The organism is Terriglobia bacterium, assembly GCA_020072815.1.
Classification (GTDB): domain Bacteria; phylum Acidobacteriota; class Terriglobia; order Terriglobales; family Acidobacteriaceae; genus Angelobacter.
The window spans coordinates 1-57671 of record JAIQGE010000014.1 but is presented as its reverse complement, the minus strand read 5'-3'; the positions used below and the strand labels follow the sequence as shown (position 1 = coordinate 57671).

At 60.4% G+C, this 57671-nt stretch carries 50 protein-coding genes and 1 tRNA gene (1 of these 51 running past the window's edge); 27 read left to right on the top strand and 24 right to left on the bottom strand.

The genetic code is table 11. The annotated features are described in order from the left end of the window. Both LAO20_17565 and LAO20_17560 read left to right on the top strand, forming a co-directional pair. Positions 1-2407: the 3' portion of a carboxypeptidase regulatory-like domain-containing protein gene (locus LAO20_17565; GenBank protein MBZ5533241.1), read on the top strand. It extends 449 nt beyond the left edge of the window; the window shows 2407 of its 2856 coding nt (coding positions 450-2856); the start codon falls outside the window, past its left edge; the stop codon is at positions 2405-2407. Between the two features lie 284 nt (positions 2408-2691). Then, positions 2692-3093, top strand: a complete 402-nt coding sequence (locus LAO20_17560) for a DUF3224 domain-containing protein (GenBank protein ID MBZ5533240.1) — start codon at positions 2692-2694, stop codon at positions 3091-3093. 56 nt (positions 3094-3149) lie between these two features. Here the strand turns inward: LAO20_17560 and LAO20_17555 are convergent, their stop codons facing one another. Beyond that, complete coding sequence (locus tag LAO20_17555; protein ID MBZ5533239.1) at positions 3150-5741, bottom strand: diguanylate cyclase; 2592 nt, start codon at positions 5739-5741, stop codon at positions 3150-3152. A 266-nt stretch (positions 5742-6007) separates the two neighbouring features. Between LAO20_17555 and LAO20_17550 the strand changes: the two genes are divergently transcribed. Further along, positions 6008-7348, top strand: coding sequence for an amino acid permease (locus tag LAO20_17550; GenBank protein MBZ5533238.1), 1341 nt, complete (start codon positions 6008-6010; stop codon positions 7346-7348). A gap of 373 nt (positions 7349-7721) precedes the next feature. Here the strand turns inward: LAO20_17550 and LAO20_17545 are convergent, their stop codons facing one another. Continuing rightward, entirely contained in the window at positions 7722-9038 is a 1317-nt protein-coding gene (locus LAO20_17545; protein ID MBZ5533237.1) for an APC family permease, read from the bottom strand. A gap of 198 nt (positions 9039-9236) precedes the next feature. Here LAO20_17545 and LAO20_17540 point away from each other — a divergent pair, with 198 nt between their 5' ends. Next, on the top strand, positions 9237-10439 hold the full coding sequence (locus LAO20_17540; protein MBZ5533236.1) for an aminotransferase class V-fold PLP-dependent enzyme: 1203 nt from the start codon (positions 9237-9239) through the stop codon (positions 10437-10439). A gap of 5 nt (positions 10440-10444) precedes the next feature. On the opposite strand, the gene LAO20_17535 is transcribed toward LAO20_17540, so the two are convergent. The 9 genes from LAO20_17535 to LAO20_17495 form a co-directional block, all read right to left on the bottom strand. Next, positions 10445-10520, bottom strand: a tRNA-Ile gene (locus tag LAO20_17535). Positions 10521-10563: 43 nt separating this feature from the next. After that, positions 10564-11130, bottom strand: coding sequence for a hypothetical protein (locus tag LAO20_17530; GenBank protein MBZ5533235.1), 567 nt, complete (start codon positions 11128-11130; stop codon positions 10564-10566). A 40-nt stretch (positions 11131-11170) separates the two neighbouring features. Then, the gene (locus tag LAO20_17525; protein ID MBZ5533234.1) at positions 11171-11671 is read right to left on the bottom strand and encodes a hypothetical protein; all 501 of its coding nucleotides are present in this window, start codon (positions 11669-11671) and stop codon (positions 11171-11173) included. An 88-nt stretch (positions 11672-11759) separates the two neighbouring features. Next, the gene (locus LAO20_17520) at positions 11760-13139 is read right to left on the bottom strand and encodes a sigma-54 dependent transcriptional regulator (GenBank protein ID MBZ5533233.1); all 1380 of its coding nucleotides are present in this window, start codon (positions 13137-13139) and stop codon (positions 11760-11762) included. Between the two features lie 32 nt (positions 13140-13171). Next, positions 13172-14956 carry a HAMP domain-containing histidine kinase gene (locus LAO20_17515; GenBank protein MBZ5533232.1) on the bottom strand — a complete coding sequence of 595 codons (1785 nt, stop codon included), beginning with the start codon at positions 14954-14956 and terminating at the stop codon, positions 13172-13174. Between the two features lie 3 nt (positions 14957-14959). Then, positions 14960-16405 carry an ABC transporter substrate-binding protein gene (locus tag LAO20_17510; protein ID MBZ5533231.1) on the bottom strand — a complete coding sequence of 482 codons (1446 nt, stop codon included), beginning with the start codon at positions 16403-16405 and terminating at the stop codon, positions 14960-14962. Then, entirely contained in the window at positions 16368-17594 is a 1227-nt protein-coding gene (locus LAO20_17505) for a hypothetical protein (GenBank protein MBZ5533230.1), read from the bottom strand. Before LAO20_17505 ends, LAO20_17510 begins: the two co-directional genes overlap by 38 nt. Before the next feature lie 55 nt (positions 17595-17649). After that, a complete protein-coding gene (locus tag LAO20_17500; GenBank protein MBZ5533229.1) occupies positions 17650-19248 on the bottom strand; it encodes a hypothetical protein in 1599 nt (532 codons plus the stop codon). A 376-nt stretch (positions 19249-19624) separates the two neighbouring features. After that, the gene (locus tag LAO20_17495; protein MBZ5533228.1) at positions 19625-20437 is read right to left on the bottom strand and encodes a L,D-transpeptidase; all 813 of its coding nucleotides are present in this window, start codon (positions 20435-20437) and stop codon (positions 19625-19627) included. A 231-nt stretch (positions 20438-20668) separates the two neighbouring features. Between LAO20_17495 and LAO20_17490 the strand changes: the two genes are divergently transcribed. The 5 genes from LAO20_17490 (at position 20669) to LAO20_17470 (ending at position 25824) form a co-directional block, all read left to right on the top strand. Continuing rightward, positions 20669-21367 carry a TetR/AcrR family transcriptional regulator gene (locus tag LAO20_17490; protein ID MBZ5533227.1) on the top strand — a complete coding sequence of 233 codons (699 nt, stop codon included), beginning with the start codon at positions 20669-20671 and terminating at the stop codon, positions 21365-21367. Beyond that, entirely contained in the window at positions 21364-22452 is a 1089-nt protein-coding gene (locus tag LAO20_17485) for an HlyD family efflux transporter periplasmic adaptor subunit (GenBank protein ID MBZ5533226.1), read from the top strand. The genes LAO20_17490 and LAO20_17485 overlap by 4 nt, the downstream gene beginning before the upstream one ends. After that, positions 22449-23414 carry an ABC transporter ATP-binding protein gene (locus tag LAO20_17480; protein ID MBZ5533225.1) on the top strand — a complete coding sequence of 322 codons (966 nt, stop codon included), beginning with the start codon at positions 22449-22451 and terminating at the stop codon, positions 23412-23414. The genes LAO20_17485 and LAO20_17480 overlap by 4 nt, the downstream gene beginning before the upstream one ends. Further along, complete coding sequence (locus LAO20_17475) at positions 23407-24564, top strand: ABC transporter permease (GenBank protein ID MBZ5533224.1); 1158 nt, start codon at positions 23407-23409, stop codon at positions 24562-24564. The genes LAO20_17480 and LAO20_17475 overlap by 8 nt, the downstream gene beginning before the upstream one ends. Positions 24565-25443: 879 nt before the next feature. After that, complete coding sequence (locus LAO20_17470; GenBank protein MBZ5533223.1) at positions 25444-25824, top strand: ankyrin repeat domain-containing protein; 381 nt, start codon at positions 25444-25446, stop codon at positions 25822-25824. 88 nt (positions 25825-25912) lie between these two features. On the opposite strand, the gene LAO20_17465 is transcribed toward LAO20_17470, so the two are convergent. The 4 genes from LAO20_17465 to LAO20_17450 all read right to left on the bottom strand — a co-directional run bounded on the left by LAO20_17465 (position 25913) and on the right by LAO20_17450 (position 28824). Continuing rightward, the gene (locus LAO20_17465) at positions 25913-26269 is read right to left on the bottom strand and encodes a PilZ domain-containing protein (protein ID MBZ5533222.1); all 357 of its coding nucleotides are present in this window, start codon (positions 26267-26269) and stop codon (positions 25913-25915) included. Beyond that, positions 26266-28026: a Zn-dependent hydrolase gene (locus LAO20_17460; GenBank protein ID MBZ5533221.1), complete on the bottom strand. Its 1761-nt coding sequence runs from the start codon at positions 28024-28026 to the stop codon at positions 26266-26268. Before LAO20_17460 ends, LAO20_17465 begins: the two co-directional genes overlap by 4 nt. 85 nt (positions 28027-28111) lie before the next feature. Next, a complete protein-coding gene (locus LAO20_17455; protein ID MBZ5533220.1) occupies positions 28112-28552 on the bottom strand; it encodes a putative toxin-antitoxin system toxin component, PIN family in 441 nt (146 codons plus the stop codon). Beyond that, positions 28549-28824 (bottom strand): hypothetical protein, encoded by a 276-nt coding sequence (locus tag LAO20_17450; protein ID MBZ5533219.1) that lies wholly within the window; start codon positions 28822-28824, stop codon positions 28549-28551. The genes LAO20_17455 and LAO20_17450 overlap by 4 nt, the downstream gene beginning before the upstream one ends. Before the next feature lie 111 nt (positions 28825-28935). Here LAO20_17450 and LAO20_17445 point away from each other — a divergent pair, with 111 nt between their 5' ends. Beyond that, positions 28936-29646 (top strand): HAD hydrolase-like protein, encoded by a 711-nt coding sequence (locus tag LAO20_17445; protein ID MBZ5533218.1) that lies wholly within the window; start codon positions 28936-28938, stop codon positions 29644-29646. A gap of 64 nt (positions 29647-29710) precedes the next feature. On the opposite strand, the gene LAO20_17440 is transcribed toward LAO20_17445, so the two are convergent. Further along, positions 29711-30451, bottom strand: a complete 741-nt coding sequence (locus LAO20_17440; protein ID MBZ5533217.1) for an HAD family hydrolase — start codon at positions 30449-30451, stop codon at positions 29711-29713. A gap of 188 nt (positions 30452-30639) precedes the next feature. On the opposite strand from LAO20_17440, the gene LAO20_17435 reads away from it, so the two are divergent. The 7 genes from LAO20_17435 (at position 30640) to LAO20_17405 (ending at position 36475) form a co-directional block, all read left to right on the top strand. After that, positions 30640-31116 (top strand): (2Fe-2S)-binding protein, encoded by a 477-nt coding sequence (locus LAO20_17435; protein ID MBZ5533216.1) that lies wholly within the window; start codon positions 30640-30642, stop codon positions 31114-31116. A 28-nt stretch (positions 31117-31144) separates the two neighbouring features. After that, entirely contained in the window at positions 31145-33283 is a 2139-nt protein-coding gene (locus tag LAO20_17430) for a molybdopterin-dependent oxidoreductase (protein MBZ5533215.1), read from the top strand. Between the two features lie 62 nt (positions 33284-33345). Further along, on the top strand, positions 33346-34134 hold the full coding sequence (locus LAO20_17425) for an alpha/beta fold hydrolase (protein ID MBZ5533214.1): 789 nt from the start codon (positions 33346-33348) through the stop codon (positions 34132-34134). Between the two features lie 306 nt (positions 34135-34440). Then, on the top strand, positions 34441-34932 hold the full coding sequence (locus LAO20_17420) for a hypothetical protein (protein ID MBZ5533213.1): 492 nt from the start codon (positions 34441-34443) through the stop codon (positions 34930-34932). Between the two features lie 32 nt (positions 34933-34964). Further along, entirely contained in the window at positions 34965-35183 is a 219-nt protein-coding gene (locus tag LAO20_17415) for an MbtH family protein (GenBank protein MBZ5533212.1), read from the top strand. A 39-nt stretch (positions 35184-35222) separates the two neighbouring features. Continuing rightward, positions 35223-35753, top strand: a complete 531-nt coding sequence (locus LAO20_17410) for a hypothetical protein (protein ID MBZ5533211.1) — start codon at positions 35223-35225, stop codon at positions 35751-35753. Between the two features lie 5 nt (positions 35754-35758). After that, a complete protein-coding gene (locus LAO20_17405) occupies positions 35759-36475 on the top strand; it encodes a phosphatase PAP2 family protein (protein ID MBZ5533210.1) in 717 nt (238 codons plus the stop codon). A gap of 129 nt (positions 36476-36604) precedes the next feature. Here the strand turns inward: LAO20_17405 and LAO20_17400 are convergent, their stop codons facing one another. Next, positions 36605-37246: a hypothetical protein gene (locus tag LAO20_17400; GenBank protein ID MBZ5533209.1), complete on the bottom strand. Its 642-nt coding sequence runs from the start codon at positions 37244-37246 to the stop codon at positions 36605-36607. 21 nt (positions 37247-37267) lie between these two features. Next, positions 37268-38671 carry a selenium-binding family protein gene (locus LAO20_17395; protein ID MBZ5533208.1) on the bottom strand — a complete coding sequence of 468 codons (1404 nt, stop codon included), beginning with the start codon at positions 38669-38671 and terminating at the stop codon, positions 37268-37270. 122 nt (positions 38672-38793) lie between these two features. Here LAO20_17395 and LAO20_17390 point away from each other — a divergent pair, with 122 nt between their 5' ends. Then, positions 38794-40053 carry an alpha/beta fold hydrolase gene (locus tag LAO20_17390; GenBank protein ID MBZ5533207.1) on the top strand — a complete coding sequence of 420 codons (1260 nt, stop codon included), beginning with the start codon at positions 38794-38796 and terminating at the stop codon, positions 40051-40053. A 22-nt stretch (positions 40054-40075) separates the two neighbouring features. Here LAO20_17390 and LAO20_17385 read toward each other — a convergent pair whose 3' ends face one another. Continuing rightward, a complete protein-coding gene (locus LAO20_17385) occupies positions 40076-41686 on the bottom strand; it encodes a patatin-like phospholipase family protein (GenBank protein ID MBZ5533206.1) in 1611 nt (536 codons plus the stop codon). Positions 41687-41911: 225 nt separating this feature from the next. Between LAO20_17385 and LAO20_17380 the strand changes: the two genes are divergently transcribed. Both LAO20_17380 and LAO20_17375 read left to right on the top strand, forming a co-directional pair. Beyond that, entirely contained in the window at positions 41912-42331 is a 420-nt protein-coding gene (locus LAO20_17380; GenBank protein MBZ5533205.1) for a MerR family transcriptional regulator, read from the top strand. Positions 42332-42490: 159 nt separating this feature from the next. Beyond that, positions 42491-43717: a S41 family peptidase gene (locus LAO20_17375; GenBank protein MBZ5533204.1), complete on the top strand. Its 1227-nt coding sequence runs from the start codon at positions 42491-42493 to the stop codon at positions 43715-43717. Between the two features lie 692 nt (positions 43718-44409). On the opposite strand, the gene LAO20_17370 is transcribed toward LAO20_17375, so the two are convergent. After that, complete coding sequence (locus tag LAO20_17370) at positions 44410-44916, bottom strand: transposase (GenBank protein ID MBZ5533203.1); 507 nt, start codon at positions 44914-44916, stop codon at positions 44410-44412. Between the two features lie 594 nt (positions 44917-45510). Here LAO20_17370 and LAO20_17365 point away from each other — a divergent pair. The 5 genes from LAO20_17365 to LAO20_17345 all read left to right on the top strand — a co-directional run bounded on the left by LAO20_17365 (position 45511) and on the right by LAO20_17345 (position 51186). Then, on the top strand, positions 45511-46311 hold the full coding sequence (locus LAO20_17365; protein MBZ5533202.1) for an IS110 family transposase: 801 nt from the start codon (positions 45511-45513) through the stop codon (positions 46309-46311). An 815-nt stretch (positions 46312-47126) separates the two neighbouring features. After that, positions 47127-47408, top strand: a complete 282-nt coding sequence (locus tag LAO20_17360) for a hypothetical protein (protein MBZ5533201.1) — start codon at positions 47127-47129, stop codon at positions 47406-47408. A 77-nt stretch (positions 47409-47485) separates the two neighbouring features. Beyond that, a complete protein-coding gene (locus LAO20_17355; GenBank protein ID MBZ5533200.1) occupies positions 47486-47929 on the top strand; it encodes a hypothetical protein in 444 nt (147 codons plus the stop codon). A gap of 256 nt (positions 47930-48185) precedes the next feature. Next, complete coding sequence (locus LAO20_17350) at positions 48186-50444, top strand: PBP1A family penicillin-binding protein (GenBank protein MBZ5533199.1); 2259 nt, start codon at positions 48186-48188, stop codon at positions 50442-50444. A gap of 1 nt (position 50445) precedes the next feature. Continuing rightward, a complete protein-coding gene (locus LAO20_17345) occupies positions 50446-51186 on the top strand; it encodes a PASTA domain-containing protein (protein MBZ5533198.1) in 741 nt (246 codons plus the stop codon). Between the two features lie 214 nt (positions 51187-51400). Here the strand turns inward: LAO20_17345 and rsmB are convergent, their stop codons facing one another. Genes rsmB through aroC form a run of 4 tightly spaced genes read right to left on the bottom strand, consistent with a single transcriptional unit; the run spans position 51401 to position 55387 of the window. Beyond that, entirely contained in the window at positions 51401-52741 is a 1341-nt protein-coding gene (gene rsmB / locus LAO20_17340; protein MBZ5533197.1) for a 16S rRNA (cytosine(967)-C(5))-methyltransferase RsmB, read from the bottom strand. A 2-nt stretch (positions 52742-52743) separates the two neighbouring features. Next, positions 52744-53676 (bottom strand): methionyl-tRNA formyltransferase, encoded by a 933-nt coding sequence (gene fmt, locus LAO20_17335; protein ID MBZ5533196.1) that lies wholly within the window; start codon positions 53674-53676, stop codon positions 52744-52746. A gap of 3 nt (positions 53677-53679) precedes the next feature. Beyond that, the gene (gene def, locus LAO20_17330) at positions 53680-54192 is read right to left on the bottom strand and encodes a peptide deformylase (GenBank protein MBZ5533195.1); all 513 of its coding nucleotides are present in this window, start codon (positions 54190-54192) and stop codon (positions 53680-53682) included. Between the two features lie 10 nt (positions 54193-54202). Then, a complete protein-coding gene (aroC, locus tag LAO20_17325; GenBank protein MBZ5533194.1) occupies positions 54203-55387 on the bottom strand; it encodes a chorismate synthase in 1185 nt (394 codons plus the stop codon). A 204-nt stretch (positions 55388-55591) separates the two neighbouring features. Here aroC and LAO20_17320 point away from each other — a divergent pair, with 204 nt between their 5' ends. Both LAO20_17320 and LAO20_17315 read left to right on the top strand, forming a co-directional pair. Continuing rightward, positions 55592-56518, top strand: a complete 927-nt coding sequence (locus tag LAO20_17320) for a hypothetical protein (GenBank protein ID MBZ5533193.1) — start codon at positions 55592-55594, stop codon at positions 56516-56518. Between the two features lie 4 nt (positions 56519-56522). After that, entirely contained in the window at positions 56523-56798 is a 276-nt protein-coding gene (locus LAO20_17315; GenBank protein MBZ5533192.1) for a hypothetical protein, read from the top strand. Positions 56799-57671: the final 873 nt, after the last annotated feature.

Genomic DNA, 57671 nt, shown 5'->3' with positions numbered 1-57671 from the left:
CGACGATCCGGACGAGCTGCAGTCTGAGTTGCAAGCCCTCGCCGGGCCTTCCGCGGGACCGAACGGCGGCCAGATTTATATTGACGGATTCACCGGCGGCCAGCTTCCGCCCAAGTCGTCCATTCGCGAAATCCGCATCAACCAAAATCCATTCTCCGCGCAGTATGACCGCATGGGTTTCGGCCGCATTGAGATCCTCACCAAGCCGGGCACGGACAAAGTCCACGGGCAGTTTTCCTACAATGACAACCATTCCGTTCTGGACGCGCTGAACCCGTTTGCCGCCATCGAGCCGGACTTCAGCTCGCGCATCTACAACGGCAACCTGGGCGGACCGCTGAGCAAGAAAGCTTCTTACTTCGTCAACTTCGAACGGCGCGACATCAACGACGCCGCCGTGGTGGTGCCCAGCGCGTTTGCCGCGGCGGGCGAACCGGTGATTGGCGTCTCCAACCCGCGCATACGGACCAACATCAGTTCGCGCTTCGACTTCCAGCTCGCCGCCAGCAACACGCTCATGGTTCGCTACCAGTACACGCACGACCAGCAGGACAACAACGGAGTGGGCCAGCTCGCGCTTCCTTCGCAAGCTTTCAACCAGACCAGCAATGAGCATGAAATCCAGCTCAGCGACACGCAAATCATAAGTCCGCACGTCATCAACGAAACGCGCTTTGAATGGGAACACAGCAACACCGATCAGAACGCTTTGACCTCCGGACCCGCCATCAACGTGCTGGGCGTGTTCCTGGGCGGAGGAAACGCGATCGGCAACAGCGCCGTTAAGAGCGACCACATCGAGCTGCAGAATTACACGTCCATCAACCGCGGCAACCACTTCATGCGCCTGGGCGGGCGGCTGCGCACGACGTCCGTGGACAATAGTTCCAGCGCCAACTTCAACGGCACGTACACATTCGTCTCACCGGCGGCGTTTCTGGCCGGCACGCCCAGCCAGTTGACCATCGTCACCGGGAATCCGCTGATCTCCAATACGTTCGTGGACGCCGGGATCTACGCCGAAGACGACTGGAAAATCCGTCCTAACATGACCGCCAGCTATGGCCTGCGTTTTGAAACCCAGAACGGCATTGGCGATCACGGCGATTGGTCGCCCCGCGTGGGGTTTGCCTGGGGCGTGGGCGCCAAGAAGAACACGCAGCCCAAAACCATCATCCGCACCGGCTTTGGAATTTTTTATGACCGCTTTGGCCAGAACCTGATCCTGCAGGCGGAACGGCTCAACGGCGTGAACCAGCAGCAGTTTGTGGTGCAGAACCCGTCGTTTCCGGTGCTGCCGTCGCTGAGCAGCTTGAGCGCGTCCGGCTCCACCACTTACAAGATCGCGCCGGACCTGCGCGCGCCGTACACCATGCAGGGGGCGGCGTCGGTGGAACGGCAGATCACCAAGAGCTCCACCTTGTCGGTGACCTATCTGCATTCGCAAGGCGTGCACCAGTTTCTCTCCGTAAACACCAACGCGCTGGTTCCCGCCGCCACGCCGGCTTACGAGTACATTTCTGAAGGCATCTACAAGCAGAACCAGATGATTGCCAGCTTCAACGTGCGCGCCGGCGCCAAGCTGACCATCTTCAGCTTCTACAGCCTCAGTTTCGCCAAGAGCGACGCGTTCGGCGCGGGCAGCTTCCCCACCAACCCCGCCAACATCGGCGCCGACTACGGGCGCGCGGCGTTTGACGTGCGCAACCGGTTGTTCGTCGGCGGAACGGTGGCCATGCCGCACGGCTTCCGCGTGAGCCCTTTCATGATCGTCAACTCCGGCGCGCCCTTCAACATCATCACCGGCCAGGACCTGAACGGCGACTCCATCTTCAATGACCGGCCGGCGTTTGCCACCAGCGCTACCAGCGCAGCGAACTTGCGGACAACACAATTTGGCAACTTCGATGTGGCGCCGGCGCCGGGTGAGGCCCGCATCCCCATGAACTTTGGCAACGGCCCCGGACAATTCACGCTGAACCTGCGTTTGAGCAAGACCTTTGGCCTGGGACCCAAACTGGAAACCGCAGCCAACAAGCAGGCGCCGCAAGGACAGCAGCAAGCCGGACAGCAAGGCGCGCAGCACACGCCGGACGCCCACGGCGGCGGACGCCCCGGTGGCGGAGCTCCCGGCGGTGGCGGCCATGGTCCCGGCGGTGGCGGACCGATGGCTGGCGGACCTCGTGGCGGACCGATGGGCATGGGCGGCGAACGCTCCACCACCAATCGCTACAGCCTGACGTTCAGCGCCAACGCGCGCAACATCTTCAACCACGTGAACCCCGCTCCGCCCATCGGCAACCTGAGTTCGCCCAAGTTCGGCGAGTCAACGTCTTTGGCTGGCGGACCGTTCAACACGCAGTCAGCCAACCGCAGAGTTGATCTGCAAGTGATGTTCGCGTTCTAGGAAAGTTCACCGCGGAGGCGCGGAGACGCGGAGGAAGAGACAGGGCAAGACACCATCAACCCATTCGAGGTTGGACGGCTGAGAAATCGCGGGATTTCAATCCCGCGAAGTTCCGACGTTGTTGACGCGCCCATTCTTTCTGCCTGATCATGGCAGGCATGAACAACCGAGTTCGTACTGCAATGATCGTGGTCGCCGCAACATTTGTGTCCATTAGCTATGGCTTCCCGCGGTACATCCGCGCCCAAGCTCCGGCGAAAAGCCCCATCCAGAAAGAAGCCCTCATGACCCACCATGCCAAGGGAGAGTTTGAAGTAAAGGTGGTCCCCGTAGCCGACGACCGGGCGGGAGACCAGTCACTGGGCCGGTTGACCATTGACAAGCAAATCCACGGCGATCTGGAAGCCACCAGCGTGGGCCAGATGCTGACGGCGACCACCGCGGTGAAAGGCTCCGCCGGCTACGTGGCGATGGAGAAAGTCACGGGAACACTCCAAGGCCGCAGCGGCAGCTTCATCCTGCAGCATAGTGGCACCATGGCGGGCGGCGCCCAACAATTGAACATTACCGTGGTCCCGGACTCCGGCACGGGGCAGTTGGTGGGACTCACGGGCAGAATGAACATCATCATCGCCGACGGGAAGCATTCCTACGATTTCGAATACACGCTGCCGGAAACGAAGTAGGGCGACTTTTGGATTTCCGCGGTTTTCCTATGAGTGCACAGCGCAGGCTGCACGCCTCACGCCACCGCGTTCGGTTCCAGCTTGGCCGCGAGCGCCTGGGCTTTGTTGCCGCCTTCGGCGCGGGCCTGGTCCAGGGCGTTTTCCACGCGGTTGATCACCTCGGTGACAATGTCCACGGCGTCAAAGCGGTCTTGCAGCACGGCCTCCGCGATGCCGACGCTGATGGCCGGCGCGCGCTCGGTGCCTGGCACGCGGATGGGCGAGAGCACCTTGCGCATTTTGTCCACCACCAGGAAAGCGTTTTTCTCCGCCGTGTCGGAGAGCACCAGGGCGATGCTGGTAAGGTCATAGCGCACGGCCACGTCGTTTTGGCGGACGTGGGTAGCCAGGGTCTGGCCCACCTGCTGCATCATGTTCTCCACCTGGGCCTCGCCGATTTCCTTCAACATGGCCGACGCTTTGCCAAAATGCAGCAGCATCAGGGTCAGCGGCGTGTGCTGTTGCAGCGACCGCCGCACCTCAGAGAGCAAAACGTCGAGATACGACGATCTCTTCAGCAGGCCGGATTTCTCGTCGGTCACGGCCAGGGTCTTCATCAAGGTGCGCAGGCGGGCGTTGCTCACCGCCAGCACCACTTGTTCCGCCATGGTCTTGAGCACTACCAGATCATTCTGCCGCCACTGTCGGGGCGAAGTCTGTTCCAGGATCAGAATGCCCGATTGTTCGCCGGAATCCAGCAGCGGCACGGCCAACAGGGACTGAATGTTCAACGCCTCAATATGTTCTTTGACGGGAGAGAGTTCCGGCGCCGAGGCGGCGTTGGGAATGGAAGCCGCGCCGGCGCCGGCCAGGGTCTGCGTCAAGGCGATGAGCTTGACGATGGCCATCACGTCAGACTGCTTGGTGCCCGGCGCGCAATATTCCAGCGCCGCGGAAGGCGGCTTGCCCGGCGTGCACAGTCCGGCGACGCACCGGCTGGCGTTGAAATGCCGCCCAATTTCATTCACCGCGGTAAACAGCACGCTCTTCACCGTCGCCTGGCGATAGAAGCTGCGGGTGATTTCCGTGACGCGGGTAAAGTTGTCCACCGCGTTCTCGTCCTGCGGACCTGCGGCCGCTCCCACCGCTTTGCCCGCGGGCGGCTCCGGGGGCCAAACGTTGGCGCCCGACGCAGTCGGAGCCGAGGTCTCATACACCGGCGTGAAGCCGGCGGTGAGATACAAAAGGCGGAGCTTCTCGTTCTTTGACTCTTCGCGAGGAAAAAGCTTATGGATGCGCTCAATCCGCTCCATGGCTTTGGAACGCATTCCGTACTGCAGATAGATCTCCGCCTGCAGGATGAAGTCTTCCAGCACGGCAGGCTCGGCTTCGCCGCCGGTGGTCTTGGCTGCCGTCGTCTTCGCCGCGACCGGTTCAGGGCGCGCCGGCGCTTCCACTTTGGTGCCAACTTTGCTGAAGCGGTTGGCGATGCGGTTGTACTGCGTCTGATCAATCTTGCCGCGCAGCATCTCCAGACGCTTGCCGTGGCCGGCCTCATAGGAATCAAGTTCCGCCGCGCGGTCCAGCGTCTCGCCCGCCTGCACGAAGCGGCCGGCGTTAAAGTACAGCTGAAACAGCTTCAGCAGCGTGGTGCTGTACTCGTGCTCCATGTTGGCGGTGTTGAACAGCGCGGCCAGGTATTCGGCAAAACCCAGCGTGGGCAGGCGCCGGTCAGACATGTCAAACATGGCAGCCAGAAATTCGCGGCGGCGGCCATTGCGCGTCTCATGGTCTTCCACCCGCTTGGCCAGGTCCAGCGCGCCCTGGGTATCGCCAATGTCCAAATACACGCCCACCAGCGCTGCAATTTCTTCCAGTTGCCGGGGATCTTTGATGAACAGCTCCCAGGCCAGCGGCTCAGCCTCGGCAGGACGCCGCGCCGCCATCAGCGCGTGCGCGTACAGTTCGCGAACCTCAGGCGTGCTCTGGAACCGGGTCACCACGGGAGTCAGGACGTCAATGCACTCGGGCAGCGAGTTGCGCGAGAACAGGCCGCGGCTGTAGAGAAAGACCGCTTGCAGGTTCATGGGATCAAGGTTGTAGGCGCGCTCAAACCAGACGAAGCCGGTGCCGGGAGACTCTTCATCTTTCAACAAACCCAGTTGCACAAAGTGGAGCGACGCCGTGCGGCCTTCGCCCATGATGGCGGCTTTCTCGCCCGCGCGCTGCAGGTTTTCCATGGTGGGCGAGAGCTCAACGATCTTTTTCGCCGCGGCCAGCACCTGCGCGTTCTTGCGTTGCTTTTCGAAACCGGCCAGCGCGGTTTCATAGGCTTCCAGTGCTTCACGGCGGTCCTTCTTTTCCATGAGCTGGGCGTAGTGGAAGGTCTGCACCGGCGTGGGCACGGAGATCTTGGCCAGCTTCTTGTAGGTGACGACGCCGCGGGCGCTGTCGCCGGCTTCAATCTCCTGCTGGAACATCTGGCTGAGCAGGTTGCCGGCTTCGCCGCCGCGGCCCAGGGCCAGGCAAAGATCGGCGGCGGTTTGGCGCACTTGATCGTTCCTGGGTTCGTCTTCCAGGATCGCCAGGTACTCCTCCAGGGCGGCTTCCGGTTTGCCCTTTTGGAGGTACTTTTCCGCTTTTTCCAGCCGCTTGGAGATGTCCGCCATGAATTCCAATGCCCCAGAAAACGCTCTTGCAAATCGGAACAAGACCCTTCTGGGGACGAGAGTATGGTCAATTCTATGCGTAATTGGCGCTGCGCTCAATGCTTGCCGGGGTAACTTCCGTGACGCGACGACCGCGTAACGCTCCGAGCGTGCGTGATTGCTACCCTTAAACCTGTCCGCTTTGACGGGAGGAGGGCCGAGCACGCGAAGCTGGTTCCCCGAAGAATGACTGGCGCTGTGGCGGCGCTGCATATATAAATTTGCGGATGCCAGAACCAGAACAAGGTCTGAAACGCGAGCTGGGCGCGCGCCAGATGGCCATGGTCGCCGTGGGCGGCTCCATCGGCACCGGTCTGCTGCTGGGGTCGGGGGCTGCCATCCAGGTGGCCGGGCCGGCGGTGATTGTCACTTATGCGCTCAGCGCGCTCATCACATTCACCGTGGCCATGGCCCTGGGAGAGATGTCAGCCGCGCACCCCGCGGCCGGGTCGTTTGGCGTTTACGCCGAACTCTATCTCAATCCCTGGGCTGGGTTCGTGGCCCGCTACGGTTACTGGTTTTCCGTGGTCATGGCCATTGGCTCTGAGCTGGTGGCCGCCGGAACCTACATGCAGATATGGTTTCCCGGCGTGCCGGTCGTGGTGTGGATGGTGGTCTTTGGCGGCTTTCTTGTGGCCATCAACCTCTTTTCCGTCGGACACTACGGCACGTTCGAATATTGGTTCGCGCTGATCAAGGTCGTCACCATTTTTGTTTTTATCCTGATGGGCGCAGCGCTGCTGTTTGCCGGAAAAGTCCATCCCCAGTACGTGGCCAGCGGTGGGTTCGCACCCAATGGGTGGACGGCGCCGCTGTTCGTCATTTCGTTCGGGCTTTACAGTTTTCTCGGCATTGAGATGGTGGCCGTCTCCTCCGGCGAGGCCCGCTCCAGCGCCGACGTGGCGCGCGCCACGCGCATCGCTTTTGCCATGCTGGCGTTTATCTACGTGGGCGCCATGGCCGTGCTGGTGGGCGTGATGCCCTGGAAAAACGCCGGCGTTTCCGAGAGCCCGTTCGTCACCGTGTTCAAAGTCTCAGGAATTCCCGCGGCCGGGTTCATCATGAACTTTGTGGTGCTCTCCGCCGCGCTCTCCGGCGCCAACGCCAGCCTGTACGTGACGTCGCGCATGTTGTTCTCGCTCGCCCGCTCCGGCTACGCGCCACGACCTATGGGCGTGCTGAACCATCATGGCGTGCCCATGGGCGCGCTGCTGGTTTCGATGCTGGGCATTGTCGGGGCTATTCTGCTGCAGCTTCGCACCAAGCACGCGTATCTTTATATGATCAACGCCGCGCTGGTCGGCGGGATGATCGCCTGGCTGATCTCGCTTCTTGCCCACGTGCGTTTCCGAAAAACAATCACGCGCGATCAACTGGCGGAAATCGGATTGCGCTCCCCGCTGGGGGCCGCGGGTTCGCTCCTGGGATTCATCGCGATTGTCGCCACCGTCGCTTGCACATGGTGGGTGCAGCAAGCAAAGGTCGCGGCGCAAAGCGCGGTGTTTTATTTGTTGATCTTGGGTGGAGCGTATTTCCTGATGCCGAGAAACAAGATCCAACAACCTTAAAACGCTGAGGAACTTAGCCACGTAGCACATTGGGATCGGCGCTGGAGGCGTCATGGAACTGAACAGGCGGGCCCTTAAGCGAGCGCGAATCGTCAGTTGGCTTTTGTTCGCGGGCTTTGTGCCAATCTGTTTGCTTTTTGCGGTGTTTTCCAGTGCAGTGCTCAAGAATGAGACTCTTCCTTTTTATCTTGCGGGAGCGTGGACTTTGGTTTGGTGTGTATCTGTGTGGAGACTCGTTTCCCTGGCATGCCCTTATTGCGAAGTGCGGAACCCTTATTTCTGGGGGATTGTTGGCCGCTGCCGTGGGTGCCGCCGCCCGCCTCCTGACTAGTGATGGTTTTTTCTCCGTGCCTCCGTGTCTCCGTGGTGAGAGCTATTTCCGGGCTCTTCCCGCCACAAAGTAATAGACCACGCCCAGCGCCATCAGCACCATGCCGAAGCCCAGTTGGCTTACGCTGCCTATCCGCCACAGGTCCAAATGTTCTCCGCGGTTCTTGATCAACGCGATGACCAGCAGCGCCGTGGGGCCTACGGCAATGGCAATCGCGCCGAACATTCCGCCGGGCACGCGGAACGGCCGCAAGAGTTGTGGTTCGCGAATGCGCAGAATGATCAGCGCCAGAAACTCCAGCACCAGGCTTGCTCCGTAAAGAAGAATGTCGAGCATGATGAGCTTGTCAAAACTCAGCCCGAGGGACGCCGCCCACGCGACACCCAGAACCAGGATCGCCACCCAGGGCGCGCCGTCTTTCAGTTTGCGCGCAAATATCTTGGGAAGATGGCCGTCTTCCGCCATGGCCACGGGCAACCGCGAATACGACATCACCAGTGAGTTGAACGTTCCGAACTCGCTGATCATGGCCGCGCCCACCAGGGCAAAGCCCAGCCACGGCCCAACCACCATGGTGGCAATGCTGGCCCAGCTTCCGGTGGACCATATGTCCGCCTGGACGTGCAAGTGCCAAACCGCAACCACAGGAATGACGTAAGAAAAAATGATCGCGCCCAGCGCCAGCATCATCACCCGCGGATACGTTTTCTGCGGATCTTCAACCTCATTGGCCACGGTGGACGCGTTGTCCCATCCCATGTAGTTCCACATGGCCACCAGAATGCCGGTAAGAAAACTTCCCTCTGCCGGTTGCGCGTTGCCCAGCGGAACGTGGCGGAAAAAGGCAAATGCCGTGATCAGCACAAACGGGGCCAGCATCAGCAGGCCCAGTAACACGGAGCCTTCGCCTACGGCCTTGGCGCCGAAGAGGTTCCAAGCCAAGCAAACAACAATCATGGCGGCGGCGATCGCCACGCCTCTGTTACCTGCTGTCAGCGCAGGCCACAGGCGTCCCAGGTAAAGCACGAACACCGTTGGATAGATGGCCATGTCAAAGATGCTGGCCACCAGCGAGAGCCATGCTTCCTGGAACCCCCAGAACGGACCCATGGCGCGGCGCACCCACACGTAAAAGCCGCCTTCCGCTGGAATCGCGGCCGCCAGTTCGCCCACCATCAGCCCGGTTGGCAGGCTCCAGATCAGCGGCGTGAGAAAGAGAATGACCACGGCCAGCTTGTAGCCGGCATCCTGCACCAGTTCCTCCATGCCGTACGGGCCGCCGGACACCATGAAATACGTCGCCGCCGCCAGCGACAGCACCGTCAGCTTGCGGCTGGAACCAGTCTGTGTTTTTCGCATCGCAGTTTGCGCAATATAGCATCCATGGCGTGCGTGCAAAAGAAAAACCGCGCGGCGGACGAAAGTTTTTTGCGAGCCGGCGCGTCACTCGACTCGGCTGCCCATCGGCCCAAGCCCTGTTCGCCGATACTTGGCCTTCTTCGATACTCGAACCCTCCAGGTGCAAACATGAGCTTTTTCAGGCACAATTGTTTTCCTATGACCGACAACGGGCAGAGAAACAATCCGCCAAACGACGACCTGCTGCGCTTCCGAGCGGAGTTCCCCATCCTGGAGCGCACCACTTACATGATCAGCAACTCGCTCGGCGCCATGCCCCGCGGCGTGTATGACTCAGTACATTCGTACTGTGACGACTGGGCCACCCGCGGCGTCCGCGCCTGGGAAGAAAAATGGTGGATGATGGCCCAGGAAGTGGGCGACGCCATCGGCGCCATCATGAACGCGCCCGCCGGCTCGGTGAGCTTGCAGCTCAACGTGGCTTCCTGCCAAGCGGTCATCGCCAGTTGCTTTGACTTCAGCGGCAAGCGCAACAAGGTCGTTTACAGTGACATGAACTTCCCTTCGATTATGTATTTCTGGGAAGCCCAGCGCGCGCGCGGCGCCCGCGTCCACATGGTCCGCACTGACGACGGCGTCCACGTCCCCACCGGCCGACTGGTTGACGCCATTGACGAAGAGACTCTTCTGGTCCCCATCTCGCACGTGGTCTTCCGCAGCTCTTATATCAAGGACGTAAAAGCCATCGTGGAGAAGGCGCACAAAGTGGGCGCGCTGGTTGTGCTGGACTGCTTCCAGTCGCTCGGCAACGTGCCCGTCGACGTCCAAGACTTCAACGTGGACTTCTGCGTTGGCGGCGTTTTGAAGTGGCTCTGCGGCGGCGCGGGCACTTCCTACCTTTATGTAAAGCCGGACCTGGCCAAAAAGCTTCAACCCACCTTCACCGGATGGTTCGCCCACGAACACCCGTTCGACTTTGAGATTGGCCCCAGCAAGTACGGCGAGCAGCCTTTCCGCTTTATGCAGGGGACGTCCAACGTTCCGGGATTTTATACGGCAATGCCCGGACTCAAGATCATCCGCGAGGCCGGCGTGGAGCGCATCCGCGCAAAATCCAAACGCATGACCGCGCGCCTGATCGAGCTGGCTGACCAGCGCGGCTGGAAGGTGAACGCTCCGCGCGACCCCGAGCTGCGCGGCGGCACCGTGGCCATTGATATGCCCAACGCGCAGGAGGTTTGCCAGGAACTGTTGCGTCGCGACGTACTGGTGGACTTCCGTCCCCGCGCCGGCGTGCGCTTCTCGCCGCACTTCTACAACACTTTGGAGGAAATTGACCGCGCCATCCAGACCGTGGACGAAATCCTCAGCAAGATGGGCGTGGCGGCCGGAGCGCGGTAGGACTTTGGTGGGCCCGGTAGGACTCGAACCTACAACCAACAGATTATGAGTCTGCTGCTCTAACCATTGAGCTACAGGCCCCCACCGCCCTTAGTTTAAACGTTCTCCGCGAACCACGCATCCCTCAACGTGCACGCAGACGCTGGACGCGCTTCCGCTGTAATGAGATTCTTGCGGCTTCCACCACAATGCGTGCGCTTGAAGCGAATATGAACTCATGGCGCAAGTAGGTCTTGTCCACGGCTGACAGTTCGTCGCCCAGCACGTGGTCCAAGTGGTTGTTTTTCAAATAGTGCTTTCGGTCAAAGAAGTATTTTCCACCCGAGAGTTCGATGAAATACGCCCCGAGAGTTGCGTCGAAATCGAAAGAGAACTTCTTGATTTGCGAGTAGCTAAAAGCAAATCGGAGCTTGCCGTTCTGGTTAAGGAACTCCGCCTTGATACTCAGCAGGTTCGGTGCGCCAAGCAAACGGGGCAACCGAGTAAGCCCATCGCCGGCGCTGAGCGCTATCAACCGTGCGTCGTGAATCCCGGTTTCCGCAAAACCAAGCCAGAAGTAGTTCCATGCCTTCTTCGATAATCGAGGCTGCAACCGCAAAAGTTGACGGCGATATGCAGCGTTCTGGCGTTCTGCGAGTTTGGGATCGATCGCATCCCAATCTCGCTCCTCCAGATATTTGAGGTATTTCATGGCGAACAGCTTTTTCCGCACGCTGCCTGCTGCTCGAGGGTCAACTCGGATGCACCAGGCGCGCGTTGAACCCAATCGGATCCTTAAATGCCGCGCGAACCTCCGCCGCGCGGGCCGGCAGGCCGATCGTGATGCCCACCGTTGAGCCACAGCTTGCGGCGAACGCTTCGTCAGGCACCGAGCCGTAAAGAATGTCCCAGATGGCTTCGGCCAGAGGCACTTTTGCGTCGCCACTGGTCACGGCCACGCGGCCCACGGGCGCAGGAGCGGCGGCGACCGGCGTTCGCCCGATAATTTCATGGACGCGCCGGCAATCCGGACCCCAAATGCAAATGTACACCGCGCCTGCACTGAGAAGCTTGCGCGCCAATTGTCCCACGCGAACCTCGTCCGATTCGCGCGCGTCCCAGACCAGCAAGCACGCGAATCGCGGACTGGACAAAGCCAGCTGTTCGGGAAAATCCTCGGGCTTCTCCAGTTCAAGCACGAAAAGATCGCGCTCGTTAAATTGTTCGGGATACGTCCTCTGTACTTCAGCCATGTGGTCTCTCGTTCTCGCTAGTCAGCCACGAGCCAAGGCTTAGCATCAAGAGCTAAAGGCCAATGGCTAAAAGCCAAGAGCTGCTTTTCTACTTCCGCATCTCCCGCAGATCAATCCCCAGCTGCTGGCACTTCTTATAAAGGTGGCTGCGTTCCAGACCCAGCGCCTTGGCGGCGTTGGTGATGTGATGGTTCTGCCGCTTGATCTCCTCCAGGATGATCTGCCGCTCCACCTGCTCCACCCGTTCGGCCAGCGTCCCTGACCCGGACGCCAAGGCCATGCCGCCCGCGCTTCCTGAAGCCGACGCCTGTCCCGGAAGCGCGGTCTGCACCGTGGCGGCGGTGATGGTGTCAGATTCGGCGAACAGCAGCAGGCGCTCCACCACGTTGCGCAGTTCGCGGATGTTCCCCGGCCACGCGTAAGCCTGAAGCGCCTGCAGCGCGTCGGGAGAGAACGTCACGTCTTTCCATCCATTTTGTTTTGTAATTTGCGCGGCAAAGTGCGCGGCCAGCGCCGGAATGTCCTCCGGACGCTCCCGCAGCGGCGGCAGCACCACGGGAAACACGAAGATGCGATGAAACAGGTCCTGGCGGAACCCGCCCTGGCGCGTCTGCTCTTCCAGGTTGCGATGCGTGGCCACCACCACGCGCACGTTGACCTTGACCGGCTTGTCGCCGCCGATGCGTTCCACTTCTCCCTGCTCCAGCACGCGCAGCAGCTTGGCCTGCATGGCCAGCGGCATGTCGCCGATCTCGTCCAGAAACAGCGTGCCTTCGTGCGCCTGCTCAAACTTTCCGATGTGCCGCCCCGCCGCTCCGGTGAACGAACCTTTCTCATGGCCAAACAGTTCCGACTCGATCAGCTCCGCCGGGACGGCCGCGCAGTTGAGCGTGATGAACGGGCCTTCCCGCCGGCTGCTCTTCTCGTGGACGGTCCGCGCGATCAGCTCTTTGCCCGTGCCGGTCTCGCCCAGAATGCACACCCGCGTTTCGCTGGCGGCCACGCGGTCCACCTGGGCCAGCAGGCGCTTCATCTTCTCTCCGGTGTAGACGATGCCGTCGCCGCCCAGCTTCTGGCGAAGTTGCTGGTTTTCCTGCTTGAGCCGCTCCATGCGCAGCGCGTTCTGCACCGTGAGCAGCAGCTTGTCCGTGGAGATGGGCTTTTCCAGAAAATCCATGGCGCCCAGGCGCGTGGCTTTCACCGCCATCTCAATGTGCGCCTGGCCGGACATCATCACCACTGGCGTGACCACGCCCGCGGCGCGGATTGCTTCGAGCAGTTTCAGGCCGTCCATCACCGGCATCACCACGTCAGAGAAGATCAGGTCAAAGGGCTCGGCTTTGACCATCTCCAGCGCGCGCACCGGATTGTCACACACGGTGACTTCATGCCCGGCCAGACGGAAGGCGCGGGAAAGTGACGCCAGCGTGTTGGCGTCGTCGTCAACGATGAGGAGTGAGGCTTTCATAAATGAAGCTACTAGCGGCTAGCAGCTAGCGACTAGTCGCTATTCCACAACGGCAACTCTACATGAAAAGTGGTTCCCTGGTCTTTCCGGCTGCTCACGCTGATGCGTCCCTGGTGGTCGCTCACCACCGACTGCGCGATCGCCAGGCCCAGCCCCGTCCCGTGCTGCTTGGTGGTGTAGTACGGCGTGAACAGGCGCTCGCATTCTTCCTGCGTCAGACCGGTGCCGCTGTCGGAGACATCGAGTACCGCGAACTTGCCGTCGGCGGCGGTGCGGAACGTCAGCTTGCCGCCTTTGGGCATGGCGTCAATGGCGTTGAGCACCAGGTTCTCGATCACTCGCCGCAACAGCACCGGATCGCCGCTGATCTGCGGCGGCCTCCCCAGATCCAGCACCGGCTCAATCTTGTTGGCGCCGCGCGTAAGCTGGCCCTGAAAGAGTTGGACCACGCTGCGGACAAGTTCGTCCAGGTCCACGGCCTGGAGTTGCGGCGCGGGCATCTTCGAAAAATCGCTGAAGCGCCCGATAATGGTCTTCAAGTTCGCGATCTCCGCCAGCAACGTCGCCGTGCTTTCGCGAAAGACTTCGTCAAACTCCTGTGGAGTGTTTTCCCGCGCGCGCAGCAGGTTTTCCACGGTGATCTGCAGGGGAAAGAGCGGGTTCTTGAGTTCATGCGCCAGGCGTCGCGCCAGCTCGCGCCACGCGGCCACGCGTTCGCTCTGCACCAGGCGTTCGCGCTGGGCCATCAGCTCTTCCGTCATTTTGTTGAAGGCCACAGCCAGCTTGCCCACTTCATCCTTCGACTTCACGTCCACGCGCACGTCCCAGTTGCCTTGGCCCACCTGGGCCGCGGCAGCGGCCAGCTTTTTCACCGGACTGCTCATGCGCGTGGTCAGAATACCGGTAATCACCACGCCCAGAAATACGCCCACGCCGGCGATGATCAGGCTGATATTGCGGATACGTTTTTCCAGCGTCAGCTCCTGCTCCAGCGAGTTGCCCACCAGCAGCGCCGCTGGCACCTTGCCGGAATAACCGGGCAGGGGAATCACGTGGACAATCTCTTCCAACTGCATGGCCCGTCCCCACTCCACGGTGGTGGCTTGCTCGGAGTTTTCCGCGATGGACTTCTGGATGGTGGCCATGAACTTGTTGACGTCCAGCGTGTCTTTCGCCGCGCCCGGCGCGGTGGAGGTCAGGACCTCCGGCGGTCCTTGCTCCGGCACGCTGTAAATGGAGACGCGGACCCCTTCCGGTGGCGAAAGCGATTTCAGCACCGCGTCCAGGCGACGCCCGCCGACCAGGTAGTAATTCGCGCCGTGCGTACGCACCGGACGCAGGCACAGCATGGCCAGCGTGCTGCCCTGCTGGTTTTCCACGTGGCGGAGAAAGGCCGGCTGCGGAAGCGGGACCGCCGGATCCAAAAACCACCGCTGCTTGTAGCCGACACGCGCCGGCCAGTGCGCGGAAGAAATAATGGTGCCGTCGGGCGAGATGAAATCCAGAAAATCCAGGCGCTGCGCGGCAGCATACCCGGCGGCCTCGTTCATGTAGACGGCCACGTCCGCGCCGTTGGTGATCTCCGTGGTCATGCGCAGCATGGAATCAGAATTGGCGATGGTCTCCACGCCGTGAATAATTTCTTCGCCTTCGTGGTCAAACTCGCGGCGAAACTGGTTCACCAGGCCCGCGGTCCGTTCTTCTTCCACCTGGCGAAACGCCTCATGCGCGCGCTCTTCAATCAGCCAGGCCACGGCGCCCACGCTGGCTGCAATGCCCATGGCCACCACCAGAAGAAGTTTGGTCCGCAATGACACGCGTTACCTGATTCCTTCCGTCCACAGCTGGTCCAGCGCCCACGAGCCGTTGGGCATCTGCTGCCAGTTGCGGATGCCGACATTCAACCACAGCACCTGCGGAATGTGCGCGACGGGAATTACGCGAAAGCGCTCCAGCGCTTTCTGCTCGGCGGCGAACACATCCTCCGGACGCGACGCGCTCAGCGCCGCAGCCGACGCGTCGCTGAGGCCAAGCTCATCGGACACCGCGGCCAGCGCGACCGAAGGCTCCAGCGAAGCCAGCGGAATACGCAGCAGCACCGCGTCCGCGTTGATGGCCGCTCGCGCCGAGCGGCTATTCACATGAGATTCAGCGAACGGCTGCACCACCAGCCCGGCTTCGCGCGCGTCCAGTGCGATCCGCTCAGCCACCAGTTTGGCCACCGGGTCGGCGAAGTCATACGCCAGCGAGATGCGCGGAACAATCACCAACGCCGCGGTTTCTTGCCGCAGTTGCTTGGCGTGTTCCAGATCAAAGCTGCCGGGAAAAAGAAATTCGTATCCCGTGAGCCACTGCGGCAGCAGCCCGGACGCCGGCGCGCCTCGCTTCTGCAGCAGCAGGTTGTTGATGGCGCCGCGGTTCAGGGCATAAGCCAGCACTTCGCGCACGCGGGGATCAATGGCCTTCTTCGCCGGGGCGGCCGAAGAAGCCGCGAGGTCTGGCTGGAAGAAGAGCACCACCAGAAGGTCTGACGGCCGCGACAAAGAAATGTTCTGGTTGGCCGATTCCACCGCGCGCGTCTGGTCCAGCGTAAGCTCGGCGGCGGAATAAGGCCCCAGTTGGCGTTCCGCCAGTTGGTCGCGCAGCGTCGCGCCCAAAATGAATTCAATCATGTCAGGAAATGAGCGGCCCGCCCAGTAGTCGTCGTTGGCGGAAAGCAGCGCCCGCTCGCCCGGCTTCCATTCGTTCAGTCGGTAAGGCCCGCTGCCCACCAGGGTGTTGTCTCCCATTCGCTTGACGATGGCGTACTTCTCCAGCGCCAGCAGTTCCGGCAAGCGGGTGACGGGTGACGGCGTCTCAATGCTCACGGTCTGGCGATCAACGGCCGTACATTTCCAATTAGGACTGCTCTTGGCCAGGCTGGCAACCACGTCGGCTGCGGCCAGCGGCGCGCCGTCATGAAAGTTGGCGTAACGCAGGCGGAACGTCCACGTGCGCTTGCCGGCATCGAATCGCCAGGAACTGGCCAGTCGGGGACGCGCATGGCCCTGCGCGTCAACGTCGGTCAAAGTCTCAAAAATCAGCGCGGCTATGCGGTCGCGCGATGCCGGATGATCGTCTTCCCCAGCCGGGTCCAGCGACGCCACGCGGTCATGCAGCAGCACGCGCACCTCGCCGCCGTAGCGCGGACGCGAACCGGCCTGCGCCGCCGCGGCCATCAGCAGCAGGCTACTGGCCGCAACTAACCGTAAGAATGAAGGCTTCATATTTTCCTGTGGTCAATGACCGCATTACGCCGTTGGCCTGTTCGCCGTTTTTCCCCGCAGCCCACAAGGCTTCCACCGGACCGGACAACTCCACCGGCGAACTCACCGGCAAGGCTCCACGGTCAACAATCTCCACGGCGTGCACGCTGTCCGGGTGGAGCGAATCGGTGGGCGCGGTGACCAGCACCTGCCAACCCGCGCCGCAGTTGGAATGCACCGCCGCCACGTTGCTGCCCCAGGCATTGAACACGGCCACCGGCGCGGTCAGCTCGTATTGATAAAGCCGGGTGCGGCCGTCAATTCCGGTAAAGAGCCACTGCCGCGCGTCGCCGTTCTGCCACGCCGCCGCCGAGAAGAATGAAATTACGGAAGCCCCGGCGCTCGGTCCAGCCAGCAAACCGGTGAAGAAGTTGCGACGCGCACTGTAAAACGCGACCACTGCGCCATGGTCCACGGGCCAGGGATCGTCACTGGCGTGGCAGTCGAGAGACGGCGGAGAGCTGCCGCCGGTGCAGCGCAAGCCGGGAAGGAACGCCGTGACCTGCGCGCCGTTTACTTGCAGCCGTCCGCGAAGATCGCGCGGCCACGCGCCCGGATGCGTCACCCCCAACGTGTAGCGCAAACGCCATTGCTCGCCATCCTGCGAGTAAATCGCGACCTGGTCCGGCTCCAGCACCACCAGATGGTCTTTGTCATGATAAAAATCCAGCACGGGCGAGTCCTGCTGCCACACCACATTCTTGCGGATGGTCAGCGCCGGCGCGCGCGGCGCCGGTGCGCGCTCGGAACGCGGCGTCTGCTTCATCACCACCTGGCTGCGCGGCCCTTGCCGGATGGTGGCAATCCACACATAGCTCTGCCAATTCTCCGAAAGGTTGATGTCAATTTCCGCTTGCGCTTGTTCGGCTTTGACGAGTCGAACATTGGCATTGCGAAACACGGTGAAAACACCGTTCTGCACCGCTTCTTGCGATTCCGGCGCCAGCGACGAGGTGTTCTGGAAGCTCACCGCCACGGCGGCTAGCGGTCCGGTGCGGGCAAGAATCTGCTGCGCAAATTCGCCGGCGGCAGCAGCCAGAGAGGACGGCGAATCCTGTTGCGACGACAAAGCCCCGGCGCGCGTGTTGGACACCGGCGCGAACAAAACCAACGTCGCGACAACAAGCAGATGAGATGCTGTCTTCCGCATGGGATTTGAGGATCGAAGTACCTTTCATTAGAACTGGAAGCCGGAGCTTTGGCAATCAGGGAAAAGGTGAGTGAACCACTGGGTTCATCAGGCCCCGCCCATAGAATTTTTCCGCCGGACCGGACGCCATCTCGGCGGAAATGGCGTCCGGCAGGAATTCCGGTGGAAACTTTTCCTTGCAGACCGCCGAAGAGCTGCTTCTACTTGTGCCCCCAGCTCTTGCGGTTCCCGCTGCGGACAGGTGCGCTGGGCTGCGCCTGGTCCGTGCCGGATGACTCGTCGTCTTCGCCGGCGTTGCGGGTTGCTTTGCATTGCTTCCCGCATCCGGAGATGAAACGCCACTCTTCAGCACGTCATTGAAGAAGATGCGCGCGTCTGACGGCACCATCATGATCTGCAGTTTGTCAGACATTCTTTCCGCGATGATCTTGTTGATCAGCAGCGGATTGTCCTTCAGCAGCGTGGCTTCGGTCTTCATGCGCTCGGCGTCCGCGCTGGCCACCTTGCGTATGCGCCCGGCTTCAGCGTCGGCCAGCAGGCTGCGCCGCTCCAACTCGGCCTTGCTGTCAATCACCTTGGCTTGGGCTTCAGCTTCCGCGGACTTCACCGTGGCTTCCTTCTGCGCTTCCGCTTCCAAGCGCGACTGCTCGATTTGCTTTTGCTTGAGCGGCAGCGTGTATTGCATGGCGTCAGCTTCCGACTTGGCTTGCAGCACGCGTACCTGGCCCGCGCCTTCCGCCTGCCTGATCTGCTGGATCTTGGCCGCCTCGGCTTCCAGTTCGGCGATCTTCACCTGCTTGGCCTTCATCTCCGTCTCCACGCTCATGCCTTCGTTCTGCTGTTCTTTCAGAAGCAGGCCTTCCAGTCCCCGGGCGTACTCGGCCGGGAGTTGGACGTCGCGCAGCATGACTTCCTTTACCATGATTCCGTCCGACTCCAGCTTCTTTGCGATGCGCGCCGCCGCGGCTTGGCGGATTTCTTCGCGCTTGGTGGCAAAGACTTCGCGCACCGTGTAGTTGGGCGCCAGCTCGCGAAACACGCTGGACACCACCGGCGGGACAATTTCTTTCTCCACCGGCTGCGGCAAATTGGCGTGGATGAAATCCAGCCGCTTGGGATCAAGCTTGTAGCGGACGGTGATCGCCAACCCGATGCTCAATCCTTCCTTCGACTGGACCTTCAACGCGTCCGCCTTCTTGCTCTTCCCATCTTTGCTTTCTGCTCCGGATTCGCCGGCCAGGCCGTCGCGACTTGAGGAAGAAGTGGTCAACACCTGGTCGCGGATGTCATACAGCACCACCGAATCCACCAACGGCAATGTCCAGTGCACTCCGGGATACAGCGTACCTGGGCGTGTCCCTGCGGTTTGGCTCACTCTGATGCCGCCCATCCCGCTGGGCACCACCACTATGCTCGCAGCGAGAATGAGCGGCAGCCAAGCCGCAGGAAATGCCCATTTGGCAGTGGTCCAGTTCAGGTGCGGTCTTTCGGCAACGCCTCCATCAGGTAATGGCGGCGCGCCAGAAAGAGGAGCTATAGGTCGCATCCGGCGGTGATACTGGACAACTTTGTAAAGATTCTTGGCAACGTTGGCCGCGGCCGCCATCAGCAGGCCCCAGCCGGTGATCATCAGCAAATACTTCAACAACAGCATCGCAATCTCCGTTTCGTGCGAACTCAATCACCACAGAGTCCGCGGAGAACGCAGAGAACAACAGACCCCAGCGGAGGAGCACTGGACGCCTGCCGGGGTGCTCTGGGTAGTCTGCAACCACCAACTTTCCCGGCAAGTGAGTCCACCTCTCCTGTCCCACTTGATCTGCTGGCTCTCTGCGTTCTCTGCGATCTCTGCGGCGCGTTCGTCATTGCGTTTGCTTTCGAACTTCGACTTGCAGCCCTCAACTTCCTCTGCGTTCTCTGCGCCTTCTGCGGTGAGCGTTCTTTACTCCGGCTTTGCCTTCTGAATTTCGCTTTGCGACTCTTACTTCGTTTGCGCCCTTTGCGTCCTTTGCGGTGAATCTCCTGTTGCTTTACCGCTCCGTCGCATCCGCTGCCGTGGTCGCTGCCGGCGTTGCCGCGGAAGCCACCTGGACCTCAACGGCAGCGTTTACCACCGGAGCCGAGTCGTGCGAGAAGACGCGGGCGATCATCGCGTCGCGTTGCCGACGGATGACGACCGTGTCGCCCACCTTCACCCGGCTGTAGAGGTCCTCCACGTCTTGCTTGCGCATGCGGAAGCAGCCGTGCGAAGCTGCCTTGCCGATGGAGCTGGGAACGTTGGTCCCGTGGATGCCGTACCCGCGGGCGCTCAGTCCCATCCAGCGCGAGCCCAGCGGATTGTTCTTTCCCGGCTCCACGATGGTGCCTTTGCTTTTGTTGTTGTACGCGGGATCTTTGGCGCGATTGATGATCACGAAGTCGCCGTCCGGGCTGGGTGATACGCGCGCGCCCACGGCGATGGGGTAGGTCTTCACCACCTGGCCGTCTTCCAGCAGCGCCAGTTGCCGGTCGGCGATGCTGATTACGATCTGGCGGGTGTGTCCGTCGCTGGATTTCTTGGCAGGCTTCTGCGCAGGAAACTGAGCGGCTTGCCGCTCCGCCGCCACTTCATCATTCTGCTGACGCTGGGCTTTCTGATTCTGGGTTTTCTGGTCTTGGGTCTTCTCTCTCTCAGATTGCTTGCCCACAACCTGACTGACTGCTGACTGCTGAGTGCTGACTGCTTGCCGTTCCTGCCGCCGAGCTACCGACTGCCGGACGTCCGCTGCCACATAAACCACCCCCGCTAACAGGATCGCCGCCACCGCTGAAGTTTTGATTGGGATTGCTACGAGCCGCCGCATCGCTTTGTCCTCCCCACGCTCGGGAGAAAATGCACGATGGGCTCCAACGCTCAAAACATTGAAAAATAGTCCTTTACAATCTCGACAACGAACAGTCTTCGTGTCCCGCAACTGACACTGTGTGAAACCCGACACAGCGCCTCCGACACGCCGAATCTACCAAGACCATAGGTCATAAATATATGTTTAGTCGTATTTGACTGTTAGTCATATATGATCTATAGTCATCTCATGTCGGATCTTACCAACCAACTCGCCCACGACGATCTCAGCGCACCCGAGCCGGGACGCCGCGAACGCCGTCGCGTAGAAACCCAGCAACGCATTCTCGCCGCCGCCATGGAACTGATCAGCACGCGCGGCTACGCCGAGATCACCGTGGAAGACATCACTGAAGCCGCCGACGTGGGCAAAGGCACCTTCTTTAATTACTTCCCTGCCAAGGAAGCCGTGTTGCTGGCCATCTTCGATTCGGTCCGACAGCAGTTTGTGGAGCTGGAGGCCGGCGCGGCCAAGACCACGGACATACCGTCGTCGGTGCGCGCGTTTGCTCATCGCCTGCTCAACAGCATGGTGCGCAGCCCCAAGATCATCCGCAACGTGTTTGGCCTGGCGTTGACCGACCCCGTCATGGGCGAGCGGTTTGCCACCGTGTTGCGGCAGGCGCGGCAGGCGATCATCGCCCTGCTGGAGCACGGGCAAAAAATCGGCCAGGTGCGCACGGACATCCCGGCTGCGGTGCTTGGCCGCACTTTGCAACAGTTCATCTTCGGCACCGAGCTGCTTTGGTCGTTCACTTCCGGCGAAGACCTGCTGGCCTGGGTGGACGTTACGCTGGAAATCTTCTGGAGCGGCGCGGGGACTCCGTCAGTAAAAAGAACGGAACCAGGGAACGCAAAGCAGAGTAGCGATAAGAGGGAAAGTTTATGAAACGCGGAATCCTGATTCTGACTGGCATCGTGGCTCTGGGCGTGGCCGGGGGCTTTTCTTATTCGTGGTGGCGCTCCAGTTCGTCGGCCATCACCGCGTCCGGCACGCTGGAGGCGCGCAACATCACGGTGGGATCGAAGGTGGGCGGACGGGTAACCAAAGTCCTGGTGCGCGAAGGCGACCGCGTGGAGCCCAACCAGCTCCTCATCACCTTTGACGACGCTGAGCTGGCCGCGCAGTTGGTGCAGTCCCGCGGACGCCTGGAGCAAGCCCGAGCTGCGCTGTTGAAGCTGGAGCATGGCTCGCGTCCGGAAGAAATTGCCCAAGCCCGCGCCGCCACCGCGACCGACGAGCATGCTCCCGGCTATCGCGTGGAAGAGATTTCCCAGCTCGAACAGGATTTGCAGCGCGCCAAAGCGGATGCCCGCAACGCCGAGCAGACTTACCAGCGCACCTCATCTCTCGCCGACCAGGGGATCCTCTCTCCCCAGTCGCGTGACGACGCGCAGGCCCGGCTGGACCAGGCCCGCGCGCAAGTGCGGTCGCTTGAAAACGCTGTGACTGCGGCGCGCGCGCATCTGCGCGAAGCCCAGGCGCAAAAAGATCTGATAGAACGCGGCCCACGGCGTGAAGACATTGCCGCCGCCCGTGCGGACGTGGTCCGCGCGCAAGGCGAGCTGGCGCAGGCCGAAGCTCGCTGGGCGGAGCGTGAAGTCCGCGCGCCGGCCGCGGCCATGGTGGAAGTTCTTGACCTGCGTCCGGGCGACTTGGTCACGGCCAACGCTCCTGTGGCCAAGCTGCTGGAAGCCAACCAGCTTTATGCCATGGTTTACGTTCCGCAGAATGACGTTGGCCGCGTGCGCGTAGGCCAACAGGCTGAAGTCCGCGTGGACGCCTTCGGCAAACGCGCCTTCAACGCCACCGTGGAACAGATCCGCCAGCAGGCCGAGTTCCTTCCGCGCAACGTGCAGACCGCCGACGAGCGCCAGCACCAAGTCTTCGGCGTGAAGCTCCGCGTCGAGAACCCGTCCAACGAACTCCGCGCCGGCGTGCAGGCCGATGTGGTGTTCCTGGAGGCGAAATGAGCCCCGCCAGCTCAGCTATCGTCGCGCATAACCTGACGCGCAAGTTCGGCGACTTTACCGCTGTTGATCAAGCCAGCATCACCGTTGAGCGTGGCGAAGTCTTTGGCTTCCTCGGGCCCAACGGCAGCGGCAAAACCACCATGATCAAAATGCTCACCGGCATCCTGCCCATCACCGCCGGCGAAGCCACGGTGGCCGGCATTGATGTGCGCCAGGACCCGGAGGGCGTGCGCCAGAACATCGGCTACATGAGCCAGCGCTTCAGTTTGTATGACGACCTCACGGTCGCAGAGAACCTCCGCTTTTACGGCCGCATTTACGGCCTGAAAGGCCAGGACCTGGAAGACAAAATTAATCAGACCATCGAGCGCAACGCGCTGCAACCGTATTTGGGACGGCTGGCGGCGCGGCTTTCCGGCGGATGGAAACAGCGCCTGGCGCTGGGCTGCGCCATGCTCCACGACCCCACCATCATGTTCCTGGACGAACCCACCGCGGGCATTGATCCCGTGGCGCGCCGAAAATTGTGGGACCTGTTGTTTGAACTCTCCGGCCACGGCATTACTTTCTTTGTCACCACACATTACATGGATGAAGCCGAGCGCTGCAGCCATCTGGCGTACATCTATTTCGGCCAGATCATCGCCGACGGCACGCCCGACCAGTTGCGCGAGCTTCCAGAAGCCTCGCCCGCCGGAACGCGGCGGTTTGAGATTGACACCGCGCAGGTCACGTCCGCTTTGCGCAAGGCGCGCGAGCTGCCGTATCTCAAGAGCGCCACCATCTTTGGACGCAGCATACACGCGCTGGTGGACGAAAGCGTGAGCCAGCAGCAATTGGAGCGCGACCTGCGCGCGCACGGCGTGGAGCCACAGGAAGTCCGCCCGCTTATGCCGACCCTGGAAGACGTGTTCGTCGAACTGACCTACAAGCGCCAGACGCAGGAGGCGGCGAATGTTTAATCCTGCAAAAAGGTTGTTCCGCGGATTCTCCGCCGTCTTCTACAAAGAGACTCTGCACATGCGCCGCGACTCCATGGCCATGATGCTGGCGCTGATCGTTCCCATCATTGAGATGGTGATCCTGGGCGCGGCCATTGATACCAACGTCCGCCAGGTGCATACCGCGGTGTACGACCAGAGCGGCGTGATGGAAGGTACGCAGACCGGCAGCTCTGCCAGCCGCGACCTGATCAACCACTTCATCAACTCTGACACTTTCAAGGTGTACAAGTACGTCCACTCGGACCGCGAACTGAACGAAGAGATGGTTTCCGGGAGGGCGCGCGTCGGACTGAAAATTCCCTTGGATTTTGACCGCAAGCTGCTTCGCGGCGAAACCGCGCAGGTCATGGTGATTGTGGATGGATCGGATTCTTCCACGGCGGGCACGGCGGTAAACGTTGCCGGGGCCATCGGGCTGGAACAGTCGCTGCAGCGCGTGCTGGCACAAGGCGGGAGCGCCACTCCATCCATGGAGATCCGGCCCAAGGTGATGTTCAATCCGGATTCGCGCTCGCCCAACTTCTTTCTGCCTGGACTCATCGCCGTGCTGATGCTGATGATTACCGTAATGCTCACGGCGTTTTCCGTGGTCCGCGAAAAAGAGCGCGGCACACTGGAGCAGTTGATGGTCACGCCCGTCCGTCCGCTGGGCCTGATGCTGGGCAAGATCATGCCGTACTTTTTTATGGGGCTGGGCGAGATGCTGATTCTTCTGGCCTTCATGCGCGTGGTCTTTCGCGTGCCCGTGCACGGCAGCGTGCTGCTGCTGATGGGCCTTACGTCTATTTACTTGTTTGTGAATCTGGCCATCGGCATGCTGATCAGCGTCCGCGCCAACACTCAGGCTGAAGCCATTCAGGCTTCCATGGCGCTCATGCTGCCCAGCATCTTTCTTTCCGGCTACGTGTTCCCGCGAGAGACTATGCCGACCATCTTCCATATGCTCAGCAATTTTGTTCCGGCCACTTACATGATCAACATTTTTCGCGGGATCATCCTGCGCGGCGCCGGCTTTCCCCAGCTCTGGCTGGACGGCTTGGTCCTGGCGATCATGGGCGTAGGCGTGCTCCTGCTGGCGGCAAGAAAGTTCGAGCGGATGGTGGTGTGAGGAAGGGCAGCCGTTAGCCTTTAGCTATTAGCCTTTAGCTTGAGCCTCGTGTTCTCGAACCATTGGCGCCCTGAGCAGAGACTGGATGGATCGCGTCTTGCAAAAGAACGAGCCCCTAGGCTGCTTGCTATGTACTAATGGCTAAGTGCTAAAGGCTGCTTCCAAAAAATTTGGCCGCCAGGGCTTCCGGTCCCTGACGGCCTATGAGGAGCACATTTGAGGGGCAAATCTCAAGGAGTCGATTAGTAAGACCCCACAACCTGTCCGGGTGGAACAGAATTCTTCAGGAAAATTCTAATGTCAGAATATTCGGGGGAGGCACCCCGAATACTCGGGGGACATACCCAAAAAATGTGGCTGCTGGGAGCCACCCAGCAGCCGCGCAGCCGATCTTTTCAGGATGAACTAAGGATGAATCGTTCTATTAGCTGAGACACCAGTCTTGGGTCGGCGGAACAACTTTCTTCTGTCTTGCGATTTTGGTTTCGGTATCAGGGCATCGGCTTCAGCCGTGCCGAAAAGTGCCGATCAACTCAATCTCCGCACGCCGCGGGCTGGCGCGCAGCGAAACGGAGGCGCCATAAAGCGATTCGCTTCCGGAACGCCACTCTGCCCCCCGGTTCTTGACCAAACGCCTGTCTCTGCGTCTAATTCACCAGGAGACTTCTCATGGATCGCAGAACATTCACGCTGGCAGGAACAGTTGGGTTACTGGGTTTAGTGAGCGACGGTCTGGCCGGCCATGCGTGGCCGCTCCAACAATCGGGCAGCACAGCACCCAGCCAAGCTGCGTCCAGCGCGCCGCAGGCGGCTTCTCTTCAAACAGCGGCCCCGCAAGCCTCGGCCCAACCTGCGCGTCCCCCAGCTCTCCAAGCGGACATGGTCAAGGAATTTGTGATGGCCGCGCATGTGAACCTGGATAAGACCAAATCCATGCTGGCCTCTGAACCCGGCCTGGTGAACGCCACATGGGACTGGGGCGGAGGTGATTTTGAGCAAGCCATCGGCGGGGCCGGTCACATGGGCCGCAAAGACATTGCCGACTTCCTCATCTCCCAAGGCGCGCGCATGGACATATTTGTGGCGGCCATGCTCGGCGACCTGGACCTGGTGAAAGCCTATTTGAAGGCCCAGCCGGCCCAGATACACGCCCGCGGGCCGCACGGCATCCCGCTGCTGGTGCACGCGCAGATGGGCGCGAAAAACGGAGTCAAAGAGGCCGCCGAGGTCATCCAGTTTCTGCAGTCGCTGCCGGCTTAAGCTCCAAAGCTAAAAGATAAAAGATAAGAGACGAGCAGACGGGGCCAAGAAAACAAGAGACAGAATGCTGAGTGCTAGTTGCTAGCTACTATTCTTTCGCCGGCTCGTAATACTTTCCGATGATGATGCCCACGTCCACCGCGGCGTCGGGGCCCAAGTCAACGAACTCAAAGCCGGTGTGGCCGCGTTCGGCGAAGCGGACCTTCCCCTTCACCGGAACGCGGATACCTTCGCCCGGTTCATGGATCGTAAACTGGTGGGTCTTGCCGTCTTTGGCGTAGGTCTTGTCCGTCTTCATGGAAAAGCCCCCGCGGGCCAACTGGCGCAGCTCGCCGACCTTCTTGTCACTCGAATCCAGCACCAGGATTTGGGCCTGGGGCGTGATCTCAATGCGCTCAAAACGGCGTCTTTCTTCGGTCTTGGTGTCTGGCATTTGCTTGATCATTGAATCTGCTCGGGGAAAGCGCTGACTGGATCAATGTCCACCGGCACGTCTTTACTGTTCCCCAGCGCCGATTTTAACCCAGGCGGCATGGAACCGTACTTGTTGAACCATTGCTCAGCTCGATTCCTGTCCCCGGTGGCCTCAATTTCCAGCAGCTCCTTGGCCAGCGCGGCGATGGCCGCGGGCATTTTGCCGTAATCAATCTCGTATTTTCCGATCTTCGTGTTGTAGGTAATGGTGCCCTGCTCAAAGAGAAAGTTGAACTCCATCATCTCGGCGCGTCCATGGGCTTCCGCCACGCCGAAGCGCACCGTGCGGAAGATCCCGGCAACGTGCGACGCGTAAACTTCCGGCGCGCGCTCGCGGGGGAACACGCCTTTCTCCATCAGCCAGTTCAGCGCGAACAGGCCGACCATGTCCGCCTTTGCCTCTTCCACAGCGCTGAACACCGGCCCCAATGATGCGCGGATCTCCGCGCGGCCGGCGCTGGTGCGGGCATAGGCCGGACCCAGCGCGTGGCAGATTTCATGCATGATCACCGCGGCCAGGTAGCCGTCCATGGAAGCCTGCGCAGCCTGGTCTTCACGCAACAACAGCTTGCCGATGGGCAGCACAACGTAATTCACGCGCGCGTCCATAAAGTTCTTGAAGAAAATCTTCTTTGAGCCCTTTTCCTGGTGGATGCGCGCGTCATTAGGAAGATTGTCGGCCACCGCCTGGTAGCCGTGGCGCAGGTCGCCGGCGCGGAAGGGCGTATCCATCACTTCCATGGGTTCTTTGTGGCCCTGCATCGACGGGCGGTCTTCCGGAGCGAGGGGCAGCGCGTCCTGGATCTCAGGGACGTACTTCATGAAGGTCGCCCGGCGCGCGCTCTCAGCTTCATTGCGCACCATGATGGCAGCGCCGTAAGAAGTTTTCACGCCCAACACGCCGTCGAGATAAGTTTCGTAGGGAGCAAAAATAATGTCGAACTTGGGATTGTCCAGGTCCAGCCACGCCAGGTCGCTCTTGTAGTAGTCGTCAGTCAGCAGCGCGTCGGCGCGCAGACGCAGGAAGTTGGCGAAGGCCTTGTCCGGGCTGAGCCCAGCAGCTTCCCGCAGGGCCGCCGCCGCCGGAACCAGCCATTGGCGATATTCCACGTGATACGGAACAGCAATCAGCTCGGCGCCCTGCCGCTTGATGACCGTATAAGGACTGTAAATCTGGGCTTTTTTCTCCGGATGTTTGGCGACGTAAGCTTCAATCTGCTCGCGCGTGAGTCCCGCGGGATAAAGCGCGCGCCCCGGCGGAAAGGCATCGTTTCCGATAAACGGTTTGTTCTCTTCCAGCAGGTCGTAGCGGCTGCCGTTGATGGTGAGGAAGCGGCGGATCTTCTGGTCCATCACCTGTTTGCACTCGGCGATGCGCTTGAGCAGCACGAAGCCTTTGGGGTCGCTTTGCATCCAGTAGATCACGTCCAGGAGTTTGGCCGCGTCCACCAGGCGATAGACCATCTTGCGCTCGTTATCATCCAGCCCGTTCACGCTGAAGGGCATGGAGACCATCTTGAACTTGGCCACCTGGCCGATCACGTCCCCGCGAACGATCTCGCGGATGGCGCATTTATCGGCGGCCCTGGCCGCGGCGGCAGCCGTGGGCGGCAGAGGCTTCTTTGCGGGAGCCGGAGCCTGAGCTTGAGCGAAAGTGCCTAGCGGCGGAATGAGCGCAGCAAGGAGAATCGCAGCAAGCAGAATCCGTGACCAACGGGCTGGTTTCATCGCACTAAGATTCTATCAGCGGGAGGACAGAAAAAAGGAACCTCAAAGGACCACATGGGTTTGTCGAAATGGGCTTGAGCAGGGCTCAAGGGCTTCGTTTGATCCTGGTAACTAGTTCCAAGTCAGTGCAGACTTCTATCCCCAATGTGGCGCAGAAGGTACGGGTCGCGGCTGCGTAAAAGTCCGAGTCGCGGGTGCAAATGACATCAGCTTCCCCTATAACTGCAGTCTGAAGCACGGCAACGTCTTTCGGATCGCGAATTGGCGCCGGCAGAAGGTCGTCCACAGTAACAACTTCGCAGACTTCACGAAGCGACTGGATATAAGCGTAGACTTGCTCCTCTGTAAGTCCGTAAACAACCTGAATTCTGGGATAGCGCAGAACAGCAGCAAGTTCAATGAGCATCGGATCACTAATTAGCAGCGTGTGACCCTGCTCAATTAGCGTCAACAGGAGTGCCCTTGCAGGTCCGTGAGAGCCCTCATGTGCCCGCACCAGGATGTTTACGTCGAGCAGAACCCTCAATCGTGAGGCCGGTAGGCAGGCCGGCTGGAACGAATGGCCTCGTCAATCACTTTGTCTGCTTGCTCTCCGGACACCGGCTTCCGTTGCGAGTCAACTTCGGCAAAATACGTTTTCAATCCCTCAAGGATTTCCTGGCGGCGAGCCGGGGAGACTCCCGGCGGCGGCTGCAAGACGCGAATGCTGATGTCTTCCCGGTCAGAGATGGCGCGGCCCAGCAGCCTTTCCAGCGCAACCTTCTGCTCAGGCGACAAGTCCTTAGCTTTGTGGATCATAAAGTAGATCTATTATGACCCAATACATTGCAGGGGAAAAGAATTTATCCGTCGGCTGGGTGGCCTCGCTCTGTGCTCTTCCGCGCCCTCTGTGTTTAAATCAAGAATCCCATGAACAACGGCCATACAGACCGCCAGGCGCTGCTCATTGACGCCGACGACACGCTGTGGGAGACCACCGTCCATTTTGAACATGCCATCCAGCAGTTCATTGCGCGTCTGAACCACCAAAGCCTGTCGCCCCAGGAAGTCCGCCTGTTTCTGAATCAGGTGGAGCGGGAGACCATCCAGGAGCGCGGCTATGGCGCGCACAGTTTTGCCCACTCCCTGACCAAGTGCTTTGAGCGTCTGGCCGCGGAGCCGGTCACGCCGGAGTTGCACCAGTTCATCGCGGGATTCGCCCATCGCATTGCCAGCAGCCCCATCCATCCGATTCCCGGCGTGCCGGAAACGCTGGGCTACCTGCGCCGCCGCGGGCACCATCTGATCATGATGACCAAGGGCGACGTCCACGAGCAATCCGGCAAGATCGAGCGCTCCGGCATGAAAGAATATTTTGCCGCGGTGGAAATCGTCCGCGAGAAAAAGGCCGCGGCCTACAAGAACGTGGTCGCCAAATATGAACTGGCGCTGCAGACCACGTGGATGATCGGCAACAGTCCGCGCTCAGACATCAATCCGGCGCTGGCGGCCGGCATCAACGCCGTGTTTGTTCCCAATGAACACACCTGGGTGCTGGAAAAGGAAGAATTCGAGACCCAGTCGAGCGACGGGCGCTTCCTCAAAGTGCAGCGCTTCGCCGATCTGAGAAAGCATTTCTAGCCTGCCCGGCGTCTGACTTCCGGGCGCATGGAAGGACTCGAGCTGCTCGGCGACCCGGAGCCACTCAGATATTTCCCACCTTGTCATCGCGCTGCAGCATGGTCTTTACCTGGCGCAGGTTCCTGGCGGTGCGAAATTTCTTGCCATGCAGGGCCGGGGTGGTTTCATGGTCCAGGTTCCACTGCAGTTTCCGGAAAGGATACTGCACGTGGACGGCAGACATTCCCGCCCTTAAAGCGTTCAGGATATCGAAACGCGGAGAGTCTCCCACGGAGACCGCGTTCTGAGGGTGGCACTTCATGGACCGTAAGACGCCACGAAAAGAGTCGGGGGTCTTTAGTTTTACCACGTGGATGGTGTGAAAGAGGTCGCGCACGCCTAGTTTGTCAATTTTGGCGTATTGCAACGCCTCGCTGCCGCGCGTCAGCAATGCCAGGCGGTATTTTCGCGCACACCATGAAAGGAGGGTGCGGGCGTAAGGCAAAGGGCGGGGCAATTTGTAAAGGCACCGGCCCGCGATACTCGAAATCTGGCGAAGAACGTCCGCGGAAAAGAGATTGCCATCCTTTTCCACGAGCGCTTCATACGCCTCGCGCATGGAGATCAGATTGCGCTCAGAAACGTATCCAAAATGATGCAAGTTGTGCCATTCGGCATCGTCGAGCTGGCGAAGGGCCGCGCGCCTTGCGTAACCGGCCTGGCACATCATGGCAACAAACTCCTCGCGCGCTTTGACGAACACAATACTGGTGTCAATCAACGTATCGTCCAGATCGAACACCACCACCTCAAGGGGTCTCTTCATGCTTTCTCAGCTCCGTACGCAATGCCGCTTTTGGGCCCGTGATCAGGCCCTGGAATCCAGCCCGTTCCCTGGCGACGCATGCAGCTCCGCTTCCCGCTGGCACCCGGCCCGTTGAAGAGTTTACGATAACAGGCAGACCAAATGTCCGGTCCAACAGTATTTTGAAAGACGCATCCGAGAGACCTTCCATGCCGACCATCCATGTGCTCGTGAACGGAAGCAACCACAAGGTTGAAGCTCTGGAAGAAGAGTCTCTGTTATCCGTCCTGCGCAACCGCCTGGGCCTGACTGGCGCCAAGTACGGCTGCGGCGAAGGCCAGTGCGGCGCCTGCACCGTGCTGGTGGACGGCAAGCCAGTCCGCTCCTGCATCACCGACGCGGACTTCGCCGTGGGCAAGAAGGTCGTGACCATCGAAGGACTGGCGCCGGCATCCAGCGGCCATCTCAGTCCGCTGCAGCAGGCCTTTTTGGACGAAGAAGCATTCCAATGCGCCTATTGCACTTCCGGCATGATCATGTCCGCGCACGCGCTGCTGGCGAAGACGCCCAGGCCTTCCGACGAAGACATTGTCCAGTACATGAACGGCAACATCTGCCGCTGCGGCACTTATCTGCGGATCATGGCCGCCATTCGCCGCGCCGCCGAAGGGGTCAAGCATGAATAAGGATGCCGTGAATCACATTGGCCCGGAGATGCTTGAAGCTGAGCAGCATGCGGTTGAGCCGCTGCGTCATCTGTTTGACGTCAGCCGTCGCGATCTGTTCAAGCTGCTGGGCGCGGGCCTTGTCGTCGGCGTCGTGGCGCCCGGCGCTTTGGCGCAGGAATCCGGCCGCGCGCAAAGCGAAAGCAATCTTCCCAACGATCTGGCGTCCTGGCTGCACATTGGCGGCGACGGCAAAGTCACCGTTTTCACCGGCAAGGTGGAGATGGGACAGAACATCCGCACGTCGCTGACGCAGCAGGTGGCGGAAGAGCTGCACGCTCCGCTGGCTTCCATCACGCTCACCATGGGCGATACCGACCTCACTCCCTTCGACTTGGGCACGTTCGGCAGCCGCACCACGCCGCAGATGGGCACACGGCTGCGCAGCGTCGCTGCTAGCGCGCGCGAAGTGTTGATTGACCTGGCGGCCCAGCACTGGAAGGTGGACCGCGGCACGTTGTCGGCGCAGAACGGAGCGGTGGTCAACGGGCACGGCGGCAAGAGCATCAGCTTTGGCGAACTCACTCAAGGGCAGAAGCTGGTGAAGATCGCGGCCGGAGATCCGGCGGTCACCAGTCCCGCCCAGTGGCGCGTGGCCGGCACGGCGGTGGGAAAAGTCGACGGCAAGGCATTCGTCACCGGCGCACATCAGTACACGTCAGACATTACGCGGCCGGGCATGCTGCACGGCAAAGTGTTTCGCCCGGCGGCCTTCAATGCCAAGCTGCTGTCGGTGGATGCGAAGAAAGCCGAGAAACTGCCCGGCGTAACTGTGGTTCGCGATGGGGATTTCATCGGCGTGGCCGCGCACCATCCTGATGCTGCGCAGCAGGCGCTGGAAGCTTTGGAAGTAAAGACGCAGGCCCCGCCGCAGATTTCAGAAGCCGATTTATTCGATTCCTTGCGCAAGAACCTCGGCATCGAGACCCGCGGCGGGTTCGGAGGACGCGGCGGAAACGAAACCGGCTCGGTGCAGACCGCCATGGCTCCCGCGGCCAAGACCTTGTCGCAGACCTACACCGTTGCCTATATCCAGCATGCGCCGTTGGAGCCGCGCTCCGCCGTGGCCGAATGGCAAGGCGACAAGCTGACGGTTTGGACCGGCACGCAGCGGCCGTTCGCCGTGCGCGATGAACTGGCCGCGGCCTTCCATATTTCTCTGGACCATGTGCGCGTCAAGGTCCCGGACACCGGCTCAGCCTACGGCGGGAAACACACCGGCGAGTGTGCGGTGGAAGCCGCGCGGCTGGCCAAGGCCGCCGGCAAACCGGTGGAGGTGGTTTGGACACGTGAAGAGGAATTTACCTGGGCCTATTTCCGTCCGGCGGGCGTGATTGACGTGAAAAGCGGCCTCGCCGCCGACGGCGCTCTGGTCGCCTGGGAATTTCACAACTACAACTCCGGCCCTTCGGCCATTGACACGCCCTATCACGTACCCAACAAGAAGATTGAATTTCACCCTTCGAAGAACCCGCCGCTGCGCCAGGGATCGTACCGCGGCTTGGCGGCCACGGCCAACCACTTCGCGCGCGAAAGCCACATGGACGAACTCGCCGCTCTCGCCGGGATGGACCCGCTGCAGTTCCGTTTGAAGAACATCACAGACCCGCGCCTACGCGCGGCATTCGAAGTCGCGGCGCAAAAGTTTGGCTGGGGCAAGCAGGCGGCCACTCCAGAACGCGGCTTCGGCATCGCCGGAGGCTTTGAGAAAAACGGCTATCTGGCCACGTGCGCTGAAGTCGCCATTGACCGCGCGCGCGGGCAAGTCAGCATTGTGCGCGTAGTCGAGTCCTTTGACTGCGGCGCGGTTGTCAATCCCAACGGACTCAAGAACCAGATTGAAGGCTCCATTGTTCAGGGTCTGGGTGGAGCGTTGTTTGAGGCCATCCATTTTGACAACGGACGCGTGCTGAACCCGCATTTCAAGGACTACCGCGTGCCGCGCTTCCGCGATGTGCCCAAAATCGAAGTCGAGTTGATTGACCGCAAAGACGTTGCGCCGGCAGGCGCCGGGGAAACACCGCTCATGGGCCTGGCTCCGGCGGTAGCCGGCGCAATCTTCAGCGCAACCGGAATCCGTCTGCGCGGGCTGCCGTTGATGGCCAAACCGCTGGAGTTGAAAGGCTAGTCTTCGTCTCGCGCTGAGTTCTCACCGGGAGCTTTCTTTTTTCTGTCAACGATGACCACATCATGAACCTGACCGTACAGAACGCCACCATCTTCATGAAAGACCAGGGCAGCGGCCCGCCGACTCTGTTCCTCCATGGCAACCCGGATTCATCCATCCTGTGGCGCGGCGTGATCGCGGAGATGCAGTCGCGCTTCCGCTGCCTGGCACCCGACCTTCCGGGCTTCGGACATTCATCCATTCCTGAAGGGTTCGACTTCTCGCTGGAATCGCTCGCCGGGTTCATCAATGACTTGCTCGACGCCGCCGGCATCACTGAGCCGGTGAATCTGGTCGTCCACGATTTCGGCGGGATTTACGGGCTGGCCTGGGCGGTGCGGCATCCGGAACGCGTCCGCCGCATGGCCATCATGAACACCAATTTCTTCTCCGACTACCAGTGGCACATCTGGGCCAGGATTTGGCGCACGCGCTTCCTCGGCGAGCTGAGCATGATGAGCATGAACGAGCGCGTGTTTCGCGCTTCCATGCGCAAAGGTTCGCCGACCATGCCGGAAGAACACATCCGCGAGACCTACGCGCTCTTGAAATGGCCGGTGAGAAAGATGGTCTTGCAGCTTTATCGCGCAACCAACCCGGAAAACTACAAAGGATGGGAAGAGAAATTGCCGGAGCTCACCCAACGCGTGCCTACGTGCGTGCTGTGGGGCGATCGCGATCCGTACATTGCGTCCACGTTTGCCGGGCGTTTCGGCGGGCAGAAAGTCTGGCACTTCGCCCAGAACGGACACTTCCTTCCGGTGGAGGCTCCCAAAGAAGTGGCGGAGAAGATCATGGGGTTCTTTACGTAACGTCCGCGCAAAACCCAAAACCTTTGAAACACAGAGGAAAGGAGGAAACGGAGGGGAGAAATTGGTAATTGAGTAATCTGGTAATTTGGTAATTGAAAACCAAAGCAGCGTAAGCAAGAGCCGATCATTACACTCTGCGTCGTGACTGAGAATCGCCTACGCATGCAAATGGTCACAGGGTGGACGAACCCATCACATCCTCCGCTACCTCTGTTCCTCCGTGTTTTCAAGGTTTTGGGTTTTGTCCGGCCAGGGCATTCACCCGCGCGCCCTCCCATATAATGGTTGGCAGAGGTCTCCCCCAGCATGAAAAAAGTTTTCCACTTTGCTTCCCCGCGAGAGCGTTACCAGTCCGACGCCGCCGTAGTCTGGTGTTACGACCATCGCTTTGATCTGGTGTTTCAGAAGCTTCTCAAGCGCACGGGGATTGAGCGGCCTGATCCGGTGCGGATTGCCGGCGGCGCCAAGTGCCTGGCTTCGCCCGACCATGAAAGTGACCGCGAGTTTGTACTGGAGCAGATCCGCAAATCCATCCAGCTGCATGGGACAAAAACCGTGATTCTCATGCTGCACTCGGACTGCGGCGCGTACGGCGGGCTGGCGGGCTTTGAGAATGACCCGACGATTGAAGCCGAGCACCATCGCCAGGAGATGCATCGGGCGTATGACTATCTGAAGTCCACGATTCCGGAAATCGACGTGAAAGCCTACTTCGTGGATTTTGAAGGCGTGTGGGAAGCCGACATGACGCAGCCCGTGGAAGGTGGAAGCTGGGCAGCGGTGAGTCGCCAGAGCTGACGGCAAAGTAGTTCAGGCTGGAGGAACCAAACATGGACCCGGATCGCGATGACAAAACCATCTACAAAGTGGTGATCAACCACGAAGAGCAGTATTCCATCTGGCCCGTGCATCGGGAAAACCCGCTGGGCTGGAACGATGCCGGCAAGTCCGGCACCAAGCAAGAGTGCCTGGACTACATTAAGGAAGTGTGGACGGACATGCGTCCGCTGAGCCTAAGAAAGAAGCTGGAGCAGTCCGGGCAGAAATAACGCGGCTGGAGCCGGCAGGCGGAGGAGCTTGATTCATAAATGATGTTTCACGGCGTACATGGCGACTTTCGCTGGCTGGAAGCATCCAGCCATACTCTTCCGGACGTGGTGCGCGTGTGCCCCGACGCCTTCGCCGGCAAAAACCTGGTCATCACCTTGTTCGATTCCGGACCGCTGGAGCCCACGCCGCTGCAAATCGAACAAGGCTGGCGCGTGCTGGACTCCGCCGTCTACGTTCCTGCCGTGGAAAACCCCGCCACGCTCCCCAGCGGCGACTGTGACGAATGGTACCTCTTCGACTCAACCCCGGCTGATCTGGACTTTGAAGTCTTCATCGCTTACAAGTGGTTCACGCTGGGCCCAGCAAGTTCCAGCAAGACCCAGGCCAAGACCCGCTGGGACCTCAAGCGCTTGCAGCATATCTTCTGGCAGCAGATGGCAACGCTGCGCCCGGAATCCTACCTGGCATGCGGACACCGGCTGATCTTTGTGACGCGCAATGCCGACTACTTCAGCCGCGTGCTGCGCGGGCTCAGCAGTGAAGCCAAAGCCCAAGCGAGAGGGCGCTAGGCCGCGTGACCAACCAACCTGACCTGACTTTACCCGATGCCGAGCAAGCTCCGCCGCCAACGCGGCTGATGGAAGCGCTGCTCGCCGGCAGCCTGCTCACCGCAGGCGTGAGCATCTTCTTGTTTGCCTGGCTGTCGCAGGAAATGTTGAGCGGCTCGTTCACACGATTTGACGATGCGGTGCGTGACTGGGTACACGCGCTGGCTTCCCCGTCGCTCACGCAGCTCATGATCTTTATTTCCCGCCTGGGATACGGCTTCCTGATCGTGGAGCTGGTGGCGGCGTTGGGCGTCTTTCTGTGGCTGCGCTGGCGCCGTGGCGCGTTGTGGCTCACCTTTACCATGGCCGGAGCGCTGGGGCTGGACCTGATTCTGAAGCAGGCGTTCCATCGCACGCGACCCGACGCTTTCTTTGTGTCCCAACCTGACTCTTACAGTTTTCCCAGCGGCCACGCGTTGTGCTCGTTCTGCTTTTACGCGGTGCTGGCCGGACTGATCGCCGACCGCGTGCGCTACATGCCGGTGCGAATCGGCGCGGGCGTCGCGGCCGCGGTGGTGGTGGCGGCGATAGGATTTTCCCGCATCTATCTTGGCGTCCACTATCCCAGTGACGTGCTTGCCGGCTACCTGGCAGCAGCGGTCTGGGTGAGCAGCATGCTGGCAGCCGACCGCGTGCGCAAGAAGGTAGTCCCTCAGATCAAGAAGCGCCGCGGGCGCGCATAGTGAGCCGCCGGCCTTCTGTGCACAACTTTGCGCGACGAGCAGTTGCTTTTGCGGAGGCAACCGAGTTGCAAAGCAAATGAAGGGCGCCGAAGCGCCCTCCATCTTTTGTCACCGCCGATTATTGCGAGGTTAAGCCAGCACAACACTGATCACTCCCGTGCCGATCAAGCTGACCGCCCAGAGCAGATCAAGGTTGAACCACGCCTTGCGCAGCACGCCGACGCCGAGTTTCTCAAACACCAGGAAAGCCACGGCGGCGGTCACCAGCAGGTAGCCGACTGCATGCAGGCCGGTCGCCAGCATCGCGCTGGCCGGCGTGGCCCCGGCCATTTGCATTGCATGATGGTGACTGTGGCCGGCATCGGTGGCGGTCATCGCCAGAAACACCGGCACAACCATAAGACCAGCGCCATGCGCTGAAGCCATCAGGAAAGACCACAGCGTAAGCGCGACGGCGCCCACCCGCATGCTGGCCCAGCGCGGGTGCCGGTGCCGGATGAAGCGCGCCACACCCAGCGTGACCAGCGTTCCGGCCACCAGCCAGCGCAGCCAGTGCACCGGGAGCACCACACCCGCCACCAGCGCCAGCGCGATGGCCGCGGCCACCGCCAGAGCATGCCCCAAACCCAGCGGCAACAAGGCGGAGAGAACGGCCCCGCGGCGGCGCTCCTGCATTCCCAGCGCCACCGCGAACAGCCATCCCATGCCGGGGTTGATTCCGTGGAAAGCCCCCAGCCCCAAGAGAACGGCCCACGACGTTGTCATCGTCATCTCATTCATCACATGCCGCCTTTAGGAGAAACAGTACGAGTCTGACGATGCATCGCCGCCCTGCAGGTGTACCTGGTGCGGACGAAAATTTTCCGTCTCCAGGAACAACCCGGAGTCCAGGCTCAATCCGCCGTTGGGATTCGCGTCAACCGTCGTCAACCATCCGCGAATTCCATCGGGAAAGAACTGGTCGTCCCAGGAACGGTACAGGGAGTTGGTCAGGTAAACGCGTTTTCCGTCACGGCTCAGCTCCACCATCTGCGGTCCGCCGTTCAGCGCGCGCCCGGGATTTCTCGGATGCGCCTGCCGGCTGACCATGCCACCGATCCGCACCGTACCGGTCAGCACTGGATTGAACGGATCAGAGACGTCATACTGCCGCAGTTCGCCCGTGCCCCAGCACGAAACATAGAGGAAACGGTCGTCGAGCGAGAGGTTGATGTCGGTGATGAACGGTGGAACAGCCTTGAAACCCTGCAACAGTGGCGGCAGCTTCTCTGCCGGGGCCGGCTCCGCGGGAATCTCGATCACTTTGCGGAGCTTCCAGGAGCCGTTGCCGTTGGAACCCTCGTGGTGCCACAGCCAAACCGAGGCCGAGAGGTCCTTGAGTGAGACCACCACGCCGACGAAGCCGTAAGTTTCCGCGGGATCGTGCGCCGGACGCAGTTCGAGCGGCATCTGGTGTTCCGCCCCCAGGTCCAGCACCTGGCGATGGCGCCGCTTGTCCAGGTCCCAGACGTGGAGCGCATGTCCGTACTTGCCGCCCAGCAGCAGTTCCGGGTTCACGCCGTTCTCCACCATGTCGGGAGTTCCCCACTCGCTGGTGATCATGGTGTCGTGGCCCAGGTGCCACCAGAAGTCGTACGAGAGGTGTTGTGGTCCGCGATCGGCTTCCCATGGTCCCTTGATCTGGAAGGTTTCAGGATCGAGAACAAAGATTCCGCCCGGCCCTTTGCCCTCGGCGGAGCCGATGGCATTCATGTAAACGCCGTCCGGCCCGCAGTGCGAGGTATGGGGACGGCTGTAGCCGGATTTTTTCATTACTTCGTCCGGCTCAATCACCTTGGTCAGCACCGGCTTGCGGGGATCTGGCTTGGTGTCAAGGATGTGTATGCGGGAAGATCTTAACCCGGGAACTACCAGGTAACGCCGTTCCATGTGGGGATGCGGCGAGTGAGGACACAGGCAGGAACTGCAGGCATTCCAGCCGAAGTGATGCAGCTCGTCGCCCGCGTTGGGCATGTCAATCCGGTGGATGATTTTGCCTTGCGTCCTGGAAGCCGGATCCAGGTCCACCACCGCCATGGCGTCAGGGGAGCCGGCATCTTCATTCAGCATGACCATGTAGGCCAGCTTTTCCGGGGCCGCTTCCATGGCCATTTTGGCCGATGGGTAAAAACTCTGGTCGGGAAGTAACTTGGGCATTGTTATCGTCTCCTGCTTAGTCTGTTGTTGCCGCTCATCGGCCCTGGACTCTCGATTCGCCGCCAACTCGCGCGCACTGGGCGATTAAACGCCGCGGGGAGGCCGGAAGTCCTTTCAGCAAGATGGGTTTTTTGTTACTTTTTTATGACATGGCGCGCAGCGCAAGTCTTTATCAGTTCGGACCATTTCAGCTCGATCCGGCAGAACACCGCCTGCTGCGCGGGGGCGTTGAGGTCGGGCTGCAGTTGAAGGCCTTTGAAATCCTGTGTTTGCTGGTGGAGAATGCGGGACGCCTGATCAAAAAAGAGGACCTGCTGGCGCGGATCTGGCCGGATACCGTGGTGGAGGAGAACAACCTCAACAAGAACGTGTCACTGCTGCGCAAGGCGCTGGGCGAGAGTGCCACCGGCCAGGCTTACATTGAAACCGTGCCGCGCGTGGGCTATCGCTTTGTCGCGGCAGTTTCGGAGATCGGTTCGCGGCAAGTCAAGCCTGCGGAAGCCAGCGGCGCCCTTGCATCCACGCCACGGCAAAAGATCCAATTTTGCACCACCCGCGACGGCGTACGGCTGGCCTACTCCAGCGCCGGCTCCGGATATCCGCTGGTCAAGTCCGCCAATTGGCTCAATCATCTGGACTACGAATGGGACAGCCCGCTGTGGAAGCATTGGCTCGCAGAAATGACGAAACATCACCGCCTGGTCCGCTACGACGAGCGTGGCAACGGCCTGTCACAATGGGACGTGAAGGAGATGTCGCTGGAACTTTGGGTCCAGGACCTGGAGACGGTGGTTGAGGCGGCCGGCGTTGAGAAATTTGCGCTCCTGGGAATCTCCCAGGGTGGAGCCGTGGCCATTAGCTATGCGATACGGCATCCAGAGCGAGTGAGCCATCTGATCCTGCTGGGTGCGTTCTCACGCGGCTTGAGCGTCCGCGGCACAGAAAAACAAATCGCGGGGCGGCGCGCACTGCAGACTTTGATACGGTTGGATTGGGGCAAGAACAATCCGGATTTCAAATCGATGTTCACGAATTTTTATATTCCCCACAATTCCACACCCGAACAACAGCAATGGTTCAATGATCTGCAGCGGATATCAGCGAGTCCGGAGAATGCCGCCCGCATCATGATAACGCTCGACGAGATCAACGTCCGAGACGTCTTGCCGAAGGTCTCCGTGCCCACCCTCGTCTTCCACGGCGACCGCGATCGCGTCATTCCCGCGGAAGAAGGGCGAATTCTGGCCGCCGAAATCCCCGGTGCGCGATTCGTCCCGCTCAGCACCGGCAATCATATTCTTCTCGCGGACGAACCAGCCTGGCAGGTGTTCCTGGAGGAACTGGGAGCATTCTTAGGATGGCAAAACGCGCAAGCAGGCTAATGCCCAGAAGCCATAGAAGAGCTTAACGCACGGTAAGCCGGAAATTTCCTTCCGGGCGTTCGGCGGCCAGGCGCACCACGCGTCGCGATTCGCGCGGCGGTCGCGCGATCTCGTAGTCCAAAAATTCGCGAATCACTTTGGCAGCGTCTTTATAGCCCTGCACGATGATGGGACCGATGATGTCGCCGTCAAAATCCAGAGCCGTCGCGGGCAGAGATTTTTCCGGCGCAATGTTGAACGATTTCACGTAACGGTAATGCTGCTTCCCGATCTCCAGCTCAATCTGCTCGGGCTGCACGCCCATCTCCGCCGCGTAGATGGAACAGAGGCGGTTGACATTGTTCAGCAGCGCGATATCGGACTTGAAGTTTTTGGAGATGAGAATGTCCACGGTGTGCACGCCGACGTCAAGAAACGTCTTGACCTCGCCGGTATTGTCGTCGCCTTCGAGCGGCGTCACCAGCACCAGGAAAAGCACGTCGGCGCCCAGGCGCAGCGCCGGCAGAATGGGCTGGTTGGAGACGATGCCGCCATCGGTCCACACGCGTCCGTCCATGGGCACGGCCTCATAGGTAAACGTATACGCCGACGACGCCACCGCGGCGTGCACCAGGTCAGAAGGCTGCTCCACTTCGCGACGGACAAATTCTTCCTGCACTTCCGGGTCTTTCAGCAGCACGTCCACGGGGACGTTGGAAAAATAGCGGGCCGAGCCATGCTCAATGTCCGTGGCGGTCATGATGGTGCGAATTTCTGATTTGCGCAGCAGGTCCTGGGGAATGCGCGCGCGCAGAAACTTCATGCGGTCAAAGTTGGGGAACAACCCGGTGCGCAGCGGCAAGCGCAGAAAGCTATGGCTGAGCTTACTGAGAGGCTCTTGAAAGAGCTTGTACAGCCCGATGCCCGCCAGGATCACGGCCACCGCGGGCAGGGGCGCGTTCAACTCAAACTTTCTGCCGCCGCCGATGGGCAGATGCACGTACGTGAACACCAGGAAGATCACGATGAATCCCCACACCAGCACGTTGGCGCCCAGGGAGACCCAGGCTTTTCTGCGGTCGGGGTCCCAGTTGCGCCCGCGCAGGAAATTCAGGATCACGTAGCCGATGTAAGAGAGCTTGTCGGCAAAAAACAGAATGGCCACTCCCGCCGCCGCCAGGGCAAACCAGGTGAACTTGGGATGGTGCGCGTGCAGATAGATGCCGTGCTCCTTCATCCACTCCCAGATGAAATTGCCGGCGCCGGCGGAGGCCGCCACCAGTCCGGCAAGAAGAAAGATGTAACGCGACCAGTCAATGCCCAGCGTGGCGGGAGTGAGTTCCATCCAGGAGCGGACCAGAGTTTCGGCCTTGCCTACCAGGCCCTCTGCATGCGCGGCAAACGATGCGGCATTGATGCTGCCGATGGAGCTGGCAGTAACGATGTGCGTGGGCACCTTGGCGTCTTGAAAAGCCATGAGAGCGCCGGCTTCATACGCGCCGCGCGCGCCTCCGCCGGAAAGCACTACGCCCACGCGCGAAGAAAAGGCCTGGGGCCTTGGTTCCGAGGCCGCCTTGGCCTGGAACTCATGACGCAGGCTTTCCAGTTCCGCCATGGCCGCGGCGCCGTGGTGTTTCGTTATGCTGGGTGCCATTTTTTTGGACGCTTCGGCCCAGCATACCCCAGCTTGGGGGAAAACCAATGGGGCAATTGCCGGCCGGCAAAACTGCCGTAGCACGACTTCTGTGTGCGCGCGCGAGCCTGACCAACGTAAGAGATCAGCCGCAACCGGGCTATTTTCGGTTGACGCCCGCCAGCCATCGGACTTACACTCCGCTCAGCCGCTTTCGTCCTGGTCGTCGCGACCCAAGAACCTTTCATGCAAAAGTCTGCCAAGCCGTCCACCCGGAAAGCCGCCTCAGCGGACGTGGTAATCCCGGACAAGCTCTACTTCCGCATTGGCGAAGTCAGCCGGCTGTGCGGACTCCCCGGCTACGTGCTCCGCTTCTGGGAGACGGAATTCCCCCAGCTCAAGCCGCCCAAGAGCAACACCGGGCAGCGGACGTATCGCCGTCCGGACGTGGAAAGCGTCCTGCGCATCAAGAAACTCCTTTACGAACAGGGGTTTACGATTGCCGGAGCGCGCCAGCAATTGCGCGCCGAAGTCAAACGCAAGCAGACTTCCCTGCCATTCGCCGTGCCTGCTCCCAACCTGGCTGAGCTTAAGCAGGTGCGCCAGGGACTGAAGGAAATCCTGGGGATTCTGGGATCGCGACGCCATGCGGCCTCAGGCGACTAAACGGGCAGTCGCGCCCGAGTGGGCAGTAACTTAAGATTTTCCGCGTCGCCAGAAAGCTGATCTGCATCCAACAAACACGGCTATAATGAAGATACCGCTCACCTTTGCAGGTGCCATTTAGTCTTAACAAAGCAGTCTTTAAGGACGGGTTTCTCACCGATGTCGAAAAAAGTCCAAGCACTCATTCTTGCCAGCTCCATGCTGGTAATTGTTTTTGCGCTGATCGGCGGGCTGGGCGTGCACGCCTCCAGCAACAGCAGCAATGACAGCGCGTACACGCACATCCAGGTTTACAGTGAAGTGCTGCACCGCATCCGCACCGAATACGTGGAAGAGCCCAACATGCCGTCGGTCACCAACGGCGCGCTGCACGGGCTGCTGGAATCGCTGGACGCCAACTCCAGTTTCCTGACTCCGTCCGAATACAGAGCCTTCAAGCAGACCAAAGCTGACGCCAAGGCCGGCATCGGCGCCACCGTGTCGAAGCGTTTTGGCTACGCCGCCGTGGTTTCCGTGGTTCCCGGCGGACCGGCGGACAAAGCCGGCGTGACCGCGGGCGACATCCTGGAATTTGTGGACGGCAAGAGCACCCATGACATGTCCCTGGCGGCGCTGAAGATGAAGCTCACCGGCGACACCGGTTCGCGCGTGGAGTGCGCCATCATCCGCGCCCGCAAAGTTGAGCCGCAGAAGGTAACCATCGTCCGCGAAGTGGTGAATCCTCCCGCCGTGCAAGAGCAGGTGCTGGGCGACGTGGGCTACATCAAGGCTCTGGCTCTGACCAAAGGCAAGGCCCAGGAAATCGCCAACAAGATCAAATCGCTGCAAAAGCAGAACGTCAAGAAGCTGGTGCTGGACCTGCGCAATGACTCAGAAGGCGACGAAGAAGAAGGCGTGGCCGTCGCCAACCTGTTCCTGAGCAAAGGCACCATCAGCACGCTGCAAGGCCAGAAATTCGCGAAAGTCACCTACACCGCTGACCCGCAGAAGAAAATTACCGATCTGCCGCTGGCCGTGCTGGTCAACCGCGGCTCAGCCGGTCCGGCGGAGCTGGTGGCCGCTGCCATCTTCGAAAACCAGCGCGGCGACGTGGTGGGCGACAAGACTTTCGGCGAAGGCTCCGTACAGAAGCTGATTGAAGTGCCGGACGGCTCGGCGCTGATCCTCTCCGTGGCCAAGTACTACACGCCCAACGGCAAGATCATCCAGGATACCGGCATCACGCCGAACGTCCTGGTGGCCGCGTCGAATGACGACCTGGCTGCCCTGCCCGACGACGATGACAGCACCCCCGACGAACCGCAGAAAGCAGCTCCAACCAAAGAAGACGACCAACTGCGGCGCGCGATTGAAGTGCTGAAGATCAAAGCGCAGAAGGCTTCGTAAGAACCAGGCTATCAATTACAACAATGAGCGCGCCTTTCGGGGCGCGCTTTTTACTGGCCTCAACCAGCCCCATGCCCCATCCCCGTTCATCCCCGGAAAATAAGGACTTACGCGAAACATCCCCGGGGATACTTGTTTTCCAATTGCCCGATTTTGGCGACCTGTCCCGGCCAGCCGTGGATTCCGGCGATTTTGGCAATTTCTTCGCCCCCCACCCCTCCCCTAACGTGTGTGTTGCAAACACAAGGTTGATCCCATTCGACCCAACGGTCACCCAACTGTTTACTCCATAGTAAACTTTCCCGCTAACACATTCATCTTCGCGCACTTAGCGCCCTTTGCGGTAAATCTTGAGTTTTGAGGTTTTCCAGTTTATTGGCTGCTGATTTTTCAAAGAGCTTGAGACCCTTGCCCTGGGGCAGGGACGCCTAAAGGCTAAGTGCTTATGGCTGTGTTACTATACCGTATTTTGTTCGCTAATGCCAGCGCGAACTAGTTCATTGGCCTAAAAGACTTTTGGCTTTGGCTGACCGCCAAGTGCTAATGGCTTCTTCTCCTCCGTAGAGGGCGGGTGGCTCACCTTTCCGCAGCTTTTTCCCTCCTTAGAATACCCGAGGGTGCCCCATCCTTTGCGGAGAGCGAGGTTGCGCCGGTGTTGCGCAAGCTTGAGCGGAGCAAAGGGTGGGAGAAAGTTACTCCCCGATCTTCACCGGTCCGATTTCGCCGTACCGATAGTAGCGGAAGCTGCTCCAGCGCCATAGCTCCGGCGACGCCACCAGCCCGCGCGTTACCGGGTTCCGATGCATGTAGCGCAGCTTCTCAATGTGTTTCTTCTGCGAGTAGACGTTGAAGTCATAGTACCGCGGCAGCCAGAAAGCCCGCGGCTCGTCAGCCCAAATGTCCAATTGCGCCGCGTTTCTTCTCTTTCTCCGGCTGCGCCGCGAGATGCGCTGCTTGAGCACCTGCATCGCCACTGACAGCTTTCCGTGTCGCGGCTCGGTCACCAGCAAATGGAAGTGTTCCGGCATGACCACATAGCCCCAGACCACGAAATCGTATCGCTGCCTCACTTCCTCCAGGATCGTGAGAAACAGATCCCGGCGGCGCGCCGAACCAAGAAACGCCTGGCGGCGATAGCAACTGCAGGTGATGAAGTGACGATCACCTCCACCTTGGATACGCCGCAGTCGTTTCGGCATGCAAACATGATTCTAATCCCACCCTTGCTGCGCAAGGGTAGGGCACCCGCTCAGTGTCGAAAGGGACAGAAAAGAACAAGAAAAGGTGGGCCACCCGCCGCTGAGGGATAAGTGCCGGGTAAGTTAATGAAATGATCCTTCCTCACTGCCGTAGGCCGGAGCGTAGCCGCACGGCGTAGCGACAGAAAAGTCGGACGCAGTCGCTCCAGCGTGGTGAAGAAATATCATCGAATCCCACCCTTCGCAAAAACCGCGAAAGATTGATTGGATAAGAGCGAAGGCCCCGTCCGACACAGTATTCTTTGTTTGACGACGAAGACGACTGGGAAGAAAGGAGCCTTCGATGATCATTATAGGATGTGATTTCCATCCCAGCTGGCAACAAATCGCTTCGTTAGACACGGAAACGGGAGAAACCGAGGAAAGGAAGTTGATGCACGCCAGCGGAGAAGCCCGGCAGTTCTATGAAGGGCTGACGGGGACGGTGCGTGTGGGTCTGGAAGCGACGGGCAACAGCCACTGGTTCGTGGATCTGCTGACCGAGCTGGGTCATGAGGTGTGGGTGGGCGACGCAGCCAAGTCCGGGCGGCCCAGGTGCGCAAGCAGAAGACGGATCGGCGGGACGCCGCGCTCATTCTGGATCTGCTGCAGAAGGATGACTTCCCGCGGATCTGGACGCCGTCCAAGCAGGAGCGCGATCAGCGGCAGTTGCTGATTCATCGTTACAAGCTGGTGACGCTGCGGGCGCGGGTGAAGAACGAACTGCAGCACCTGGCGCTGAACAAGGGAATGCAGAAAGGTGGCTCGCTGTGGAGCAAGCAAGGCCAGAAGCTGCTGCTGGAACTGCCGCTGGATTTCTGGGCGGGAGTACGGCGCCAGAACCTGCTGGCTTTGCTGAAGTCGATGGACCAGCAGATCGTGGTGCTGGACCAGGCGGCGAAAAAGGCAGCCGAGGAAAATGAAAAAGCCCGATTGCTGATGACCCAGCCCGGCGTCGGACCCATCACTTCACTGGCCTACGTGCTGACCATGGGAGACGTCACGCGCTTCCAGCGGGGCAAGCAGGTGGCCAGCTATCTGGGCCTGATTCCCCGCGAGTACAGCTCAGCCGGCAAGCAGCGGATGGGCGGCATCAGCAAGCAGGGCAATCGCTTCATGCGCATGTTGTTGGTGGAAGCGGCGCAGGTCGCTGTCCGTTACGATCCCAAGTTCCGCAATGAGTATCTGCATCGCTGTCACCAGAAACCGAAAGCGGTGGCCAAGGTGGCGGCGGCGCGCAAGTTGGCCGTACGACTCTTCTGGATGCTCCGCACCAATACGCCGTATCCGGAGGTCGTTCGCATCGAGAGCAGCTCGCGGGTGGCCCTGGCAGATTTACAACTGCCGAAGGATTGATTGGGCGCTCTCGCACCCAACGGGTGGATGGGTGTTCGAATAGAAGAATCATGGCCGAGGTCGGGCCGAATCGATGGTTGGTGGAACGGCAAAAAGCAACAGCAACACCAAAAGCAAAACCTTTCCACGAATGGTGATTCAAGTACAGGTGCTTTCCAGTGTCTTCGTCGACAGACTCGTTTGGCCAACATTGCGATGCTTACGCATCGCCAGGAATAGTTTTTCCTTGACAGCGCCTTCGCTCTTATCGAGGGCCACCCGCCTGCCACGTCATGCAGCGAACTTCAGCCTTTCAAGGAATTCGGGTCTACGGATTGATTGTGATAGGACAGTAGATCTTCAGAGTCTCCTCTGAGCATTGCTCTTCTGGAAGTAGCAATCATCACAATGAAGGATTCGAGCTCCTGCAGGAGTTCTATCAGTAATTTATTGAGGCTGTCGTAACCTTCGTCCTGTCTCCGTGCCAATTGCCAAGAACTGTGTATATGGTTAATCAAATTCCGGCACGTATGCCTTTTAATCTGTAAGAGCCGAGTTACTGTAAGAGAAAAATCTGTTTTCGCACTCGCCCAAGAGTCAATGAATAGATCGGCTTGGGTTGAAAAGGCGTTAACGGCCTTCTCTACAAGATCAAGTTGTTCTTGATTTGACCCATAATTCAACCTACCGATCTTCTCTGTCAGGTCGACCCACATCCTGACCGTGGACGCAAAGGGTGGGTTAGATCAACCTTCGATCTTCGTCCATCCCTCTCCGAGACGACAAAAATAAATTGTTTGACAAGCTCCATATCTATCAGGTACGTTAGTACCTGAATGAAAAAGATTTCTACCACTAAAGCCGCCAAGGCGCTTGGAATTAGCCCGATTGCTCTGAGCCGATACATTGCCAGCGGCAAGCTTCCCGCTCCGGAAATAGTCAAATTGGGCCAGCGCAGCATTCACCTCTGGACCGAATCCGACATTGAGCAGGCTCGCCAACTCCTGCCCAAGATCGCCAACGGAAGGAAAACCCGATATCAAGAACTGAGAGAGAAACAGAAGACACAGCCGAGGGCGGCTGTGCCACACAAGACTCGCAAACCGAAGAAGAAGTAAAACCACAACCTAACGGGCAGCGCCCGGTGTTTTGACCACCGAACGCGCCCTAACCAAATCGCCTACGAGGAGGCAAGATGGCTGCTATTGAAAGTAAACGCTCCGTCCGCTCGACGCAACCCCGCAAGAAGCACTCCGCAATCAGCACTCAGCATTCAGCCCCGAAACACCGCAACCCAAAAAAGCGAAACCCCAAAAATCCAAAAACTAAGAAACGGGAGAGGCTACCGGCCTCCCTGCGGTTCACTGAGACCAAACGCGGCAAGACCACCATCCGCCGCTTTCGGGGACGCGCCTTCTACCGCTTCAACGAATTCAACGGCAAGACCGTGGACTTTGTCGAGGTCTTCACCGCCGGCGAGTACCATGCAATTGACGTCCGCTTTCAGGACAAGACCGCGCTCCACTTCATCATTGATCCTGGCTTCACCCTGGAAACCGAGCACGTTGACTGGAAAACCGGCGACTGGCGTCCCATCAAGCGCTGGCCCCTGATCCACAGCGAAACCCTCCGCAGATAATCGGCGCGTATCTTTACGCCTTGCGCGTTATCGTGCCGCGTGGCCCATCCTTTCCGCGCTTTTTGCCGGAAAGGGTGGGAAATCTAAACTCTATCCCTCATGCTTGATTCCTCCGCTCCGCCTGGGCGCCGGTGCCACACGAGTCTAGGCGAGAGTCGGTGAACGTCTGGTCATCGCCCCAAAGTGAAAGTCCATGCTATTCTGACCTTGTCCAAACCTGATCGCGCAAAGTCGCCGAAAATAAGTCTCACCTGCCATGAAGTTGTTCAACTTTCATCGTCCGCCCTCCAAAATCGGGTCGTTCCATATTGCCGGGACAAAACTGGCTGGACGCGTGGGCTTTGGACTGCTGGTGGCCGGCGCCGCGATTCTTGGGATCACCAGCGGGCTGCTGATCGTCTACTCCACGGACCTGCCGCAGATCGGCGACCTGGAGCGCTACCGTCCCAGCACCATCACCGAACTCTATGACAGCAACGGGCGGGTGATTGGCCAGTTCGCGCTGCAGCGCCGCGTGCTGGCGGCCTATGACGATTTTCCCAAGGTCCTGCGCGAGGCCATCCTCTCCACCGAAGACAAGAATTTTGAGGGGCACTGGGGCATCAATTTCTGGCGGGTGTTTGGCGCCACCTATCGCGACCTGACGTCCGGCTCGCGGGCGCAAGGGGCGTCCACGCTGACCATGCAGCTTTCGCGCAACCTGTTTCTTTCGCCGGAGCGGCACTTCAGCCGCAAAATCCAGGAAGCCATGCTGGCCATGCAGATTGAACGCCACTTCACCAAGGAGCAGATCTTCACGCTGTATTCGAACCAGATCTTCCTGGGCTCCGGCGTGTACGGGTTTGAAGCCGGCGCGCAATACTACTTCAACAAACATGCCCGCGACCTGAAACTGGAAGAAGCCGCTCTGCTGGCCGGGCTGCCCAAGGCCCCGGCGAATTATTCTCCGATTAATTATCCCGAGCGCGCGCTGCGGCGGCGCAACCTGGTGATCAACAACATGCTGGAAGACGGCAAGATCACCGCGGAAGAAGCCAGCCGTGCCAAGCAGACTCCGTTGCGGCTGAACCTGCAGCAGGAATCTTTGCCGGCGCCGTATTTCGTGGAAGAAGTCCGGCGGCATCTGGAAAAAAAGTTTGGCTCTGACCAGGTGCATGAAGGCGGCTTGCGCGTGTACACGTCACTGGACCTGGATTTGCAGAAAGCGGCAACCCGCGCGGTGATGGACGGCCTGGCCGCCTACGAGCGCCGCCATGGATGGAAAGGCGAGTTGCGGAACATCATCGCCGCCGGCGAGAAGACCGACAAGTATCAGGACCCGGACTGGTCCCAGCCGCTGCAAGTTGGCAGCTACGTGCGCGCGCTCGTCGTGGACGTGGGGCTGCAATTTGCCAAAGTGAAGCTGGGCGCGTACAGCGCCACCATCGGTCCGGCGGAGCTGGCCTGGACCAAACACAAGTTCCCCAAGCAGATCATGACGCTGGGCGACCTGGTCTACGTGAAAATCCTGGCGCTGAATAATGACGGCACGGCGCGCGTAAGCCTGGAGCAGGATTCCGGCATACAAGGCGCGCTGCTGGCGATTGACAACGCCACCGGCGATATCAAGGCCATGGTCGGAGGCCGCAGCTTTGACGATTCAAAATTCAATCGCGCCACGCAGGCACAGCGCCAAGTGGGATCGTCGTTCAAAGTTTTCGTCTATACCGCCGCGGTGGACCAGGGCGCCGACCCGGACGACCTGATCGTGGACGAGCCTACCACCTTCAGCAGCAATGGCACACCGTACACGCCGCGCAACTTTGACCGGCGCTTTGCCGGCGCCATCACGCTGCGCCGCGCGTTGGCGGATTCGCGCAACATTCCCGCGGTGAAACTGGCGCAGAAAGCCGGCATGGCCACCGTGGCCGACTACGCGCACAAGTTCGGCATCACGTCGGCGATTCCGCCGTACCTGCCTTCCGCGCTGGGCGCCGCTGACTTGACGCTCTACGAGCAGACCGCCGCCTTCACCGTGTTCCCCAATGACGGCCTGCGCATTGAGCCGCGCACTATCCGCAAGGTTACCGACTACGAAGGCCACGTGCTGGAACAGGATTTTCCCGACGCCCGCGATGCCATCAGCGCGCGGACGTCGCGCACCATGGTGGCGCTGCTGCAGGGCGTGGTGCAGCATGGCACTGCCGGCGCGGCGCGCGCGTTGAAGCACCCCGTTGCCGGCAAGACCGGCACGACCAACGACTACACTGACGCGTGGTTCATCGGATTCTCACCGTCCATCACGTGTGGGGTGTGGATTGGCTTTGACGAAAAGCGCGCTTTGGGAAAAGACGAGACCGGGGGCCACACGGCGCTGCCCATATGGATTGATTTCATGCGCACCGCGCTGGCCGACCCGGTGCTGAAGAACGAGGCGTTTCTGCCGCCGCCCAATGACGAAAAGAAACGCGCGGCTGCGATGCGTAGGGCGTCGGCCGCTCTGCCTCGCCGCGCGGGCGACGCGGAGGCCCACTAGCGTGCTGCGCAAGCTGGTCCAGATCGTTCTCAAAAGCCTGGTGCTGTTGCTGGTGTTTCTGGCCGCGGCGCTGCTCTCCATGCGCTTTGCCATCCACGGGCGCGAAGTACGCGTGCCCAAGCTGATTGGACTATCACCGGCTGCGGCCGAGCGCGCCGCCAACGCAGAGGGCCTGGTGCTCTCCGTGGAAAGCCGCTTCTACAGCGCCGACGTGCCGCCAGGACGCATCGTCTCGCAGATGCCGGCGCCCAATGCGACCGTGCGGCGCGGATGGAAAATTCTGGTTGCGGAGAGCCTGGGGCCGCAGCGCGCAGCGATTCCCAATCTGCTGGGCCAAAGCCGGCACGCGGCCGGCATCAACCTGGGACGCCGGGGCCTCGAGATCAGCAACGTGGCCTCGCTGCATCTGCCCGGCGCCGCGCCGCAAACGGTGGTGGCCCAGGACCCGCCGGCGGAATCGCAGAACGTGGCGTCGCCCAAGATTGATTTGGTTTTCTCCGCCGCCGACGACGCACGCAGTTACGTGATGCCCAGCTTCGTCGGCAAGCCACTGGCGGACGCCGCGCCCGCGTTGGAGCGCGCAGGACTGGTGCTGGGGAACAAACCCGCAGCGACGAATGCGCGCGCGAAGGCGATCGGCAAGGAGCCAAAGGCCCTGACCGGGACCATCGTGAAGCAGACGCCCGCAGCAGGGAAGAAAGTGGTGGCGGGGACCACGGTGTACTTTGAGGTGAAGAAGTAAGAGAGCTTAACCGCAACGGACCCGAAGGGCGCCACGCGATTTGGTAAATGAGTAATTTGGTAATTTGGTAAATTGGACAACTGAGAGTTGCGGTTTGTAGCGCTGACTTTCTGATCTGTCCGGATAATACGATTCACGCGGCAGGTCGCTAAATTACCAACTTACCAAATTACTCACTTACCAATTCCTTTGTGTTCCTTCGTGACCTTTGTGGTTATTGCTTTTCCAGGATTGCCGCGAAGAATCCATCGCACGGCTGCACGCCGGGAAGGGTGCGCAGAAACTCGCCGCTCACCAGGTCGTCAACGTTTTTCCAGACAAGTTCGCCCTGGGCTTGCAGCTTGAGCAATTCTTGTCTGGCGGGAACCAGCCGGAAGTCGCGATGACCTTGCAAGCATGCAGCAACTACCTGCTCATTCTCTTCTGGTTCGAGCGAGCAAGTGGAGTAGACCAAGCGTCCGCCGGGCGCAACCTGGGCCAGCGCAGATGTGAGGATTGCCAGTTGACGCGCGTGCAGATCACAGAGGTCTTCCGGCTTGAGCCGCCACTTGATTTCCGGGTTACGTGCGAGCGTGCCGGTCCCGGAACAAGGGACGTCCACCAGCACGCGGTCAAACTGTGTGCGAAATGGCAGGTGCAGCGCGTCCGCCGTGACCACCAGGACGTTCTCCTGCGGGACCATCTTGCGCAACAGGCGTGCGCGATGAGGATGCAGTTCCGCCGCAATGATCTTCGCGTGCGGCAGGCGCGCGGCCAGGGCTGCGGTCTTGCCGCCGGGCGCAGCGCAGCAATCGAGAACCAGCCGGGCATCGCCGTCGCCGATCAGCGCGGCGACCAGTTGCGAACCTTCGTCCTGAATGGCCACGCCGCCGTTGGGGAAGAGATCGGTCTTGGTCACGTCACCTTCGACTACGACGCGAGCGCTGTTCATCAGTCTGCCGGGTGCAAGCTGAACGCCCTGGTTGCGCAACTTAGCTTCGACTTCCGACGGGTCTTCGGCGCGGCTGAGACGCACGGCAGTCGCGGGGATTTGCTGGTCATAAGTGCAGATCAGATCGGCGCGGCCATAGCCGAAGCTCTGGACCCATCGTTCCACCAGCCATTTCGGGTGGGCCAGCGCCGTGGACAAATATTCCACGCCGGTCAGGTCCGAAGCATAAGGATCAAGATTGGGTTTGAGCTTGCGCATGACGGCGTTGACCATCCCGGCCGCCGATTTTTTTCTCGCCCGCTTCACCAGCTCCACCGTCTCGTTCACCACGGCGTGCGGTGGAATGCGAGTCAGACGGGCCAACTGGTACGCGCCCATGCGCAGAGCCGTGAGCACTTCAAGGTCCAGCTTGGCGAGTGCGGAAGTGATGAACGGGGCGAACATCGCATCCAGCGCGGGCTGCCAGCGCAGCACGCCCATGACAATTTCCATGGTCAGATTACGGTCGGCGGGCGCGAGGTCGCTGACCGAGGCAGAGTGCAGCAGTTCGACCGCGTATGCCGACTCGCGCTCCACCCGCAGCAGGATCTCAAACGCGGCAGCGCGGGCAAGAGAGACGGCCATGGCTATCCCAGACGCTCGCCCGGCGTGGGCCGCTGTCCCAGGGAAAAGTCATGCGCGGACACGGCTTTCTTCCCTTCCAGCTGTACTTGCAGAAGTTCGAGCAAGCTTCCCGCGCCGCATCCGACGAAGAGTTTCCCGCCGACGCTCTGCAATTCTCCGGGCGGCAAGTTGTTCTGTTCTTGCGCGGGCTGCGCGGCGATGATCTTGAGGTTCTTCCCGCGAAACTGCGTGTAGGCTCCGGGCCAGGGCTGAAATCCGCGCAGGCGGTTGCAAATTTCCGCGGCTGTGCGGTTGAAGTCCACCTGGCCGTCTTCCTTTTTGAGAATCGGTGCCAGCGACGAACGCGCGTTGTCCTGTGGCACGGGACGCACCGTTCCCTGCTCCAGGCCGCGCAAAGTTTCCACCAGAAGGTCCGCGCCAATCGCCGCCATGCGCGGCGCCAGAGTGACCGCCGTGTCGTCCGGCTCAATCGGCATCTCGCGTTGCAGCAGGATGGCGCCGGTGTCCAGGCCTTGGTCCAGCAGCATGGTGGTCACTCCGGTCATCGTCTCTCCATGGGCGATGGCCCATTGAATCGGCGCGGCCCCGCGATACTTGGGCAGCAGCGAGCCATGCACGTTGATGTTGCCGCGCGGCGGTAGCTCCAGCATCCACGGCGGAATGATGCGCCCGTAGCCCACCACGATGATCGCGTCAGGACGCAGGCGGATGAGTTGCTCGCGAAACTCCTGGTTGTTTTTGATTTTCTCCGGCTGGACGACCGGCAGCCCGAGCCTTACCGCTGCTTGCTTGACCGGCGGCGCGGTGAGTTCCATGCCCCGGCCTTGCGGACGATCGGGCTGCGTCACCACGAGTTGCACGTGGAACCCGGCCGCCACCAGCCGTTCCAAAGATGGTACGGCGAACTGCGGTGTCCCGCAAAAGACAACTTTCATCGCTTACTTCCACTCGCCGGCGCGCATCAGCTTCTTGATCTTGCGCTTCATAATGTCCCGCTTCAGCGCGCTGATGTGGCTGATGTACAGCTTGCCGTGGAGATGCTCAGTCTCATGCAGCAGGGCGCGCGCCAGCAGCTCTTCTCCGGTGTGCTCAAACCAGTTGCCCTGCACGTCCTGCGCGCGCACGGTCACCACGTTGGCGCGGGTCACGTCTTCGCGGAATTCGGGCAGGCTGAGGCAGCCTTCGCTGCCGCGTTGTTTGCCTTGCGCCTTAATGATCTCCGGGTTCACCAGCACCAGTTTGGCGTTGGGGTCTTCCTGAAAGGTCACGTCAATCACGGCGATGCGCTTGCCGATGCCGATCTGCGGCGCCGCCAGCCCCACGCCGTGCGCGGCGTACATGGACTCAAACATGTCCTCGACCAGCTCCTTGAGTTCGTCGCCAAATTCCGTGACCGTCTGCGCCGGCGTCTCCAGCACCGGTTCGCCGTACAACACAATGGGATAGATCATTTGTCCGTCGTCAGAATTTCTGTAGTTGTTGTTTGTAGCCTGCAAAATTGCGCAGCGTCTCCAGCATGGAGTCTCCGCCGAACTTTTCCAGCGCGCAGCGCGCCAGCGTCAACGCCACCATGGCTTCCGCGGCCACGCCGGCTGCGGGGACCACGCACACGTCAGAGCGTTCATACGCGGCCTTGACCGGCTCGCGCGTGGCAAAGTCCACCGAGCCCAGCGGACGACGTAAAGTTGAAATCGGTTTCAAATATCCGCGGACCAGAATGTCTTGCCCGTTGGAAATGCCGCCTTCAATTCCGCCGGCGTGATTGGACGCGCGGGTAAATCCGGTGAAGCCGCTGGACGCTTTCTGCTTCGCGTAGCCGATTTCGTCATGCACGGTGGAGCCGAAGGAAAGCGCCGAACCAACTCCGGTTCCGACTTCCACGGCTTTCACTGCTTGCAGCGACATGACGGCCTGCGCCAGCAAACCATCCAGACGCTCGTCCCATTGCGCGTAGGTGCCCAGTCCGGGAGGAACGCTGTGCGCCACCACTTCAAACACGCCACCAACGGAGTCGCCGGTGCGCAGCGCCTGGTCCACTTCAGCTTTCATGCGCTCTTCGGTTTGCGGGTCAGCGCAGTTGAGCAGGACTTCGTCTTTCGCATGCAGCGCCTTGAGTTTGTCCCATTCGACTTCAGCGTTCTCCATCGCAGCTTTGCCCACGGCAATCACGTGGCTCAAAACTTCAATGCCCAGTTCCTGCAGAAACAGCTTGGCAATCGCGCCCACCGCCACGCGCGCCGTGGACTCCCGCGCCGACGCGCGCTCCAGAACATAGCGAGCTTCCGGAAAGTTGTATTTCAGCGCGCCGGCCAGATCGGCGTGGCCGGGACGCGGCGACGCCACGCGCTTGTGCTTTTCCGGATCGCCCGGGCCCACGGGCAGCGACTCTTCCCAGTTCTTCCAGTCGTTGTTGGCCAGCAGAATGGCGATGGGCGAGCCGATGGTCGTTCCATTACGCACGCCGGAGACGATGTGGGCCGTGTCTTTTTCAATCTTCATGCGTCCGCCGCGGCCGAACCCCTGCTGCCGCCGCCACAGCTCGCGGTCAACAAAACGCAGGTCCACGGCGAGTCCGGCGGGCAATCCGGAAAGGAAAGCCACCAGGGTCTCTCCGTGCGATTCTCCGGCGGTAAAGTAACGCAGCATATGATTCGTCAGTCCCCACCCAAGCGCGCATTTAAGGCCACGGGTTTTGGGAAAACATTTGATTGTAGCTGAAGCTCGGCAGCAAGCGAAAAGCGGGGTAAATTCAACACACTCTCATCTCGCATCACTCAAACCTTTTCACCCGAGCCTATTGAAACGAACAGGGCGTTGGCGTCACTATCCCGCAGAAAGGGAGGTTGAGTCATGCCATCCACAAGAGAAACCGGGATTCTGACGCTTGCGGCGATACGGAAAGTCAAAGGAGAGACGCAGTACCTCTTTAGCGAGAAGCAGGCCATTTTCACCCTGGCCGGAACTGCGAAGGCCGGGCGCGACTCCGCTGAGCTCTTAAAGAAAGCGCGGAAGAAGAAGCTGCCGGTGAAGGCGCAAATTGATACTCGTGAAGGGGTAATTCACAAGATTAGTGAGCCTTCCGGGAAAGAACTGGAAGAGTTTCACCGCGCGCGCATCTTGCTGGAGAAGCCGGAGAAGACTCTTCGCGTGAATGTTTCCGCGCTGGACCCCACGGTCTTCAACTTGGCCCACCATCACCGCCACCTGCGCTGCTTCCGGCGGTGTCGCAGAATCATCCCAAGCTACAAGAAGGCCAAAGAAATCTTCGATTTCTGCGCCAAGCAAACCTGCAGCCTGGGAGGGCCGTTCAATGTGTCGCCGTGCATCCCGTTCCAGTACGTGAGGGACGGGTGCTACGCCCGCGCGCACAAGATGCGCTGGATCATCACCACGAAATACCGTTACTGTTGCGACAAGGTGTTCAGCTTTGCCGTCTACGGGAACGATACTCTGGCGGTGCAGGCCAACAAGTGGGGCGGATGCTGCGTGCAGTGGTGGTATCACGTTGCCCCCCTGGTGCGAGTGCGGCTGGCACGCGGGATAGTGCTGCTGCTGGTGATCGATCCGGGAATGTTCGACAAACCAGTGCTGCTGACAACGTGGCTGGCGGCGCAGGAAAACAAGAATTGCAACCCGAACGCGCATGTCTCGCTGCACTCCATCCAGCCGGGATCGGCCTACGCTCCGTCCGGGGGCTGGACGCAGTTTTCCACCGACCCCAATTACACGGCAACGGACCAGACGCTCATCAACTATAAGAATCTGGTAACGTGCTAATGAATTGAAGCCGGGCAAGCCCAATCCGAAGCCGCCGAGCCGGCCCGTGTACCGGGAGATGACCGTAGCGCTGATTCGCGATCGCGAAGACGCCGCCGCAATCGAGGTGGCGTTTTCGGAATCGGCGCGCTTTTACCGGCTTTCGCGGCAGAATCCGAAGTTTGAAAGTATCCTGCGCCAATTGCGCGAAGCGAAGAACAAAAGTCGCGCCGTACGCGTGCTCGTGGACTTTCCTGAGGGAGACGTGATCGAGGATGTCCGAGCCGCGGATGTGCCCTAGATTCGTGAATTTTTCCGCGTCAAGCCGCTCGACCGGAGGCGCGTCGAACAGCGCTGTGTCAGGAGCAGCCGAAATTTGAATGGATGCACGCCGGCGGTGTGGAGCGCAGCGACGCCTTCATTGCAATTTCAGCGGCGAGGCCGTCTTGCGCGCCGAGCCCGCTGCGTCAGGAGCTAAAAAGTGATGGAGCATGCGTAGCACGCCGGCGGTTTGGAGCGCAGCGACACCTTTATTGCAATTTCAAGGGCAAGGCCGACTTGCGCGCCGAGCCCGCTGCATCAGGAGCTTAAAAATCATGGAGCATGCGCGGCTCGCTGGCGGTGTGGAGCGCAGTGACACCTTTATTGCAATTTCAAGGGCGAGGCCGTCTTGCGCGCCGAGCCCGCTGCGTCAGGAGCGCAAGAGTCATAGAGCATGCGCGACTCACCGGCGGTGTGGAGCGCAGCGACAGGAACATTGGTGGCGGCGGTAGGACTCGAACCTACGACCTACGCCTAGGGACAGCTCCGCTGTCCCGTTGAAGAAAGCCGAGACTGTCGCTCGTCTTTTCCTGTCGCTTCGCTCCGAAACCGCGAGCGGACGTCTCCACGCTTAAGCGGGTTCAGCACCTGTGGCAGAACGGCTCGGCGCGCAAGTCGGCCTCGCCGCACCTGGCCAGCGTTAAGCCGCTCGACCGGTTAGCGCGTAGAGCGGCGCTGTACCAGGAGCAGCCGAAATTTGAATGGATGAATGTCCGCCAGCGGTGTGGAGCGCTACGACATGAATAATGGTGGCGGCGGTAGGACTCGAACTTGAGCCGTCTTGGCGGCGTCCGAGCCGCCAGGCGAAATCCTGAGCGCAGCCGAAGGACCTGACCTACGCCCAGGGACAGCT

What these genes read in the sequence shown, in the direction of transcription:
- LAO20_17560 (MBZ5533240.1), top strand. Translation starts at nt 2,692, where the DNA reads ATGACCCACCATGCCAAGGGAGAGTTTGAAGTAAAGGTGGTCCCCGTA.
- LAO20_17555 (MBZ5533239.1), bottom strand. Translation starts at nt 5,741, where the DNA reads ATGGCGGACATCTCCAAGCGGCTGGAAAAAGCGGAAAAGTACCTCCAA.
- LAO20_17550 (MBZ5533238.1), top strand. Translation starts at nt 6,008, where the DNA reads ATGCCAGAACCAGAACAAGGTCTGAAACGCGAGCTGGGCGCGCGCCAG.
- LAO20_17545 (MBZ5533237.1), bottom strand. Translation starts at nt 9,038, where the DNA reads ATGCGAAAAACACAGACTGGTTCCAGCCGCAAGCTGACGGTGCTGTCG.
- LAO20_17540 (MBZ5533236.1), top strand. Translation starts at nt 9,237, where the DNA reads ATGACCGACAACGGGCAGAGAAACAATCCGCCAAACGACGACCTGCTG.
- LAO20_17530 (MBZ5533235.1), bottom strand. Translation starts at nt 11,130, where the DNA reads ATGAAATACCTCAAATATCTGGAGGAGCGAGATTGGGATGCGATCGAT.
- LAO20_17525 (MBZ5533234.1), bottom strand. Translation starts at nt 11,671, where the DNA reads ATGGCTGAAGTACAGAGGACGTATCCCGAACAATTTAACGAGCGCGAT.
- LAO20_17520 (MBZ5533233.1), bottom strand. Translation starts at nt 13,139, where the DNA reads ATGAAAGCCTCACTCCTCATCGTTGACGACGACGCCAACACGCTGGCG.
- LAO20_17510 (MBZ5533231.1), bottom strand. Translation starts at nt 16,405, where the DNA reads ATGAAGCCTTCATTCTTACGGTTAGTTGCGGCCAGTAGCCTGCTGCTG.
- LAO20_17505 (MBZ5533230.1), bottom strand. Translation starts at nt 17,594, where the DNA reads ATGCGGAAGACAGCATCTCATCTGCTTGTTGTCGCGACGTTGGTTTTG.
- LAO20_17500 (MBZ5533229.1), bottom strand. Translation starts at nt 19,248, where the DNA reads ATGCTGTTGTTGAAGTATTTGCTGATGATCACCGGCTGGGGCCTGCTG.
- LAO20_17495 (MBZ5533228.1), bottom strand. Translation starts at nt 20,437, where the DNA reads ATGCGGCGGCTCGTAGCAATCCCAATCAAAACTTCAGCGGTGGCGGCG.
- LAO20_17490 (MBZ5533227.1), top strand. Translation starts at nt 20,669, where the DNA reads ATGTCGGATCTTACCAACCAACTCGCCCACGACGATCTCAGCGCACCC.
- LAO20_17485 (MBZ5533226.1), top strand. Translation starts at nt 21,364, where the DNA reads ATGAAACGCGGAATCCTGATTCTGACTGGCATCGTGGCTCTGGGCGTG.
- LAO20_17480 (MBZ5533225.1), top strand. Translation starts at nt 22,449, where the DNA reads ATGAGCCCCGCCAGCTCAGCTATCGTCGCGCATAACCTGACGCGCAAG.
- LAO20_17475 (MBZ5533224.1), top strand. Translation starts at nt 23,407, where the DNA reads ATGTTTAATCCTGCAAAAAGGTTGTTCCGCGGATTCTCCGCCGTCTTC.
- LAO20_17470 (MBZ5533223.1), top strand. Translation starts at nt 25,444, where the DNA reads ATGGTCAAGGAATTTGTGATGGCCGCGCATGTGAACCTGGATAAGACC.
- LAO20_17465 (MBZ5533222.1), bottom strand. Translation starts at nt 26,269, where the DNA reads ATGATCAAGCAAATGCCAGACACCAAGACCGAAGAAAGACGCCGTTTT.
- LAO20_17460 (MBZ5533221.1), bottom strand. Translation starts at nt 28,026, where the DNA reads ATGAAACCAGCCCGTTGGTCACGGATTCTGCTTGCTGCGATTCTCCTT.
- LAO20_17450 (MBZ5533219.1), bottom strand. Translation starts at nt 28,824, where the DNA reads ATGATCCACAAAGCTAAGGACTTGTCGCCTGAGCAGAAGGTTGCGCTG.
- LAO20_17445 (MBZ5533218.1), top strand. Translation starts at nt 28,936, where the DNA reads ATGAACAACGGCCATACAGACCGCCAGGCGCTGCTCATTGACGCCGAC.
- LAO20_17440 (MBZ5533217.1), bottom strand. Translation starts at nt 30,451, where the DNA reads ATGAAGAGACCCCTTGAGGTGGTGGTGTTCGATCTGGACGATACGTTG.
- LAO20_17435 (MBZ5533216.1), top strand. Translation starts at nt 30,640, where the DNA reads ATGCCGACCATCCATGTGCTCGTGAACGGAAGCAACCACAAGGTTGAA.
- LAO20_17430 (MBZ5533215.1), top strand. Translation starts at nt 31,145, where the DNA reads ATGCTTGAAGCTGAGCAGCATGCGGTTGAGCCGCTGCGTCATCTGTTT.
- LAO20_17425 (MBZ5533214.1), top strand. Translation starts at nt 33,346, where the DNA reads ATGAACCTGACCGTACAGAACGCCACCATCTTCATGAAAGACCAGGGC.
- LAO20_17420 (MBZ5533213.1), top strand. Translation starts at nt 34,441, where the DNA reads ATGAAAAAAGTTTTCCACTTTGCTTCCCCGCGAGAGCGTTACCAGTCC.
- LAO20_17415 (MBZ5533212.1), top strand. Translation starts at nt 34,965, where the DNA reads ATGGACCCGGATCGCGATGACAAAACCATCTACAAAGTGGTGATCAAC.
- LAO20_17410 (MBZ5533211.1), top strand. Translation starts at nt 35,223, where the DNA reads ATGATGTTTCACGGCGTACATGGCGACTTTCGCTGGCTGGAAGCATCC.
- LAO20_17400 (MBZ5533209.1), bottom strand. Translation starts at nt 37,246, where the DNA reads ATGACGATGACAACGTCGTGGGCCGTTCTCTTGGGGCTGGGGGCTTTC.
- LAO20_17395 (MBZ5533208.1), bottom strand. Translation starts at nt 38,671, where the DNA reads ATGCCCAAGTTACTTCCCGACCAGAGTTTTTACCCATCGGCCAAAATG.
- LAO20_17390 (MBZ5533207.1), top strand. Translation starts at nt 38,794, where the DNA reads ATGGGTTTTTTGTTACTTTTTTATGACATGGCGCGCAGCGCAAGTCTT.
- LAO20_17385 (MBZ5533206.1), bottom strand. Translation starts at nt 41,686, where the DNA reads ATGGCACCCAGCATAACGAAACACCACGGCGCCGCGGCCATGGCGGAA.
- LAO20_17380 (MBZ5533205.1), top strand. Translation starts at nt 41,912, where the DNA reads ATGCAAAAGTCTGCCAAGCCGTCCACCCGGAAAGCCGCCTCAGCGGAC.
- LAO20_17375 (MBZ5533204.1), top strand. Translation starts at nt 42,491, where the DNA reads ATGTCGAAAAAAGTCCAAGCACTCATTCTTGCCAGCTCCATGCTGGTA.
- LAO20_17370 (MBZ5533203.1), bottom strand. Translation starts at nt 44,916, where the DNA reads ATGCCGAAACGACTGCGGCGTATCCAAGGTGGAGGTGATCGTCACTTC.
- LAO20_17360 (MBZ5533201.1), top strand. Translation starts at nt 47,127, where the DNA reads ATGAAAAAGATTTCTACCACTAAAGCCGCCAAGGCGCTTGGAATTAGC.
- LAO20_17355 (MBZ5533200.1), top strand. Translation starts at nt 47,486, where the DNA reads ATGGCTGCTATTGAAAGTAAACGCTCCGTCCGCTCGACGCAACCCCGC.
- LAO20_17350 (MBZ5533199.1), top strand. Translation starts at nt 48,186, where the DNA reads ATGAAGTTGTTCAACTTTCATCGTCCGCCCTCCAAAATCGGGTCGTTC.
- rsmB (MBZ5533197.1), bottom strand. Translation starts at nt 52,741, where the DNA reads ATGGCCGTCTCTCTTGCCCGCGCTGCCGCGTTTGAGATCCTGCTGCGG.
- fmt (MBZ5533196.1), bottom strand. Translation starts at nt 53,676, where the DNA reads ATGAAAGTTGTCTTTTGCGGGACACCGCAGTTCGCCGTACCATCTTTG.
- def (MBZ5533195.1), bottom strand. Translation starts at nt 54,192, where the DNA reads ATGATCTATCCCATTGTGTTGTACGGCGAACCGGTGCTGGAGACGCCG.
- aroC (MBZ5533194.1), bottom strand. Translation starts at nt 55,387, where the DNA reads ATGCTGCGTTACTTTACCGCCGGAGAATCGCACGGAGAGACCCTGGTG.
- LAO20_17320 (MBZ5533193.1), top strand. Translation starts at nt 55,592, where the DNA reads ATGCCATCCACAAGAGAAACCGGGATTCTGACGCTTGCGGCGATACGG.